The sequence below is a fragment of the Romboutsia sp. MSSM.1001216sp_RTP31141st1_G3_RTP31141_220114 genome (assembly GCF_039031195.1).
In the GTDB taxonomy this organism is placed as follows: Bacteria; Bacillota; Clostridia; order Peptostreptococcales; family Peptostreptococcaceae; genus Romboutsia_C; species Romboutsia_C hominis.
On the sequence record NZ_JBCIUO010000011.1, the window covers coordinates 1 to 57,671 of the forward strand.

Annotated in this window: 43 protein-coding genes (1 of these 43 running past the window's edge); 10 read left to right on the top strand and 33 right to left on the bottom strand. The window is 30.1% G+C overall.

What is annotated here, in order from left to right; all coding sequences use genetic code 11:
* The 27 genes from ABCP60_RS12625 to ABCP60_RS12755 form a co-directional block, all read right to left on the bottom strand.
* The coding region (locus tag ABCP60_RS12625) for an SEC-C domain-containing protein (protein ID WP_343101837.1) at window positions 1-848 on the bottom strand (848 nt) is incomplete at its 3' end.
* A 357-nt stretch (window positions 849-1,205) separates the two neighbouring features.
* Window positions 1,206-1,592 (bottom strand): prepilin-type N-terminal cleavage/methylation domain-containing protein, encoded by a 387-nt coding sequence (locus ABCP60_RS12630; RefSeq protein ID WP_195238079.1) that lies wholly within the window; start codon window positions 1,590-1,592, stop codon window positions 1,206-1,208.
* Window positions 1,593-1,603: 11 nt separating this feature from the next.
* Window positions 1,604-2,713, bottom strand: a complete 1,110-nt coding sequence (locus ABCP60_RS12635) for a type II secretion system F family protein (protein ID WP_092922386.1) — start codon at window positions 2,711-2,713, stop codon at window positions 1,604-1,606.
* Between the two features lie 31 nt (window positions 2,714-2,744).
* Entirely contained in the window at window positions 2,745-3,968 is a 1,224-nt protein-coding gene (locus tag ABCP60_RS12640) for a GspE/PulE family protein (protein ID WP_092922383.1), read from the bottom strand.
* Window positions 3,969-4,334: 366 nt separating this feature from the next.
* A complete protein-coding gene (locus ABCP60_RS12645) occupies window positions 4,335-5,408 on the bottom strand; it encodes a PRK06851 family protein (protein WP_343101838.1) in 1,074 nt (357 codons plus the stop codon).
* Window positions 5,409-5,666: 258 nt separating this feature from the next.
* Window positions 5,667-7,022: an amino acid permease gene (locus ABCP60_RS12650; RefSeq protein ID WP_092922377.1), complete on the bottom strand. Its 1,356-nt coding sequence runs from the start codon at window positions 7,020-7,022 to the stop codon at window positions 5,667-5,669.
* 213 nt (window positions 7,023-7,235) lie between these two features.
* Window positions 7,236-7,847 (bottom strand): ribosome biogenesis GTP-binding protein YihA/YsxC, encoded by a 612-nt coding sequence (yihA, locus tag ABCP60_RS12655; RefSeq protein ID WP_166504697.1) that lies wholly within the window; start codon window positions 7,845-7,847, stop codon window positions 7,236-7,238.
* A complete protein-coding gene (lon, locus tag ABCP60_RS12660; protein ID WP_166504696.1) occupies window positions 7,847-10,195 on the bottom strand; it encodes an endopeptidase La in 2,349 nt (782 codons plus the stop codon). The genes yihA and lon overlap by 1 nt, the downstream gene beginning before the upstream one ends.
* 466 nt (window positions 10,196-10,661) lie before the next feature.
* Window positions 10,662-11,909, bottom strand: coding sequence for an ATP-dependent Clp protease ATP-binding subunit ClpX (gene clpX, locus ABCP60_RS12665; protein ID WP_092922371.1), 1,248 nt, complete (start codon window positions 11,907-11,909; stop codon window positions 10,662-10,664).
* Between the two features lie 15 nt (window positions 11,910-11,924).
* Window positions 11,925-12,515, bottom strand: coding sequence for an ATP-dependent Clp endopeptidase proteolytic subunit ClpP (gene clpP / locus ABCP60_RS12670; RefSeq protein ID WP_092922368.1), 591 nt, complete (start codon window positions 12,513-12,515; stop codon window positions 11,925-11,927).
* A 79-nt stretch (window positions 12,516-12,594) separates the two neighbouring features.
* Window positions 12,595-13,881, bottom strand: coding sequence for a trigger factor (tig, locus tag ABCP60_RS12675; protein WP_343101839.1), 1,287 nt, complete (start codon window positions 13,879-13,881; stop codon window positions 12,595-12,597).
* A gap of 144 nt (window positions 13,882-14,025) precedes the next feature.
* Window positions 14,026-14,496, bottom strand: a complete 471-nt coding sequence (locus ABCP60_RS12680) for a metallophosphoesterase (protein WP_092922362.1) — start codon at window positions 14,494-14,496, stop codon at window positions 14,026-14,028.
* On the bottom strand, window positions 14,496-15,845 hold the full coding sequence (rph, locus tag ABCP60_RS12685) for a ribonuclease PH (protein ID WP_092922359.1): 1,350 nt from the start codon (window positions 15,843-15,845) through the stop codon (window positions 14,496-14,498). The genes ABCP60_RS12680 and rph overlap by 1 nt, the downstream gene beginning before the upstream one ends.
* A gap of 127 nt (window positions 15,846-15,972) precedes the next feature.
* Complete coding sequence (gene ligA / locus ABCP60_RS12690) at window positions 15,973-17,994, bottom strand: NAD-dependent DNA ligase LigA (protein WP_343101840.1); 2,022 nt, start codon at window positions 17,992-17,994, stop codon at window positions 15,973-15,975.
* Between the two features lie 269 nt (window positions 17,995-18,263).
* The gene (gene rlmD, locus ABCP60_RS12695) at window positions 18,264-19,622 is read right to left on the bottom strand and encodes a 23S rRNA (uracil(1939)-C(5))-methyltransferase RlmD (RefSeq protein ID WP_343101841.1); all 1,359 of its coding nucleotides are present in this window, start codon (window positions 19,620-19,622) and stop codon (window positions 18,264-18,266) included.
* Between the two features lie 75 nt (window positions 19,623-19,697).
* Window positions 19,698-20,390 carry a hypothetical protein gene (locus tag ABCP60_RS12700; RefSeq protein WP_343101842.1) on the bottom strand — a complete coding sequence of 231 codons (693 nt, stop codon included), beginning with the start codon at window positions 20,388-20,390 and terminating at the stop codon, window positions 19,698-19,700.
* A 232-nt stretch (window positions 20,391-20,622) separates the two neighbouring features.
* Window positions 20,623-22,188 carry a sodium-dependent transporter gene (locus ABCP60_RS12705; RefSeq protein WP_092922347.1) on the bottom strand — a complete coding sequence of 522 codons (1,566 nt, stop codon included), beginning with the start codon at window positions 22,186-22,188 and terminating at the stop codon, window positions 20,623-20,625.
* A 224-nt stretch (window positions 22,189-22,412) separates the two neighbouring features.
* Entirely contained in the window at window positions 22,413-24,173 is a 1,761-nt protein-coding gene (gene pyk / locus ABCP60_RS12710) for a pyruvate kinase (RefSeq protein WP_092922344.1), read from the bottom strand.
* An 18-nt stretch (window positions 24,174-24,191) separates the two neighbouring features.
* Window positions 24,192-25,151, bottom strand: a complete 960-nt coding sequence (pfkA, locus tag ABCP60_RS12715) for a 6-phosphofructokinase (RefSeq protein ID WP_092922341.1) — start codon at window positions 25,149-25,151, stop codon at window positions 24,192-24,194.
* 295 nt (window positions 25,152-25,446) lie between these two features.
* Window positions 25,447-28,995, bottom strand: a complete 3,549-nt coding sequence (locus tag ABCP60_RS12720; protein WP_195581455.1) for a DNA polymerase III subunit alpha — start codon at window positions 28,993-28,995, stop codon at window positions 25,447-25,449.
* 191 nt (window positions 28,996-29,186) lie between these two features.
* Entirely contained in the window at window positions 29,187-30,131 is a 945-nt protein-coding gene (whiA, locus tag ABCP60_RS12725; protein ID WP_166504691.1) for a DNA-binding protein WhiA, read from the bottom strand.
* 12 nt (window positions 30,132-30,143) lie between these two features.
* Window positions 30,144-30,572 (bottom strand): NUDIX hydrolase, encoded by a 429-nt coding sequence (locus ABCP60_RS12730; RefSeq protein ID WP_092922332.1) that lies wholly within the window; start codon window positions 30,570-30,572, stop codon window positions 30,144-30,146.
* A 65-nt stretch (window positions 30,573-30,637) separates the two neighbouring features.
* Window positions 30,638-31,747 carry a gluconeogenesis factor YvcK family protein gene (locus ABCP60_RS12735; protein WP_166504690.1) on the bottom strand — a complete coding sequence of 370 codons (1,110 nt, stop codon included), beginning with the start codon at window positions 31,745-31,747 and terminating at the stop codon, window positions 30,638-30,640.
* Between the two features lie 13 nt (window positions 31,748-31,760).
* Window positions 31,761-32,618, bottom strand: a complete 858-nt coding sequence (gene rapZ, locus ABCP60_RS12740) for an RNase adapter RapZ (protein WP_092922327.1) — start codon at window positions 32,616-32,618, stop codon at window positions 31,761-31,763.
* Window positions 32,619-32,639: 21 nt separating this feature from the next.
* Window positions 32,640-33,353: a PHP domain-containing protein gene (locus ABCP60_RS12745; RefSeq protein ID WP_092922324.1), complete on the bottom strand. Its 714-nt coding sequence runs from the start codon at window positions 33,351-33,353 to the stop codon at window positions 32,640-32,642.
* Between the two features lie 3 nt (window positions 33,354-33,356).
* Complete coding sequence (gene murB, locus ABCP60_RS12750; RefSeq protein WP_092922322.1) at window positions 33,357-34,280, bottom strand: UDP-N-acetylmuramate dehydrogenase; 924 nt, start codon at window positions 34,278-34,280, stop codon at window positions 33,357-33,359.
* A 186-nt stretch (window positions 34,281-34,466) separates the two neighbouring features.
* A complete protein-coding gene (locus ABCP60_RS12755) occupies window positions 34,467-35,255 on the bottom strand; it encodes a formate/nitrite transporter family protein (protein ID WP_195238087.1) in 789 nt (262 codons plus the stop codon).
* A gap of 303 nt (window positions 35,256-35,558) precedes the next feature.
* Here ABCP60_RS12755 and ABCP60_RS12760 point away from each other — a divergent pair, with 303 nt between their 5' ends.
* From ABCP60_RS12760 to ABCP60_RS12780, 5 genes are all read left to right on the top strand, one after another.
* Entirely contained in the window at window positions 35,559-36,425 is an 867-nt protein-coding gene (locus ABCP60_RS12760) for a formate/nitrite transporter family protein (RefSeq protein ID WP_092922317.1), read from the top strand.
* Window positions 36,426-36,626: 201 nt separating this feature from the next.
* On the top strand, window positions 36,627-38,111 hold the full coding sequence (gene cls / locus ABCP60_RS12765; protein WP_207733567.1) for a cardiolipin synthase: 1,485 nt from the start codon (window positions 36,627-36,629) through the stop codon (window positions 38,109-38,111).
* Between the two features lie 378 nt (window positions 38,112-38,489).
* Window positions 38,490-38,987, top strand: a complete 498-nt coding sequence (locus tag ABCP60_RS12770; protein WP_195581454.1) for an NAD(P)H-dependent oxidoreductase subunit E — start codon at window positions 38,490-38,492, stop codon at window positions 38,985-38,987.
* A 12-nt stretch (window positions 38,988-38,999) separates the two neighbouring features.
* Complete coding sequence (locus ABCP60_RS12775) at window positions 39,000-40,880, top strand: NADH-quinone oxidoreductase subunit NuoF (RefSeq protein WP_343101843.1); 1,881 nt, start codon at window positions 39,000-39,002, stop codon at window positions 40,878-40,880.
* Between the two features lie 26 nt (window positions 40,881-40,906).
* Window positions 40,907-42,700 (top strand): NADH-dependent [FeFe] hydrogenase, group A6, encoded by a 1,794-nt coding sequence (locus tag ABCP60_RS12780; protein WP_343101844.1) that lies wholly within the window; start codon window positions 40,907-40,909, stop codon window positions 42,698-42,700.
* A gap of 156 nt (window positions 42,701-42,856) precedes the next feature.
* On the opposite strand, the gene hprK is transcribed toward ABCP60_RS12780, so the two are convergent.
* The 3 genes from hprK to ABCP60_RS12795 form a co-directional block, all read right to left on the bottom strand.
* Window positions 42,857-43,792, bottom strand: coding sequence for an HPr(Ser) kinase/phosphatase (gene hprK, locus ABCP60_RS12785; protein WP_092922302.1), 936 nt, complete (start codon window positions 43,790-43,792; stop codon window positions 42,857-42,859).
* A 4-nt stretch (window positions 43,793-43,796) separates the two neighbouring features.
* Window positions 43,797-45,608 (bottom strand): excinuclease ABC subunit UvrC, encoded by a 1,812-nt coding sequence (gene uvrC / locus ABCP60_RS12790; RefSeq protein WP_092922299.1) that lies wholly within the window; start codon window positions 45,606-45,608, stop codon window positions 43,797-43,799.
* Between the two features lie 218 nt (window positions 45,609-45,826).
* The gene (locus ABCP60_RS12795) at window positions 45,827-47,479 is read right to left on the bottom strand and encodes an ABC transporter substrate-binding protein (RefSeq protein WP_343101845.1); all 1,653 of its coding nucleotides are present in this window, start codon (window positions 47,477-47,479) and stop codon (window positions 45,827-45,829) included.
* Between the two features lie 215 nt (window positions 47,480-47,694).
* Between ABCP60_RS12795 and ABCP60_RS12800 the strand changes: the two genes are divergently transcribed.
* The 5 genes from ABCP60_RS12800 (at window position 47,695) to ABCP60_RS12820 (ending at window position 52,120) form a co-directional block, all read left to right on the top strand.
* Window positions 47,695-48,057 (top strand): DUF3899 domain-containing protein, encoded by a 363-nt coding sequence (locus ABCP60_RS12800; RefSeq protein ID WP_092922293.1) that lies wholly within the window; start codon window positions 47,695-47,697, stop codon window positions 48,055-48,057.
* A 92-nt stretch (window positions 48,058-48,149) separates the two neighbouring features.
* Entirely contained in the window at window positions 48,150-49,091 is a 942-nt protein-coding gene (locus ABCP60_RS12805) for an ABC transporter permease (protein ID WP_092922290.1), read from the top strand.
* A 1-nt stretch (window position 49,092) separates the two neighbouring features.
* Window positions 49,093-50,124 (top strand): oligopeptide ABC transporter permease, encoded by a 1,032-nt coding sequence (opp3C, locus tag ABCP60_RS12810; RefSeq protein WP_195238098.1) that lies wholly within the window; start codon window positions 49,093-49,095, stop codon window positions 50,122-50,124.
* A gap of 21 nt (window positions 50,125-50,145) precedes the next feature.
* A complete protein-coding gene (locus ABCP60_RS12815) occupies window positions 50,146-51,171 on the top strand; it encodes an ABC transporter ATP-binding protein (protein ID WP_092922284.1) in 1,026 nt (341 codons plus the stop codon).
* Window positions 51,164-52,120, top strand: coding sequence for an ATP-binding cassette domain-containing protein (locus ABCP60_RS12820; RefSeq protein WP_166504685.1), 957 nt, complete (start codon window positions 51,164-51,166; stop codon window positions 52,118-52,120). Before ABCP60_RS12815 ends, ABCP60_RS12820 begins: the two co-directional genes overlap by 8 nt.
* Before the next feature lie 178 nt (window positions 52,121-52,298).
* Here ABCP60_RS12820 and ABCP60_RS12825 read toward each other — a convergent pair whose 3' ends face one another.
* The 3 genes from ABCP60_RS12825 to uvrB all read right to left on the bottom strand — a co-directional run.
* Window positions 52,299-53,828: a YfcC family protein gene (locus ABCP60_RS12825; protein WP_092922278.1), complete on the bottom strand. Its 1,530-nt coding sequence runs from the start codon at window positions 53,826-53,828 to the stop codon at window positions 52,299-52,301.
* A gap of 233 nt (window positions 53,829-54,061) precedes the next feature.
* Window positions 54,062-56,887, bottom strand: a complete 2,826-nt coding sequence (uvrA, locus tag ABCP60_RS12830; protein ID WP_343101846.1) for an excinuclease ABC subunit UvrA — start codon at window positions 56,885-56,887, stop codon at window positions 54,062-54,064.
* Window positions 56,877-57,671 carry the 3' end of an excinuclease ABC subunit UvrB gene (gene uvrB / locus ABCP60_RS12835; protein ID WP_343101847.1) on the bottom strand. 1,185 nt of this gene lie beyond the right edge of the window, so 795 of the gene's 1,980 nt are visible here — the last part of the coding sequence; the start codon falls outside the window, past its right edge — the gene reads right to left on this strand; the stop codon is at window positions 56,877-56,879. The genes uvrA and uvrB overlap by 11 nt, the downstream gene beginning before the upstream one ends.

Sequence of the window (57,671 nt, forward strand, 5' to 3'; positions counted from 1 at the left end):
TGCTCAGCTTCAACATTTTGTCTAAGGACAGAACATACTTTACAATCATCTTCTTGTCCTTCTTCAGAAGTTAAAGCTACTTCTTCTTGTACTTTTTTCATTTTTGATTCTTTTTGTTCTTTTAAATATTCTGCTATACTTGGATCAAGTAATTGTTGCATATACTTATATAATATGTGTGTATGATGGATTAAGAATGTCTTCATATCTTTATATAAATCTTCATATTGATTGAATAGATATCTAACATCATTACATATTACGTCTTTAACTGCACTAGATATACTTATAGTTACATCTATTAATATACTAGTTCCTTCTATTTCAACTATTCTAGCTATCATACAGCTTCCAACTTTAAAGTCTTTTAATAAGTTGATGTCTTCTGTTGAAATTTCTCTCTCAGTTAAACAGTCTTTTAATACTATTTTACCTTCTAATATTTCTGTAACTTCATATACGCTTACATAAGATTCAAATAAACTTCTTAACACTTCAACATCTTGAGTTGTTAAGTTATCTCTATTTTCTTCATAAAATTCAACTGTCATTACTTTCTTATTTTCCATTATGTGGTCTTGGATAAAATAAGTGTTGAAGAATCTTTCAAATTTTTCATTAGTTGCTTCATCCTCAACTATATAGAACATTTCCTTAGCTTTTTCACATTCTTCTTTAAATTTATCTTGTTTAGCAAATTCCTGTATTCTTGTATATAATTGTGAATATTGTTTTTGTGTAGAACTAACTTTTCTCTCAGCTCTCTCCATAACAACATCTTTATTTAAACAGCATTTTTTATATTTTTTGCCACTTCCACAAGGGCATAACTCATTTCTCCCTAACAATGTGACTGTCACTCCTTCATTTTTATATTAGATTAAAGTACAATTTATTATTATACCATTTTTTATTAAATGATTCTATAAATATCATATTATTTTATTAAATTTATGTATACTGTTAAGTTTTGGTATATAAAATTGACCTTTGGATATATATAGTGTTTCTACAGATTTTTTAAATATTCCTTCATATTTATTTTGTCATTTTTATACTTAATACTATTAAATATCTTATAAGACTTTGTATATATACACTATCCTTTCTTAAAATATGTTTTTCTTTTCAAAATCTATCCTAATATACAAAAAAACTATCTAAATTTATAGATAGTTCTTATTTTTTATTTTGTATTCTATTTTTTAAGATTCTTTTTCTGGATAAAAAGGTTCTTTATCAATTAAAACTGATACGTCTCCCTTCTCAGATATTTCAACCTTAAAACTAGATTCTTTATCTTTGCTCTGTGGTCTTGGAGCTACTGTAATAAATCCTTTTGTTACTAACTCTTGGATAATGTCTGTATCATTATTTATTTTATTTATTTCAATTTCTCCACTTTGTATGGCTAAATTTGTAGCCGTAACTAAACCTGATGCTGCTACCTTATCGGCATTAATTTTTGCCGTCTGCTGAACTTCTCCAAACTTCAGAAATCCTATCCCAGATAATATTCCTAAAATAGTTATAACTATAACCATTTCTACTAGTGTGAATCCTTGCTTCTTTTTGCTTTTTTTATTAATCATAATTTCACCTCTTAAAATGAACTTGATAAATCAAACATAGGAGTTATCATTGCTATAGCAAATACCCCCACAAAAATACCTATTATGACTATTATTGTAGGTTCTATAGATTTGATTACTTTCTCTATTTTTGTACTTAGTTTGCTTGTATATAGATCTTCGCTAGATTTTAAACATCTATCTAATCGCCCACTTTCTTCTCCTATTTTTATTATACTTATGAGCGATTTTGGAAATATATTTGATAAGCTTATTGAATATGAAATACTATTCCCTTTGTTGATATGATCTATTGAAATTAAAATTTTTTTATAAATATATTTATTATCAATAACTCTTGCAGATATTTCTACTGCCTCAGTTATCTGTATACCACTTTCTATTAATAGCCTTAGTGTTGAACAAAATCTACTAGCCACTAATAATTCTATTATACCTCTTATTATTGGCAATCTTAATGCTACTATATATAGTATAGCTTTAAATGTGTAAGTATATTTATATAAATAAAATATCCCAGATACTATTGATAATAAACCAAATATTATTGTACTAAAGTTATTTCTGAAGAATTTTCCTAAATTTATAAGTACCTTTGTTAATACTGGAATATCTATATCATTTACTATGAAAATAGATTCAAAATTTGGTATTATCATAGTTATTGCAACTATTACAGAGATTAAAAATGATATACAAACAAATGCTGGGTATATCAACATATTTTTTATCCTAGACTTGGACTTATATTGATTGTCATAATACTTAGCTAGATTATTCATAGCATATTCTAACTTTCCAGTAACTTCACCTGCTCTTATAGTACTTATAAAAAACATTGAAAATGAATTTGTATTTTGAAATGATTGACTTATAGAATTACCTTTTTGTATATCTTGTATTATTTTATTTATGACTCTTCTTATCTTTGGGCTTGATTGATTTCTTATTAATTCAAATGCATTTATTATATGACATCCTGAATCTAATAATATACCCATTTCATTGCATAAATCTTTTAATTCTCTATCTTTTAATTTGTATGATTTCTCTTTTAACTTTTTATTTTTATTATTTACTACTTTACTTTCAGTAAAATCCTCATATATATTAGAATCCATTTTATCCTCGTTTATTGTATAAATTATAATTTTAAATACCTATTTCTAAACTTATGTATTCTTCTTCAGTAGTTATATTATTATCGATTAAATCTTTTGCACTTTCTTCAAATGTTATCATGCCATTTTTTATTGCAGTATCTTTTATGGTGTTATAATCTTGCATATTTTGTATATCTTTTCTTATATCATTATCTATTTCTAGTATTTCATAAATAGCAGTTCTTCCTTTATAGCCCAATCCATTACATTCTTCGCACTCCCTATTTGTATGTTTCTCATTAGTTTGGTTTAATTCATTTACTTCCTTCTGCATAATACAAGTGGTACATACTTTTCTTATGAGCTTTTGAGATATAATTCCTATTAGAGATGCACTTATCAAATATTGTGGTATTTCCATATCTAATAATCTAGATATGGCAGATACTGCATCTTTAGTATGTATAGTACTTATCACTAAATGGCCTGTAGTAGCTGCTTTTATTGCTATTTTTGCTGTTTCTATATCTCTTATTTCTCCAACTATAATTATATCTGGGTCTTGTCTTAATATAGACCTTAATCCATTTTCAAAACTCAAGCCTACTTTATTATTTACTTGTATCTGGTTTACTCCTTCTATTTTGTACTCTACAGGATCCTCTATAGTCACTATGTTTTTACTTGTGCATTTTAAATCATTTATTATAGAGTATACTGTTGTAGTTTTTCCACTTCCTGTTGATCCTGTTACTAATAATATCCCTGACTTTTTATTTATAATACTTTCTATCTTATCTATAGCTTTATTAGAAAATCCAAGTTCTTCTTTTCTTTTTAGAAATGACTTTCTATTTAATATTCTTAAAACAATTTTTTCACCATAAACAGTTGGTAGAGTTGATGCTCTAATATCAATCACTTGACCTTTTACCTCAATGGCAAGTCTACCATCTTGAGGTAATCTTTTTTCAGTTATATTCATAAATGTATCTAATTTTATTACTACTAATAGTTGTTGATATACTTCATATTCTATTTTTATATCTTCTACTAAGAATCCATCTATCCTTAACCTAACTATTATATGCTCTTTAAATGGTTCTATGTGTATATCACTAGCATTTTTTATTATAGCTTTGTCTAATATACTTTTAAAAATGTCTCTTGCATAAGTTTCATTTAAATTTATATTATTTCCTATGTACAATTCTTCTTCTGGTCTTTTTAGAACTTCTTCTTTTACATCATTTTGTATGTGTTTATGTTTCATATTAAACACTTTGTATTTGTTTCTAATTATTTTATTTTTTAAAGATATACTCTCAATTTTATTTAGGTTTATTTTATTTACCTCCTATATACTCAAATTTACCTTGATAATTAATTTTTCCAATTTGATACTCTCTAATTAGTATCGCCATCATGCTACTTATTAATATATACTAGTTAATATTATCAACATATATTTGTCTTTCATACAACTATACTCCCTATAAATTAATTTTTATGTTATTTAATTTCTAATAATATCATCCATATTTTTAATAACTCTTTAGAGTTCTAAGTATATTAAATAATATGTAGTTTAATTCTAATAAAAAAAGAGAAAGACACGTTGTGCCTTTCTCTTTTTTTATTATTCTTCATACTTCAAAATTCTATTTATTATCTCTTCTTTTAACTCTTCCATTTTATCAAAGTTCATATTAGGCACATAGTATGCTTCTATAATATCATGCTTTGCCTTAGCCTTTTTTAAGTTTGATATAGCATAATTTAATAGCTCATCAAATACTTTTTTATCAAACTTAATTTCTTCTATATATTTTTCTAATTTTTCTTCATCTAGGTAAGCATTTAAATTTATAGTATTCTTACCTTCAAATAAACTACTTACGGTTATACCTATATCTAAATCTTTTATTATTACAGTTTCAATCTTATCCTTAATAAGTGGATAATGAAAAATTTCCACATTCATTCCCTTTTGAATGGCTTTATCACATATATTTCGTAAAAACGTAGTTTTACCTGTTCCTATATTACCTTTCAAGTGATATACCTTATTAACTTGACTTAATATACTATCTGCATAATCTAAATGTCCGACTGGTGTTATAGCTGTTCCAAATAAATGTCTTGGTGATTTATAAATACCAGTACTACTAGAATCTTTAAATATATCGTGTATAAAATGCTCTATTTTTAGATTTACTTGACCAAAGTCCATGCAATCTCTATACTTTTCTTCTATATCATAATAAATTGGCTCAGCAGCTTTTAAATACTTATATGCTCTTTTAAATGAGTTGCTTATATCTTTTCCACATTCTACAATAGTATCTTTATTTTTTTCTAATTTTCCTACATCCCAATATTTACCAAAATTTAATATTTCATCTATAGCACCAGGGTCTTTTGGGTCTACAATATGCGGTGCAGTTGCATCTAGCAGAACTACTCCTAATTTAAGTATCACAACCCCATCTAAAGAGCTTGGATCTGATGGACAGTAGTGTAGCTCTACATCATACCCTTTTTCAATAAATTCTTTTGCTATTTTTTTCATAAATGATGATTTTCCAACTCCTGGTCCACCTTTTAAGCAAAAGATTCTATTAACATTTTGAGGTATTATATTATCAAAAAAATTAAATGATCCATTTGCCGTATTTCCACCTGGGAATAACTTCCTAACTCTACCTGCCATGATTTAGCCCCCTCATATTTTTCTTCTACTTTATAAAATATTAATTTGCATTTTATTTTGTTACTATCTTAAAAATTATTTTGTCTATAACTAATTATTTTAATACATTTTTTAATATTAAAATTCAATGAATGCTTTTTATAGTTATATTCTTATTTACTTATAATATCTATTTAATAATTTTGTAATATAGCTATATCTAACTAAATAATCTTAAATAAAAATAGAACCGTCTCAATTTTGAGACGGCTCCTTATACTACGCTACATTATTTTGTATTTCTTGTTTTATCTTCTTATTTTTAATTATATTATAAATTGGCAAGCCAGCTAATGTTATTATAAGTCCTAATATAGCATTTTGTGTTTGAGTGATAAATGTACTAACAACAATAAATACTCCTCCTATTATTGCTATTATAGGTATTACTGGATATAACGGTACTTTATATGATCTCTTCATATTTGGCTTATCTTTTCTAAGTTTTATAACTCCTACAAATAACATTGTGTAGAATATCCATATTGTAAATATTGCTAAATCAGATAGGAAATTGAACTGACCTGATAAAGAATATATTATTGCTAACCCAGCTATTAACCACATTCCATTTAATGGAACACCATTATTATTTAACTTAGCAAAAGTTTTTGAAAAAGGTATTCTCCCGTCACATCCCATTATATAAGGTATTCTTCCTCCGGTCATCAAGAAACCATTTAATGTTCCAAATACCGATATTAATATACCTACACTTATCACCTTAGCTCCTGATTCTCCAAATAATTTACTTGCTACAAGTGTAGCTGGTGCACTTACTGCTGCCATCTCTGATGCTGGAACAACACATAAGTATGCTACATTTATAATTATGTATACTCCCATTACTAAAGAAATTCCGCCTACTATAGCTTTAGGTAAATGCTTAGCTGGATCTTTCATCTCACCTGCTAATGCTCCCACATATATCCATCCATCGTATGCAAATAAAGTTGCTATAAGTACTTGAGATATGGCGCTAACCATATTCGTATTTTCACCTACCAGAGGTGTCATTATATCTGTTGATGGTTCTCCTTTTATAAATCCAAATATAACTATAAGTGCTAAAGGTATTAACTTACATATTGTAGATACAGTTTGTATTCCTCCTCCAAATTTGGCACCTAGAGAATTTAATAAAGCTATAAGCACTATTACTCCTATTGCAATTAAAATTACATATATGTCACTTTGTAAACTCAATAAGCTCACTGCTTCTTGTGCAAATATAATTCCTAGCGCTGCTGTTATTGCAGGTATAAATAGTATAGATTGCATCCATCCTGTTAAAAATCCTACTTTTTCACCGTAAATTTCTTCTAAATAAACTATTAATCCACCTGGTTTTACTATACTAGAAGATATTTCAGCTGCTGTAAGCCCAGCAGCTATAGTTATAAGTCCCCCTATTAACCATGCTAAAAGTCCTAGACCTGCTCCTCCATTTGTAGATTCATATATGGCTTGTGGTTTAAAGAATACTCCCGAACCTATTAGCATTCCTACTACCGTAGAAAGTGCTGCACTTAAGCCTAATGTCTTTCTTAATCCTTTTTGATTATTGTTACTCATTGTTTCACCCCCAAGTTGCTCTATTTCGTGTTATTTTACATATTTTACTATTTAATTTAATAAATATCAATATAAATTGATATTTTAGTTTTAATTTTTTAAATTTTTTTAATTTTAAAATATTTACTTTAATTAATATAAATTTATAAATTATTTTTCTATAAATAATATAAAAAAATAGACTATCTCAGTTTTGAGATAGTCTATTTCATACTAGTCAACAGTTATTTCATAACCAGCTTCATTGTATTGGCTTATTATTTCTTTCCATATTTCTTCTACTCCAGTTTTCTTAAGAGAAGATATAGGAAGTATCTTTTCATCTTTATCTAATTGTAATTTCTTTCTTATCATACTAAAATGCTTTTGGTATTTACCTTTAGCTATTTTATCTGCTTTAGTAGCTATTACTACACATTTATATCCAAAGTGCTTTATCCATTCATACATCATAACGTCATCACTTGTAGGTTCATGTCTTATATCTACTAATAAGAATATTGCACATAATTCTTCTCTATCAGCTAGATATCTTTCCATTATAGTTCCCCATTTTTCTTTTTCAGATTTTGCAACCTTTGCATATCCGTAACCTGGAAGGTCAACAAAGAAAAATTCTTGGTTTATAAGATAGAAGTTTATTGTTCTAGTTTTACCAGGCGTCTGACTTGTTCTAGCAAAATTTCTTCTATTTAATAATGTATTTACTGTTGATGATTTTCCAACGTTAGATCTACCAACTAAAGCTATTTCTGGTATACCTTCGTCTGGGTATTGAGCTCTGTTTACTGCACTCATTGTTATTTCTGCACTTCTAATTTTCATTACTTTTCACCATTCCTTACTAATGCCTGCTCTAATACTTGGTCCATATGGTCTACAAGTACAAATTCCATTTTTTCTTTTACATTTTCAGGTATTTCATCTAAATCAGCTTCACACTCTTTTGGAAGTAATACCTTTGTTATTCCAGATCTATGTGCAGCCAATAGTTTTTCTCTAACTCCACCTACAGCTAAAACTCTTCCTCTAAGAGTTATTTCTCCTGTCATAGCAACATCATTTCTTACTGGTATATTTGTTAATGCTGATAAAACAGCTAAAGCCATTGTTATACCTGCTGATGGACCATCTTTAGGTACTGCACCTTCTGGTAAATGTATGTGTATATCTTTATTTTGGTAAAAATCAGGATCTATATCAAATTTGTCAGCAATTGATCTTATATAAGATATACCTGTTCTAGCTGATTCTTTCATTACATCACCTAGTTTACCAGTTAATACTATTTGGCCTTTACCTTTTACAACATTTACTTCTACAGTTAGAGTTTCTCCTCCAACAGACGTCCATGCAAGACCTGTTACAACACCTACTTCTGGTTTAGTTCCTGCTAATTGATGTCTATATTTATTCTTACCTAAGTAATCATCTAGGTCAGATTTATTTATAACTATTTCTTCTAAAGATTTATCTTCTACATATTTTTTAGCTGCTTTTCTGCATATTTTACCTATAGTTCTTTCAAGGTTTCTTACCCCTGCTTCTCTAGTATAAGATCCTATTATCTCTCTCATAGTTTCTTCATTTATTTTAACAAAACCAGGTGCTAAACCATGTTCTTTTATTTGTTTAGGTAATAAATATTTATTAGCTATATTAAGCTTTTCTTCTTCTATATATCCAGATACCTCTATTATTTCCATTCTATCTAATAAAGGTCTTGGAATAGTTCCTAAGCTATTTGCAGTTGTAACAAATAATATTTTTGATAAATCAAAAGGAACTTCCATGTAGTGATCCACAAAATCTTTGTTTTGCTCTGGATCTAAAACTTCTAACATTGCAGCAGATGGATCTCCCTTATAATCTGCTGACATTTTATCTATCTCGTCTAGTAAGAATACTGGATTTTTAGTTTTGGCTTCTTTTATTCCATTTATTATTCTTCCTGGTATAGCTCCTACATAAGTTCTTCTATGACCTCTTATTTCAGCTTCATCTCTAACTCCACCTAAAGATATTCTAACGAATTTTCTTCCTAATGAGTTCGCTATCGATTTTGCTATAGATGTTTTACCAACACCTGGAGGTCCTACTAAACATATGATAGGTCCTTTTAGTGATTTTGATAATGTTCTTATAGCTAAATACTCAAGTATTCTTTCTTTTACTTTTTCTAATCCATAATGTTCATTATCTAATATTTCTTTAGCTTTTTCTATATCAAGCTTGTCTCTAGTTTCATTGTTCCAAGGTAATGAGAATATATTATCTAAATACCCTCTTAAAACTGATACATCTGGAGACATTGGTGATATTCTAGAAAACTTATCTATTTCTTTAGATATCTTTTCTTTTGTTTCTTTAGGAGCTTTTATTTTCTTAAGCTTTGCTCTATACTCGTCAGCTTCAGAATTTATGTCTTCTTCTTCTCCTAATTCTTTTTGTATAGCTTTTAATTGTTCTCTTAGGTAATATTCCTTTTGAACCTTATTCATTTGCTTTTTAACTCTTAGAGTTATTTTCTTTTCTATTTTAAGTATATCTATCTCTTCTAAAAGAGTTTTGTATATTAATTCTAATCTTTTCTTAATATCAAACTCTTCTAAAACTTCTTGCTTTTGTTCTGGTTTTAGATAGATATTAGCAGCTATAGTGTCTATAAAACGATCTACATTTTCTATTTCACCTAGAGATATTAATATTTCTGGTGATACTCTATTTCCTATGTTTATGTACTCTTCAAATGCATCAAACACATTTCTTACAAGTGCTTCTACCTCAATATCTTCTTCTGCATTTTCATCATCGTATGCTATTTCCTCTATTGTTGCTTTAAAATACCCTTCTTCATTGCTTACTTCTTTTATTTTACCTCTTGAAATTCCTTCTACTAATACACGTACTGTATCCCCAGGAAGTTTTATCATTTGTTTAACTTTACATATAGTTCCTACATGATAAAAATCATCTTCTGTTGGCTCATCAACTTCTGCTGCTTTCTGAGAAGTTAAGAATACTAACTCATCAGCTAACATAGCTTGGTCTAAAGCTTTTAAAGATATTTCTCTTCCTATGTCAAAGTTTAGTATCATATATGGGAATATCGCTAATCCCCTCAGTGGAATTAGCGGTAATTCATGTTCTATCTTCGTATAATTCTGTTCCACTAATATCACTCCTTAAAGTGCTAGATTTTATTGCTTTATATATTATATATTTACAATCCCTAATTTTCAACATTTATAGAAAAATTCACTTTGCTTAAAGAATGTATAAACAAATTTATTGATTTGGTAAAATCTTTTATCACTTTTCTCTTATTTTATTATGTTGTAATATTGAATGTAATATACTAATGAATAAACTTTATATTTTTTATTTTAGAATAATATATATTTATTTATAAATATACTCTTATATAATTTTTATGATAAACTTTAAATAGGTTTTATATGAATAGTTTATATGATATTTTAATAATAAACAAGTTTTGACTATTATATGTAATGATCCTCTTTTATATAATTAATGATATTTTATACTTTTTAAAGTTTATTAATCTATTAATACCCATTAATTATAGTTATAAAATCCTTACATTTAAAAAGGAGCTTTTAAGGCTCCTCTTTTTTATTATGCACTTTCTTCTTGATCTTTTAATATAAATACTGGTTGTTCTCCTTTAGTTACACATTCCTTTGTAACTACAACTTTTTTAACGTCATCTCTCGATGGAACTTCAAACATGCTCTCCATCATGATTCCTTCAACTATACTTCTAAGACCTCTTGCACCTGTGTTTCTTTCTATAGCTTTATTAGCTATTGCACGAAGTGCGTCATCTTCGAATTCTAGTTCAACGTCATCTATTTCTAAAAGCTTTTTGTATTGTTTTACTAAAGCATTTTTAGGTTCTTTTAATATTTGAACTAAAGCATTTTCATCTAATAATTCTAGAGTTGCAACAACAGGAATCCTTCCTATAAACTCTGGTATTAAACCAAATTTAAGTAAATCTTCTGGAAGTACTTGGGCATATACCTTTCCTAAATCCATTTCTTTTTTACTTTCAATTTTAGCTCCAAATCCTAGAGTTTTTTCTTTACCACGGCCTTGTATTATTTTTTCAATACCATCAAAAGCTCCACCTAATATAAATAATATATTAGTTGTATCTATTTTTAAGAATTCTTGATGTGGATGCTTTCTACCACCTTGTGGTGGAACGTTAGCTGTTGTTCCTTCTAATATTTTTAAAAGAGCTTGTTGAACACCTTCTCCACTAACATCTCTAGTTATAGATGGATTTTCTGATTTTCTAGCTATCTTATCTATCTCATCTATATATATTATTCCTCTCTCAGCCTTTTCTACATCAAAGTCAGCTGCTTGGATAAGCTTTAGTAGTATGTTTTCTACGTCTTCTCCAACGTATCCAGCTTCTGTTAAAGATGTTGCATCAGCCATTGCAAAAGGAACATTTAGAGTTTTTGCTAGTGTTTGAGCTAATAATGTCTTCCCTGAACCTGTAGGCCCAAGTAAAAGTATATTACTCTTTTGTATTTCTACATCTTTATTGCTTGCCTTTTTACTGTATATTCTTTTATAATGATTATAAACTGCTACTGATAAAGCTTTTTTAGCTGTTTCTTGACCAATTACATAACCATTTAAGATATCCATCATCTCTTTTGGCTTAGGTAGAGATGTTGTATCCTCTTCAACAGTGTCTTCTATTTCTTCTTGGATTATTTCATCACAAAGTTCAACACACTCATCACATATATAAACACTTGGACCTGCAATTAACCTTCTTACTTGCTCTTGGTTTTTGCCGCAGAATGAACATTTTAACTGTCTTTTGTCTTCATTTTTTGACATATTAAGCACCTCTTCCTATCTACGGTCTTTTTGTGTGATTACTTCATCTATTAAACCATATTCCTTAGCTTCTTGTGCGCTCATGAAGTTATCACGTTCAGTATCCATTTGAATAGTTTCTAATGGCTGACCTGTTCTTTCAGATAATATTTTATTTAAAGTGTCTTTCATTTTTAATATTCTTTTTGCGTGTATTTCTATATCAGTTGCTTGCCCTCTAGTCCCACCTAATGGTTGATGTATCATTATCTCACTATTTGGTAATGCAAATCTCTTTCCTTTTTCTCCTGCTGCTAATAAGAATGCTCCCATAGACGCTGCCATACCTATACAGATAGTGCTTACATCTGGTTTGATATATTGCATTGTATCATATATTGCCATTCCAGCAGTTATACTTCCACCTGGTGAATTTATATATAAATGTATATCTTTATCTGGGTCATCTGCTTCTAGGAAAAGTAATTGTGCCACTACAAGACCTGCTGTAGCATCATTTACTTCGTCTCCTAAGAATATTATTCTATCTTTTAGTAATCTAGAATATATATCGTAAGATCTTTCTCCTCTTCCTGTTTGTTCAACAACTACAGGTACTAATGCCATAGATCATACCCCCTCTATATGTTTATATTTATTTTGTTTATATATAATTTACAGTAGCCTAAAAGGCTACTGTAAAAAATTAAGCTATTACTGCATTATCAACTAATAAATCTATAGTTTTTCTTATCTTTATTTGACCTTTTATATCTTCTATATCAGTTTCTCTTAAAGATGCTTTTATTTTATCAGATTCCATGTTGTACATTTTAGCCATTTTTTCTAATTCTTCGTTCATTTCTTCTTCTGAAACTTCTATAGCTTCAGCTTTAGCTATTGCTTCTAATACTAATGAAGATTTTACTAATCTAGCAGCATCTTCTCTTCTTTCTTCTCTTAACTCTTCTATGCTTCTTCCAGTCATTTGTAATAACTGTTGTAAGTTTAATCCTTGGTATTGTAATTGCATGTTAAGTTCCATTAACATATTGTCTATTTGATGTTGTATCATAGCTTCTGGTATTTCTACTTCTGTATTTGCAGAAACTTTTTCAACTATAGCATTTCTCATTTCAGCTTCAGCTGAAGCTTTTGCGTTTTCTTCTAACTTAGCTCTTAAGTCAGATTTTAATTCAACTAATGTATCAAACTCACTTGAATCTTTAGCAAATTCATCATCTAATTCTGGTAATTCTTTTACCTTAACATCATTTACTTTAACTTTGAATACTGCAGGCTTTCCAGCTAAGTTTTCAGCATGGTATTCTGCTGGGAACTCAACGTTTACTTCTACTTCTTCTCCAGCTTTCTTTCCTACTAATTGATCTTCAAATCCTGGTATGAAAGTGTTTGATCCTATAACTAAGCTATAGTTTTCACCTTTTCCACCTTCAAATGCTACACCATCAACGAATCCTTCGAAGTCTATTATAGCTGTGAATCCTTTTTCTAATGCTTTATCTTCTGCACTTACTAATCTAGCGTGCTTGTTTTGCATTTCTTGTAGGCTTACTTCAACTTCTGCTTCAGTTACATTATTATCAACTTTAGCTATTTCTATACCTTTGTAAGCTCCTAATTCAAACTCTGGTTTAACCTCAACAGTAACAACCATAACTAATCCGTTGTCTTTGCTTATTTCTTCTACATCTAAGTCTGGTCTATCTATTGGATCTATATCTAATTCTTTTATAGCTTCTGGATAAACTTCAGGGAATAATAATTCTATAGCATCGTTGTAGAATACACCTTTACCGTATTGAGATTCTATTACAACTCTTGGAGCTTTACCTTTTCTGAATCCTGGTATATTGAACTTTCCTTTATTTTTATTGTATGCTTTTGTTACTGCTGCTTCAAATTTATCATTTTCTACAGTTATTTTTAAAGATACTTTAGTACCTTCTTTTTTTAATAATTCTGCTTTCATTAACTTAATCCTCCTAGTTATTGTTATGTAATTAATTTATATTGATTTTAATTTACAATATTATAGTTTAACTCTTTAATTATATCACATAAGTTTTTTTATTTACAAGTATTCACTTAGTTTATAAAACTTTTGAATACTTGTTTATATCTTAATTTCTGTCATATTTATTTTTCCATTATCTATATCTAATATTACAAAACTTTTATATGCGACTCCCCTTGGAAAAGATACACTTCCAGGATTAATATATAAAATTTCACCTTTTTCTTTACATAAAGGTGTATGAGTATGACCAAATACAACTATATCTGCATTTACAGACTTTGCTTTTATTTCTAGTTCATCTAATCCATACTTTACTCCATACTTATCCCCATGACACAAGAATATAGTTTTATCCTCTATATCAAATACCAATTCATCTTCTACATTTTCAAAATCACAATTTCCTTTTACAGCCATAATAGGAACATTAGTCATATTGTGTATATACTTAGAATCAGAAAAATTATCTCCTGCATGAATTAGTAAATCACAATCTTTTAAGTAGGGTATAGCTTTATCTATAAACTTAGTTATCATGTGTGTATCACTTACTATACCTATTTTCATTATCTCACTACCCTTTTAGAAAACTCACTTTTCATTAATTTTAATGCATTAGCTCTATGGCTTATACTATTTTTTACAGAACTTGGCATTTCTGCAAATGTCTTATTATATCCACTTACTATAAATAATGGGTCATATCCAAATCCATTTTTACCTTTTTCTTCAAATCCTATAGCCCCTTCACAAGTTCCTCTAACTACAAACTCTTTTCCATCTGGGAATACTACAGCTATAGCTGATACAAATCTTGCAGTTCTTTGACTTGCAGCCACATTATTTAAAGATTTCATTAACTTTTGTCTATTTTCTTCATCAGTTGCATTTTCTCCTGCAAATCTAGCAGAATAAATTCCTGGTTTTTTCCCTATAGCATCTACCTCTAATCCTGAATCATCAGCTATTGTTATCATATTTGTTTTCTTTGCTATAGTTCTTGCCTTTATAAGTGCATTATGTTCAAATGTTTTTCCATCTTCAACTATTTCTATTCCCGCTAAATCTACATCTTTTAATGAATATACATTGTATTCAAAATCTTCTAGTATAGCACCTATTTCTTCTAATTTATGAGCATTATTTGTTGCTATAACAACTTCATTTCCATACTCCATACCTAATATTTCATCTGCTATTTCACCTAAAGCAGCTCTTTGCGCTTTTATTAATTCTTTATTTCCTTTTTCACCAAGTTCTAATAATTTATTTAAATCATTTCTTGAGAAAGGTCTTTCTTCTCCAGTTCCCTGAACTTCAACAAATTCACCTTTATCAGTCATTATTACATTCATATCTACATGTGCATTTGAGTCCTCTTCATAACATAAGTCAAGCATATGTTCTTGGCCAACTATACCAACACTTATTGCAGATACAAAGTTTGTTATTGGCATTTCTTTTATTGCTTTTGATTTATGTAATTTATTTAAAGCATCTACAACCGCTACAAATGCCCCTGTTATTGATGCTGTTCTAGTTCCACCATCAGCTTGAATAACATCACAGTCTACCCATATAGTTCTTTCGCCTATTTTAGATAAATCTACAACAGATCTTATAGTTCTTCCTATTAGTCTTTGTATTTCTTGAGTTCTCCCGTCTAGCTTTCCTCTTGATGCTTCTCTTATTTTTCTTTGATGAGTAGATCTTGGTAACATAGAATACTCAGCATTTATCCATCCTGTGCCAGTGTGTCTTAAAAATGGTGGTACTTTATCTTCGATTGAAGCTGTACATATTACTTTTGTTTCCCCCATTTCTATAAGCACAGAACCTTCTGCATATTTAGTATAATTTCTAGTTATTTTTATATCTCTTATTTCATCATTTTTTCTATTATTAATTCTCGCCATATAAATACCTCTCTTAACCTTGTATGCTTAGCTTTTGTATATACTAATAATATTAGCATATATTGTTAATAGCTTTCTACATTCGTAATATTGTAGATGAAATATTATTTCTACAATAGTTTGCTTATTACTTTAATTCATTTTCTACTTCTTCTTTAGACTGTAAGCCTGTTAGTTGTATAAATTTATCTTCATCAATTACTTTTACACCCAAATCATTGGCTTTAGTTAATTTTGAACCTGCTTCTTCTCCAGCTAATACAAATGTTGTAGACTTACTTACACTTGAAGTAGCCTTTCCTCCCCTAGACTCTATCATCTCTTTTGCGTCATTTCTTTTAAGAGTTGGCAATGTACCTGTAAGTACGATTTTCATCCCCTCAAATATTTTAGCAATATCAGAACTTTCGTCTTGTATTGACTTTGTATTTACACCACAGCTCTTTAATTTTTCTATTAATTTTATATTCTTTTCTTCTTGGAAGAATTTAACAACACTATTTGCCATTATTCCCCCAAACTCTTCTAAATTAACTAACTCTTCATTTGATGCAGACATTATTAAATCTAAATCCTTAAAGTTATTAGCTAGTATTTTAGCTCCCTTAGTACCAACAAATTTTATTCCCAATCCATTTATAAGTCTCCATAAATCATTTGATTTAGACTTTTCAATTGAGTTTAATAAGTTATTTGCTGATTTTTCTCCCATTCTATCTAGTTTTACAACTTCATCTTTATTTAATGTATATAAATCAGCTATATCTTTAATTAACCCTTTATCTAGTAAAAGTGTTATTATAGATTCTCCCAATCCATCAATATTCATAGCATCTCTAGACACAAAGTGAATTATACCTCTTCTAATTTGAGCTGGACAAGATATATTAATACACTTAACAGCAGATTCCCCTTCTAATCTTACTGTTGGTTCAGAACATACAGGACATTTTTTCGGCATTTCAAAATCTATTTCATCTCCAGTACGCTCTTCTTTTATAACTTCTACAACTTGAGGAATTATATCACCAGCCTTTTGAACCAATACTGTATCATTTATTTTTATATCTTTTTCTCTTATGTAATCTTCATTATGAAGTGTAGCTCTACTTACACTAGTTCCTGCTAGCCTTACAGGTTCTAGTACTGCTGTAGGGGTTATTGTTCCAGTTCTACCTACTTCAACTATTATATCTAAAATTTTGGTTTTCTTTTGTTCTGCTGGGAATTTATATGCTATTGCCCATCTTGGACTTTTAGCAGTATATCCCATAGTTTCTCTTTGAGCTAAATTATTTACTTTTATAACCATACCATCTATTTCAAATCCTAGCTCACCTCTATTATCTGTCCAATATTTTATATGATCAATTACATCTTGTATATTATTATATACTTTATAATTTGGACTTACCTTAAATCCTAACTCTTTAAGATAATCTAAGGCTTCGCTATGATTCTTAAAATCTGTGTTTTGTACATACTCTAAATTAAATATAAATATATCTAAAGGTCTTTTTGCTGTTAGCTTAGGATCTAATTGTCTTAATGAGCCTGCAGCTAAGTTTCTAGGATTAGCAAATAATTGTAATCCTTGTTTTTCTTGTTGTTCATTAACTTTTTTAAAATCATCTTTAGATATGAATACTTCCCCTCTTACAACAACTTCTTCTTGATCTTTTATTCTTAAAGGTATACTTTTTACTGTTTTAAGATTTTGAGAAATATCTTCTCCTACAATACCATCCCCTCTAGTTGCTCCCTTTTCAAATAATCCATTATTGTATGTAAGTCCTACAGATAAACCATCTATCTTAAACTCTACAACATATTCTACTTCACCCTCTACCATGTCTCTTACTCTTTTGTCAAAATCTCTTAAGTCTTGTGCAGAATATGCATTTGCTAAGCTTAACATTGGTATTTTATGAACTACTTGTTCAAACTTATCTAATGGTTTTCCTCCAACCCTACTTGATGGAGAATCTACTCTTTTTAACTTAGGATTTTCTTCTTCTAACTTTATTAGCTCCTTCATTAGATTATCATATTCATAATCAGATATTTCAGGAGTATCTTCATTATAGTATTTATCATTGTGATAATTTATTAAATCTATTAATTCACTTATTCTATTCTCTACATTCACTATTATCACCTCTTATGTAAAATCTTATTTTTTATTATTGCCATTTTATAACTTTAATATATTTTAGTATATCACTATAACCTCATCATTTGTTTAATTATTTCATATTATAATTTCTCTATAATAAAAAAATAAAAGTCCTTCAATTGCTTGAAGGACCAATCTATTTAAAAATAAATGTATATATGACTGTGATGATAAATTCTGAGGTGCTATATACATTTATTTAATACTATTCTAACCAAATTCCACTATATTTATTTGCATTTTTATTTCTTTTCTAATTTTGCTACACATTCTACGTGCATAGTATGAGGGAACATATCTACTGGTTGTATTTCAGTACATCTATACCCTCTTTCATCTAGGTAATTTAGGTCTCTTGCTAATGTAGATGGATTACAAGATACATATACCACTCTATCCGGTTGCATTGATATTATTGTATCTAATACTTTCTCATCACATCCTTTTCTAGGAGGGTCTACTACAACTACATTAGCTGTTTTTCCTTCGCTATACATCTTAGGAACAACTTCTTCAGCCTTACCTACATAGAATTCAACGTTGTCTAATTTATTTATATGAGCATTTATTTTAGCATCTTTTATAGCATCTTCCACTATTTCTATTCCATAAACCTTTTTTGCCTTTTGAGCTAAGAATAATGATATAGTCCCTATTCCACAGTATATATCAAATACAGTATCATTTTCTTTTAAATCAGCATATTCTAAAGCTTTATTGTATAAAACCTCTGTTTGAACTGGATTTACTTGGAAGAATGATAATGGAGATATTTCAAATACTAAATTTCCTATATAATCATTTATTTTTCCATTTCCATATATAACCCTATTTTCTTTTCCTAATATAACATTAGTTTTTTCTCTATTTACATTAACCACTAAAGTTTTAAATCCTGGTATATTTTCTTCTAGTACTGATGCTAACTCCTTTAAATATGGCAACTTCTTGCCATTAGCTACTAATACAACCATTACTTCATTAGTCGTAAATCCTATTTTAGTTACTAAATGTCTTAATACTCCAGTGTGTGTTTTTTCATCATAAACACTTACATTATATGCATTTATATAAGTCTTTATTATTTTCACTATTTTATCATTTATGTCATGTTGTATTATACACTTGTCCATTGGAATTATATCATGGCTTTTTTTCTTATAAAAACCTATTACTGGATTATTTCCACTCTTTTGTATAGGAAATTGTGCTTTGTTTCTATACCTAAAAGGATTTTCCATTCCTATAGTATTGTGTATTTCTACGTTATCTAATTTTCCGATTCTCGTTATAACTTGTTTTACTTCATTTGTTTTTATATCTAATTGCTTTTGATATTCTAATTCTTGTACCTGACATCCACCGCAATCTTTAAGTGAATCACTACATTTTCTATCAACTCTAAATGGTGATTTTTCTATTATTTCAACTATATCTCCAACTGCATAGTTTTTCTTAGATTTGTTTATTTTAACTTTTACCTTGTCTTCTACTAATCCGCCCTCTACGAAGACTGTAAATCCATCATGTTTTCCTATTCCTACTCCACCTTGACCTATATCAACTATATCTACAATATATTCTTTATTTTTTGTCAACATCAAAGTATCCTCCGTCCGTATATTTTAAAGCTACAAGAATTTATTTTACCAAAAAAATAGAGCCTTATAAAGCCCTTATATAAATAAATCTCTACTTTTATAGCCCCTATACATTTGTAAGCAAGCAAATAATAATAATATAAAACCAAATATAGGGCCTATATATACTAATTTTTCTGCTAAATGTTCTGCTACCCCACTATCTACAATAGCCTTAACTGCGCCTGTGTAGTCTGCCTTGGCATTAATTCCATATCTTATCCATGTAAAAGAAGTCATTATAGCTACAGGTACAACACTCATAGTCATATAAAATCCCGTCATGGTTCTTTGTTTAACACCTTTTAGACCCATGTATATAGGTAAGAAAAATATCACTGGCAATATAAATCCATAAAACTGTGGAGATAGTGCTAAAAACAATATGGAACTAAATAAAAAACTCGTAATATACTTTCTTAAGTAACTTGTCTTTCCCTCAAAGTCACATAAAGATGCTTTTAAATATCTTATGTAAACTTCTATACTTCCTTCTATTTTGTTTTCATCTTTAGATCCTTTAATTTCTTTTAAAAGCTCTGTTCCTTTTGAATTTAGTTGCTGATACTGCTTTTTAAAATTTTCATTTATTTCTATGTCCTCATACTTTGTATATAATGTTTTAAGCTGTTTTATGTATTTTTCCTTTTTATTATCCTTTATCCTCTTAGATTTCTCAACCTCTATTCTTATTTGATTTATAGTTGTCATAACTGATTTTCCGCCCATTAAAATCCCCCCTTAAATATATATTAATATACTTAATCTATTTTTACCTTATTATATATGTGTTTTATTCAAAAAACCCTACAGTAAAATTAAGTAGGGTTTTTATATTTTATCTTACTTTTGATCTTTAATTATAGTTTTCATAGATACTCCTATACAAACAAATATTGTAGTCCATATTGTCCCCATAAATACCCATGCAGCGCCTGTCATAAGTTCAACCTCCTTTATTTTATGAAGTTGTTACTTTATTTGATTCTATTTCCTCTTTATATTTAGATTTGATAGATTTATATGATTGAATAAAGCCAATCAATAATACTCCAAAAACAACTGCTCTACCTAAATTTACCCAAACGGCAAACTCTGGTATACCTTCTATATAGCTTGGTGTTATTTTAAAGTTACCAGCCATCCAGTAATCTCTTGTGAAGAATACTAGGAAAGTTATTATAGTTATTGGTGTTAAGAACTGATGGAACAATCTAAAGAACCACTTAGGGACTTTCCATAATCCGCCTCTATTCATTTCTTGTAAAGCCTTATCTTTAACACACCAACCTATTACTATTATCTCTATTAACCCAAGAACTATCAGTAAGTAGTTACCTATCCAGTTGTCAATTTCTGTAAAGTAAACTAAGTTAGCACTTTGAGTTAGTATTGACTCTAATGCTATTGGTGCCCCAACTATTAGATATCCAACAAATACTATCCAAGCACCTTTCTTTCTATCTATACCTGCATCTTCTTCTAGTAATGCAACTAAATAATTGTACATTGCTATTGCAGATGTTATACCAGCAAAGAATAACAATAAGAACCACAGAGCTCCAAATATTCCTCCACCAGTCATAGTGCTAAATACATTTGGTAATACCATAAATGCAAGACCTATACTTCCTTTTATACCTTCTGGTCCTAAAAATGCATAAGCTATAGGTATAACAGCTGTACCACCTAATATAACTTCTGCAAATTCATTTAATGATACTGTAGCTACAGAAGCTGTTACTATATCTTCATCTGGCTTTAAGTAAGATGCATAATTGTGTATTATACCCATACCTAAAGATAATGTGAAGAATATTTGACCTGCTGCTGCTATTGCAGATGACCATGATAATTGACTAAAGTCTGGATTCCATATAAAGTTAAGACCTGCTAATGAACTCCAATCTGGATTGACTGGTGCCCCTAGTGTCAACGCTCTTATACCTAGTATAATACCAAATACATAAAGCGTAGGCATCATAACTTTGGCCCATGATTCTATACCTTTTTGTATACCTTTCATTACAGCAAATGCTAGACAGAGTAATGAAATAACCCAGAATATTAAATTCTTCGGATCTTGTATATAACTTCCAAAGAACGCTCCTGGATCTGAATTGTATCCTCCTGTCAATGAGTTGAATGCAAACCCTAATGACCATCCTATTATGTGATTGTAGTAAGAGTTAACTAATATAGTAACTCCAAAAGCTATCATTCCACATAAAGCTCCAACTATAATTGCTTTTTTCGGAGCCATTGCTTGCTTAGCCTGTAAATACATCATAGGACCTATTGTACCATGCCCATATTTACCTCCATGGCGTCCAATACTCCATTCAACTAACATTATAGGTATACCTATAACTATTAGTGCGAAGAAGTATGGTATCATAAATGCTCCTCCACCATTTGAAGCGGCTACATATGGAAATCTCCAGAAGTTCCCTAGCCCAACAGCATTACCCGCCATAGCCAATATAAGGCCAACCTTAGAACCCCAATTCTCTCTACTCTCTGACATTTGTATCCCCCCTTTTTTTATAGTTATGCTCTAAATGAGGTGCATATTACTGTTACATATCAATTTGTTACAGAATATGAATACAAAAAATAGCCACTAAGTTTAATTATTAAACTTAGTGGCTAATATATAACTCAAAAATATAGTATAACTGACTTTAGGCATTTTAAAGTTGTTATTTTTAAGTTTTTAGAAAATTTAAAATTATTTTTTAATTCTTTTTACTACAGAACTCTACTTGATCCTCTATATATTACTCCTCTTGATGCATCAACAGTTATAACCTCTCCATCTTTTACTATACTTAATATATCTCTAGCTGAAACTATAACTGGTTTATCTAAGTTTAGTCCAACTATTGCTGCATGTGAAGTCATTCCGCCTTCTTCTGTTACTATAGCTCCTGCTTTTTCTATATATGGATTCATTTCTATATCAGTCATGGTTGTAACTAATATATCTCCTTCGTTAAACTCTACACATTCCCCTACATTTCTAACTATACGTACATTACCTTCAGCAGTCTTACTTCCAACACCTATACCATTTGCTATTTCTTCACTTATAACATGAACTTTTATTAAGTTAGTAGTTCCGCTTACTCCAACAGGTACTCCAGCTGTTATAACAACTAATTCTCCATTGTTTATGTATTTAGCATTTTTAGCTGCTTCTATAGAGTTTTCTATAACTTCATCTGTATTGTGAGCATTAGATGCTTTAACACTATATACTCCCCAAGTAAGAGCTAATCTTCTCATAACTTTTTCATCATCAGTAGTAGCTATTATTGGACACTTAGGTCTAAATTTAGATACCATTCTAGCAGTGTATCCTGTAGATGTAGAAGTTATTATAGCTGATGCATTTAAATCTATTGCAGTTGTACAAGTAGCATGACTTATTGCATCTGTTACTGTTGAGTTATTATTAGTATTTTGCTTTAATAAGTTATCGTAATCTAATGTTTCTTCAGTTCTTTTAGCTATTGTAGCCATAGTCTTAACAGCTTCAACTGGATATTTACCAGCAGCAGTTTCTCCTGATAGCATTATAGCATCTGTTCCATCGTATATAGCATTTGCAACATCTGTAACTTCTGCTCTTGTTGGTCTTGGATTTCTTATCATAGAATCAAGCATTTGAGTAGCTGTTATTACTGGCTTAGCTAATTCGTTACATTTTCTTATTATCATCTTTTGAACTACAGGTATATCTTCTGTTGGTATTTCAACTCCAAGATCCCCTCTTGCAACCATTATACCATCAGAAACTTTTAATATTTCATCTATATTATCTACACCTTCTTGATTTTCTATTTTAGATATTATTTGTATATCTGTAGCATTATTTTTTTCTAATAATTCTCTTATAGCTAATACGTCTGATGCTTTTCTTACAAATGAAGCTGCTATGTAATCTATACCTTGAGATATACCAAATTCTATATCACTTGCATCTTTTTCAGTTATAGCTGGTAAGTTTATCTTAACACCCGGAACATTTACACCTTTGTGATTTTTAACTACTCCAGAGTTTTCAACTACACAAACGATATCATCTCCATTAACTTCTTTAACTCTAAGTCCTACTAATCCATCATCTATTAGTATAGTATCTCCTGAAACAACATCTTTAGCTAAATCTTTGTAACTTACTGTACAAATTTCTTTTGTTCCTATAACATCTTTCATCGTTATAGTAAATGTTTGCCCTTCTTCTAATAATACTTCTGGGTCAGCAAAGTTTCCTGTTCTTATTTCTGGTCCCTTAGTATCTAATAAAAGCGCTACTGGCTTTCCTAATTTTTCTCTTACCCCTTTAGCAACATCAAATCTTTCTTTGTGCTCTTCATGAGATCCATGAGAAAAGTTAAATCTACAAACGTTTAACCCACTCTCAACAAGTTGTGTTAATACTTCTTCCGTACTTGATGCTGGTCCTAATGTACAAACTATTTTTGTTCTCTTCATATTATTTAACATATATATGCTCCTCCTAAATTATATAGATAGTATTTTTGCCATCTCATAAGTTTCCTTATCAAAATCCCTAGTCATTGATAAAGCTTCAGTTATATCCATGTCAATTATTTCATTTGCTCTAGTACCTACAACTCTTCCAGCTTTACCATCTAGAAGCAATTCTACCGCTCTAACGCCCATCTTACTAGCTAATATTCTATCAAATGCCGTTGGACTTCCTCCTCTTTGGACATGTCCTAGTATTGTAACTCTTAAATCTGCATTTGTTCTAGCCACTATTTCTTTTCCAAGGTCTTGGGCATTTCCAACACCCTCTGCTAAAATTATTATACTGTGTCTTTTACCCCTTTTCTTTGTTGTATCTAACTTATTACATACATCATCTACATTATAGTTAATTTCTGGAACTATTATAGTTTCCGCTCCTCCTGCAAGACCAGCATATAAAGCTAAGTCTCCACAGTGTCTTCCCATAACTTCAATTATGTTAACCCTTTCATGAGATGAAGAAGTATCTCTTATTTTACCTATGGCATCTATTATAGTATTAATTGTTGTATCAAATCCTATAGTATAGTCTGTATACGCTAAGTCATTGTCTATAGTTCCTGGTAATCCTATTGCAGGGAAACCTAACTCTGTTAATTTTAATGCACCATTAAATGATCCATCTCCACCTATAACAACTAAACAATCTATACCATATTTTTTTAAAACTTTAACTGCTACTTTTCTTCCTTCTTCAGTTTTAAACTCTTCACATCTAGAAGACTTTAATATTGTTCCACCTCTATGTATAATGTCACCTACAGAAGATAAGTTCATTTCTTCTAGGTCTTCTTCTATTAACCCTTTATATCCTCTGTTAATTCCATATACTTTGCATCCGTAATAAATAGCAGATCTGACAACAGCTCTTATAGCTGCGTTCATTCCTGGAGCATCTCCTCCACTTGTTAATATACCTATAGTTTTCATAATGATACCTCCTAGTATATATTACATACAGGGACATTAATCGTCCCTGTATCTTTTTTTTATCCCATCAAAGTTAAAAAAATTAAACATGCTAATATATTCTTTTCTGATATTATACCATAATATACATTACTTTTTTAATAATATTATTAATATTCTTCTATTTTATTTTTATTCTTTATAGTACATAGGAAATTATATTCCTATTTTAACTTTATAGTAAATATAATCTCCTAAAATGTACTTTATTAAAATATTTTATCTAACGTTTTATTATAAAACTTCATTATTATCTTTATTTCTTTATCTTGATACAACTCTTAGGTAGTATTTTTTCTAAGCTATACATCAACTCTTCACATATATCTACACTTAGACCATTCCACTTGTATAATTGTTTTGTATCTTCTGCATATAAAAATACATTTTCTTTTCCTAAGTGATTTTTAAATACATCACCTATACGGTTTATAATATCTTGATTTTTATGACTATCTACCTTTAGGTATAAACCAAGTTTAGAATTGTTGCCTACCTGTGATCTTTGTCTTTGATTGCTATCTACTCTATTTTTATATCTAGACTCTTCAAACTTAGAAGTGTCACTTATATCTTTTATCTCTCTAGCTATAAGTTTTGCATTTTCATCCTCTTTTATACTTAGAGTACCTTTTACATATATAATATTATCTTCATTTAGTATATGATTGTATTTTTGCAGTAATTGAGGAAATACTATTATTTCTATTGTTCCATACAAATCCTCAAGTTCTATAAATGCCATAATATCATTTCTTTTTGTAGTTTTTATTATTTTATTAACTACCATACCACCCATTATAACTTCTTTTTCATCTAGTGCTAAATAATTTTCAACATCGTCTTTTAAAGCATTTAGTTTTCCATTATCAATAGAAGTTCTTCTACTTATTTCTTCTTCAAATTGTGAAAGAGGGTGTCCACTTACATACATTCCTAGGACTTCTTTTTCTAAGTTTAGCTTTTCTCTTTCCTCATATTCTTTTAAACTTGGTAACTTACTAACTTCTTGTAATTGAGTAGACTCGCCTTGAGATCCAAATGCATCAAATAAAGATATTTGACCTTGAAGATTTTTCTTTCTGTCCATAGAGACACTATCGATTAAGCCTTCATACCCTGCCATTAGACTTGCTCTATTTTCAGATATTTCATCAAAAGCCCCACACTTTATTAAACTCTCTATGACCCTTTTGTTTATATCTTTTGAATCTAATCTTTTTAGAAGATCTGATATATCTGTAAATCTGCCATTAGCTTCTCTTTCTCTTATTATATTATTTATAATATTCACACCGACATTTTTGACAGCTGCTAGTCCAAATCTTATGTTAGTTCCCTCAACTGAGAATTTAGAAAAACTACTATTTATATCTGGCCTTAATATTTCAATTCCTAATGCGTTACATTCTCTTATATATTCAACAACTTTATCAGTATTACCCATTACACTTGTTATTAAAGCTGCCATAAATTCTACTGGATAGTGTGCTTTTAAGTAGGCTGTTTCATATGATAATACACCATATGCAGCAGCATGCGATTTATTAAAAGCATATTTTGCAAAGTCTATCATATCATCAAATATTTTTTCAGCGATTTCTTCTGGAACACCATTCCTTACACACCCAGCTATTTCTATATTTCCGTCTTCATCTTCTTTACCATGGACAAAGTATCTTCTTTCTTCTTCCATTACATCCATCTTCTTTTTACCCATAGCTCTTCTAACTAAGTCACTACGGCCATAAGTATATCCACCTAAATCTCTAACAACCTGCATAACCTGCTCTTGATATACTAAACATCCATAGGTAACATCCATTATAGGTCTTAAAGACTCATGTAGGTATTTAACTTTATCTGGATTATTCTTGTTTTCTATATAAGTAGGTATAGAATCCATTGGACCCGGTCTGTATAAAGATATTCCTGCCACTATATCCTCGAAATTATCAGGTCTTAATTGTTTCATGAAACTTCTCATCCCAGCACTTTCTAATTGGAATACACCTAGCGTATTACCTGATGATAAAAGTTCATATACTTTTTTATCATCATAATCCATTTTAGAAAAGTCTATTTTTACACCATGATTTTTTTCTATCAATTCAAGTGCATCTCTTATTACAGTTAAAGTTCTCAGTCCTAAGAAATCCATCTTTAAAAGACCAAGCTCTTCTAATGTAGTCATAGTAAATTGAGTTGTTATAGCATCTTGGTGTTTATATAGTGGTACATATTCATCTACTGGATTTTTAGATATAACTACACCTGCTGCATGGGTAGATGCATGTCTAAGCATTCCCTCTATTTGCTTTGATATATCTATGATTTCTTTTGTTTCTTTATCTTGTTCATATAATGCTCTTAGATTTGGATTGGTTTCTAGAGCTTTATCTATTGTCATCCCTAAAGCAAATGGAATTTCTTTTGCTATTTTGTCTACTTTGTTATATGGTACATCTAAAACTCTACCAACATCTCTTATAGCAGCTTTAGCTCCCATTGTTCCAAAAGTTATTATCTGTGCAACGTGATCTTCACCATATTTTCTTTTTACATAATCTATAACTTCTTCTCTTCTTTCATAACAGAAGTCAATATCTATATCGGGCATGGATACACGCTCTGGATTTAAAAATCTTTCAAATAACAGTGAGTATTTTATAGGGTCTATATCTGTTATTTTAAGGGTATATGCAACAATAGAACCTGCCGCACTACCTCTACCTGGACCTACCATTATATTATTTTCTTTAGAGAAGTTTATAAAATCCCATGTGATTAAGAAATACTCTACGTATCCCATTTTTTCAATGACACTTAATTCATAATTAAGTCTATCTATAACTTCTTGACTTGCGGTACCATATCTTTCTTCTAATCCCTTAAAGCAAAGTTCTCTAAGATAGCTATCTGGTGTATAACCTTTAGGAACTTCATATTGTGGTAAATGTATTGTATTAAAGTCAAATTCTACATTACATTGTTCTGCTATCTTTACAGTATTATCTAATGCCTCTATGACGTCTGGAAATACCCTTTCCATTTCTTCTCTTGATTTTAGATAAAATTCATCACTACCAAACCTCATTCTATTTGGATCGTTTAAAGTTTTACCCATCTGAATACACATAAGTGCATCATGAATCTTTGCATCTTCTTTATTAACATAATGTACATCATTTGTAGCAACTAATGGTATACCTGTTTCTCTTGAAAGTTTTATTATTTCTTCATTTACAGACCTTTGCTCTTCTATGTTTTGGTCTTGTATTTCTAAATAATAATTACCCTTTCCAAATATACTTTCATATTCTAAAGCGTATTTTTTTGCTTTTTCATAATTTCTATCCATAAGAGATTGTGCTATATCTCCTGCTAAACATGCTGATAAAGCTATAATTCCCTTACTATATTTTCTAAGTTCATCCATATCTATTCTTGGTTTATAATAAAATCCTTCTACATAAGAAGTAGATACTAGTTTTATAAGATTTTGATATCCTTCCATATCCTTTGCTAATAAAACTAAATGTCCTTGATTTTTATCATAATTAGGGTCTTTATCTCTTAATCTACGAGGTGCTGTATATACCTCACAACCTATTATAGGTTTTATTCCTTCTTTTTTAGCTGTTTTATAAAAATCTATTACTCCAAACATACAACCATGGTCTGTTATGGCAATAGAACTCATATTCAATTCTTTTGCTTTACTCACAAGCTTCTTTACTCTTGAAAAACCATCAAGTAAACTATACTCCGTGTGAACATGAAGATGTGCGAAATCTTTGCTCACTAAACCACCTCCTGTCTTATCTTCTTATATTACCATAAAATAAGGTGATAAAACTTTAATTTTAACACTTATCTATTGAGCTATCATATTTATACCTTTAATCAGTATATATCCTTAAAATAACGAACTATTAGTTAATATATACCGTATTTTTATATACAAAAAGAGGTTATATAAATATAACCCCTATATTACTTATTCCTAAGATTGTTAGCTATCTCTTCTATTTTTCTTAATCTATGATTTACACCAGACTTACCTATTGGAGGATTTAGTATTTCTCCTAATTCCTTTAATGTTAAGTCTTCACATTCTAGCCTAACTTTAGCTATTTCTTGCAAGTTTTCAGGTAAACTATTTATTCCGATAGTTTCTTGTATAAACTTAATATTTTCCACCTGTCTAACTGCTGCATTAACAGTTTTTGAAAGATTCGCAGTTTCGCAGTTAACTATACGATTTACATTATTTCTCATTGCTTTTACAATTTTTGTGTTCTGAAGACTTAAAAGTGCATTGTGAGCTCCTATTATACTTAATAAATCCGATATTTGTTCACTTTCCTTTAAGTACACTACATAGTTATTCTTTCTAAGAACTATTTTACAATTAAATCCTAATGAATTTATAAGGTTCTGTAGGGATTCTGCAAATTCCTCATTGTTAGTTACAAACTCCATATGATAATTTTTCCCCGGATCACTTATAGATCCTCCTCCAAGAAATGCACCTCTTATAAAAGCTCTTATACATTCATCATCTTTTAAAAGATGACTTGGTACTTTATTTAAAGGATAAAATCCATCTCCTGGCTCTAATATCCCTAAATCCTTTATAAGTTTTTGTGCTCCCATTTCACTAGTAACCATAAGAACATAGCTATTATTTCTCTTTAGCATTTGATTCTTATTTACCGATATAGTTGTGTTTATACCAAAATTTTGTTTTAGTAGTCTAAATACCTTACGAGCTATAGAGTTTAGCTCCGTAGTTATCTTTAAATTTAATTTTTTATATCCTACAATTTGTATACTTCCTGATAATCTTACTAGAGCAGCTAATTCAGCTATGTTGCAATTATCATTATCTGACGTAATTCTTGCTAACTCATTTTTCGTTTCAGCTGAAAAAGACATAATTATCACCTATTAACTGTTCTTTTTTAATCGTTTTTTTATTTCTTGTAAAGCAACTTTGATGATTTCCTTTTCATCATCATATCTAGCCAAGTCTACTACCCTATCTAAATGTATAAACTTAGCATCTATAAACCCTTCTTCTTTTTGAGGTATTGTATCCATATTTCTTGCATGCATTAAATACCAAAATACAGTTTTATGAACCGCTTTGTTTTCATCCCAGTTTTCTTTGAATGTATAATGAATTTCACCTAAATATTTCAGTATTTCAGCTTTTACCCCAGTTTCTTCTAAAACTTCTCGTAACGCTGCCTCTTGCCTATTTTCGCCTTCTTCTACCTTTCCTTTCGGTAAAACCCAATCTCCATTGAATTTTCTAAGTAAAAGTATGGCATTGCCAAATAGTACTACACCTCCGGCACTAACCTCTTCTCTCATAGATGTTCACTCCTTAAAACTAACATAATAATAAGGATTTCTACATAAATACTTAAAATCCTTTTTTACTTCATAGTGTCATTTTTATGACTTAGTGCCAAATCAACTATTATACTAGAAATGCAATCTGCATCATGTCTAATATAATTATTTTTTATCTCAATTAGGTTTTCTTCTATCGATTTTACCCCCATACCTTTAAGGGTATTTTTTTGCCCTTTGTCTAGTAAAACTTGACTAGCACCATCTTTTTGGTATCTTTCATATATATATTCTGGTAATATTTCATTATTTGATATCACATAATCAATAATATTTTCACTTGAATGTTTTATTATTGCATTTACATGTTGCAAAACATTGTATTCGTCTGTTTCCCCTGGTTGGGTCATTATGTTAGATATATATACCTTTGGGGCTTTTGACGCTTTAATTGCATCGACTACTCCATCAACTAAAAGATTTGGAATTATACTTGTATATAAACTTCCTGGACCTATAACTATTATATCAGCATTTTCTATAGAGTTAATAACTTCGTCCAACGGTTTTGCATTAGATGGTTCTAAAAATACTTTTTCTATAGATGTATTTTTAGATTTTACTTCCTTTGGAATATTCGATTCCCCTTTTACTATGCTTTTATCTTTTAGCTTTGCTACAAGATTTATATCTTCTAATGTTACTGGCAATACCTTTCCAGTTATTGCAAATATTTGACTCATTTTATATACAGCAACTTCAAAATTTCCATATAAACCATTCATTGCTGCCAAAAACAGATTGCCAAAACTTTGACCTTTTAAGCCACCTTCTGTGAATCTATACTTCATAACTTCATCCATAGTAGGCTCTATATTGGCAAGAGCTAACAGACAATTTCTTATATCCCCTGGAGGCAACATCCCTAAGTCTTCTCTTAATACTCCAGATCCTCCACCATCATCTGCAACAGTAACTATTGCAGTTATATTTTTAGTATGGTATTTTAGACCTCTCAAGAAAATTGATTGACCTGTACCTCCTCCTATAACAACAACTTTTGGTTCTACACTTTCCTTACTTCTAAGATATCTTGGCTTGATTCTTTCATTTACAATTCTTCTATATAAATAAAATGATATTAATAAAGAAACCCACCCTGTTACCCCTACTATAAAAAATATAGTACTCATTTTTTCCTCCAGATTATCTAATCATAGAGTCTCTGTGTTTCTTTACGACCCTATATCCTTTTTTCATCAGCTCATCATATATAAGATTCGCTATAGTTACAGATCTATGTCTACCTCCAGTACAACCTATACCAATAACTAAATGTTGCTTTCCTTCTTCTATATACTGTGGTACTAAAAATTGTATCATATCATTTAATTTGTAAAAAAATTCTTGACTTATCTTAGAATTCATAACATAATCTCTTACATCTTGTTCGTCACCTGTTTTAGGTCTTAATTCTTCTAGATAGTATGGATTTGGCAAGAATCTTACATCAAATACTAAATCACAATCTGCTGGTATACCATGTTTAAATCCAAATGATAATACAGATATAGTTAATTTATTATTTTCTTCTCCTTGAGAGTATATCTTGCTTATCTCTTCCTTTAAATCCTTAGGCTTCATATTAGTCGTATCTATAATAGAATCAGATACTTCTTTTAAGGGTTCCATTATCTCTCTTTCCATTTTTATACCTTCTGTTAAAGATACGTTCATAGAAAGAGGATGATTTCTTCTTGTCATTTTATATCTATTTAATAATACTCTATCTGAACAATCTAAATATAACATTTCATATTTATAGTTTTCTTTTTTTAAATACTCTAAACTCTCATGAAGTTCCTTGAAAAATCTTCTTCCTCTAATATCTATACCTAAAGCAACTTTATCAATACTTGAATTTGGTTGATAACATAACTCTGCAAATTTTGTTATTAAAGCAGGTGGTAAGTTATCTACACAATAAAATCCCATATCTTCTAAAGCTCTCATAGTTTCACTTTTTCCTGACCCAGAAAGTCCAGTAACTATTACAAATTTCATCTAACTTACCCCCTTAAATCTTTATACTCTTATATTTTCAACAAATGATAAATCTAATTTAGCTTCTTTAATAGTCTTCATAGCTTTGTCAAAATTTCCTACGTTATTAGGTATGTGTGCATCAGATCCTATTATAAATGTATTTCCTAAATGTTTTATTTTTTTTAGCTGTTCTACATTTAAATATCCATGACTACTATTAATTTCAAGTCTTGTATTAGTCTCTTTTGCCACCTTAGCTATTTCCTCTATATACACATCTCCTTTATCTCCAGGATGCGTTATAATAAAAATATCATTGTTTCTCATAGCATTTATTATGCCTTGAGTATTATACTCTTTTGCCTTTTCATTTTTTATAATGTAATTATTAAAATGATTCATCATACTTTTTAATGATGTTGGAGCTGATCCAAAATGATACCCTGCCATTACGTAATCGAAAAAATGTATAATATTTTCATTTATATCTATGTTACCATTTTTATCTAGTATATTACATTCCATTCCTAAAAGGATATCTATATTAGGGTATTTTTGGTTCAATTTATCAATTTCTTCTCTCATTTTTTGTATATCTTTTAGTTTAACACCATATGTCATATGTCTATATCCATGGTCTGATATTCCGATTTTTTTTATACCCTTAGACATAGCCACCTTAACATTCTCTTCTATTGTACCTTTTCCATGACTATATATAGTGTGTGTATGATAATCTGCTAATATTTGCATATTTTAGTCCTCTCCAAGTATCTTAACCTCTTCTTCAAGTAAAACATTGAACTTAGCATTAACAGTACTTTTTACTACATACATTAAATCCAATAAATCTTTAGCTTTAGCATTGCCTATATTAACAACAAATCCACTGTGCTTTTCAGAAACTTGTGCTCCACCTAATGTAAGACCTTTTAATCCACAGTCCTCTATTAATTTACCTGCAAAGTGTCCTTCTGGTCTTTTAAAAGTACTTCCCGCACTTGGTAAACTTAAAGGTTGCTTTGTAACTCTTCTTTGAGTAAAGTCTTTCATTGTTTCTTTTATTTCTTCATAGTTTCCTTTTTCTAATTCTATTACTGCTGATAATACTATATAGTTTGTTCTAGTTAAAATACTTTTTCTATATTCAAATTCCATTTGTTCATTTGTAAACTCAAATATATTACCATCTGTATCCATAAGTCTTACAGATTTAACTATATCCTTCATTTCTCCGCCATAAGCACCTGCATTCATAGCTAATGCCCCACCTAATGTACCTGGTATTCCAGCCGCAAATTCAAAGCCTTTTAACTCTTCCCTCATTACAGCTTTCCCAACTACAGAAAGCATTGCTCCTGATTTAATTTTTACAGTAGTTCCTTCTATTTCGAAGTCATTGAAATTATTTGATATTTCAATAACAACTCCTCTTATTCCACCATCTTTAACTAATAAGTTTGAACCATTTCCTATTACAATATATGGAACGTTTTCTTCCTTTAATAGTTTTATAATATCTCTTATCTGTTCTTCTGTATTTGGCTTTACTAATATATCGGCAGGTCCACCAACTCTAAATGATATGTGTTTTTTCATCGGCTCATCTACCATTATATTTCCTTTATTTTCTTCGCCTAATATATCTAATAAACTGTTATATATAAATTCCTTATTCATATATCTATATTTCCTCCTAGTTTATACTAATTATACATATTTATATACTTATTTATATTCATTTACTTGTATTTTATTAATTTCATCTATCTTATATATAATAATGTATTAAAAAAAAAATAACAATATATAAAGGTCTAAAGTAAATTAAAAAAGCGTTGATATAGCTATATCAACGCAATGTTCCTAATTAGTATTTTTTGATGTTGTTTTTTTAAGGTAACATCTATGATATGCAAAGGGAATAATTATAGCCCCTCCTACAATATTTCCTAATGTTACAAAAACTAGATTTATTAGTAATCCTACTATACTAACTTGTGCACCTAATAACATTCCCATAGGTATGAAGAACATATTCGCAATACTATGTTCAAATCCACATAATACAAATAGCATTATTGGGAACCAACATGAAAATATTTTTGATGCTATATCTTGAGAAGCTGTAGCCATCCATACTGCTAAAACAACTAAAATATTACACATTATAGCTCTTAAGAACATCTGCAAAATATCAAGATTTGCTTTAGATTCTGCTATAGCTATTGCTTTAGTAGCTGCATCACCAGATAATGTACCTGAATAAAATACAATTAAAGCTAGAACTACAGATCCTACAAAGTTTGCCAAATATACAAAGCTCCAATTCCTAAACATTTGACCTATAGTTATTTTCTTTTCTAAAACTGCTAAGGTCATTAAATTGTTTCCTGTAAAAAGTTCTGCTCCGCATATTACAACTAACATAAGTCCAACAGGGAACACCATCGCTCCAACAAATCTACCTAGCCCTGGGTCTATATTAGATATAGTTTGACCGAATAGTATGTTTCCTAATCCTCCAAAGCCTATAAAAATACCTGCAAGTATACCTAACCTAATACATGAGCTAGTAGATAAGTTAGCTTTATTTATACCTACATTTACAGTAGCATTTGCTACTTCCCTGGGTGTTAAGAATCTTTTGTCCATAAATCCACCCCCTATTTTTATATAAGCACTTAAAAAGATTATAGCACCATCGTAGTTAATTTATCTACAAATACAAACCATGTATACTAAATATATATTTTTGAATATAGTTACTCACATTATAAAAGACGTTTTTGTAGATTAATTTCACATTTTATTAAGTTGAATGTTTTATGTATACAAAGTTAAATTTTTATTGTATAATTACTACTGTTGTGTTTTTCGACAGAAAAATTAAAATTTCATAACAAGTTTGAAATTTATTATTTAATAATATTTATATATTTTAGAGGAGGACTTTATATGTCAGATAAGAAAATGCTTATGCCAGCTGAAATAGCAGAGTACACTATCAACACTGGTATAAAAAAGGCTACTACGCCAACTAAAAAAGTTTTAGCTTCTGCATTCTTAGCTGGTGCTTACATAGCATTCGGTGCTTTAGGATCAGTTGCAGCTGCTTACAACTTATTAGCAAACCCTGCTACTTACGGATTAGGTAAAATGGTAGCTGGACTTATGTTCCCTGCTGGACTTATATTTGTTTTAATAGCTGGTGCGGACTTATTCACAGGAAATATACTTGTAGCTTTAGCAGCTTTCAAGAAAAAAGTTACTTGGGGACAAGCTTTCAAGAACTGGGCTTTAGTTTGGATAGGTAACTTATTAGGTGCAGTATTAGTTGCATGGATGGTTAGTATGTCTGGTGTATTCGATTGGAGTAACGGACTATATGGTGGTGTTGTTGTTAAAAATGCTATCGGTAAATTAGGTTTCCCTTGGATATCTGCTATGATATCAGGTATATTATGTAACTGGATAGTTTGTGTTACTGTATGGATGAGCTACGGAGCTAAGGATATATCTGGTAAAGTTTTAACTGGATTCATCGGTATATTCTTATTTGTTTGTGCTGGATTTGAGCATAGTGTTGCTAACATGGGATACTTATTCGCAGGTTTATTCGCTAAAGGAAATACTGCATTCTTAGAAGCAGCTCACAAAACTGCCGCTGATGCAGCTGCTATAAACGTACCAAGCATATTCATGAATAACTTAATACCAGTTACAATAGGTAACATATTAGGAGGGGCAATATTCGTTGCTGGTATATACTTCTTCTTATATGCTAATAAAGAAGAATCTTCAGAAGCTAAGAAAGCAGCTTAATTAATATAAATATTCAAGAGATTATACTATAATCACAGTATAATCTCTTTTTTTATTATTAATACATTCTGTTAGCTAATCCTTATTTTTTCGACATTCTTTTGTATTTACGTTAAATTTATACCTTATTTATTGACTATGTGCTATAAATAGTATTAAAATATATATTTATTCGTACTTATTCTAGAAGGGGGTTTTGTGATGAACTTATCTTTTATTAAAGATTCGGCCTATGAAATGTTTGTGACACTAATCTATATATTAAACTTTTCTGCAGTTATACATCTTATATTTAGAGAAAAAAGAGATACTCAAACTACAATGGCATGGATTCTTATACTTTTAACCATTCCTGCTGTAGGTTTTGTATTATATATTACTTTTGGACATGGAATCTCCAAAGATAATATGTTTAAGATTAAAGAAGAAGAAGATAGGATTTTAAAAGATAATATAGTTAACACTCACGCTAAATTAGAATGTGATAACAGTCTAGATCCTAGCTTATTAGCTAATAAGGATATTATTTATGCTCTAGCTAATTCTAACTATGCACATTATTCAACTAATAACTCTGTTGATATATATGAAAAACCTAAGGAATTTTTTGATTCTCTATTAGATGAATTAAAAAAGGCTAAGGAGTATATAAATATACAGTTTTATATATTTAAAGATGATGACATCGGAAATAAAGTAATAGATATTCTATTAGAAAAATTAGATGAGGGTGTAGAAGTAAGGCTTCTATATGATGCTGTAGGAAGTAGACTCTTCTCAGATAAATCTATAGCTAAGTTAAAAAAAGCCGGAGTTAAAGTTGGTTGCTTCTTCCCTTCTTTTATGAAAATAGTAAACTTCAACCTAAACTATAGAAATCATCGTAAAATTGTTGTTATAGATGGTAATGTTGGTTTCGTTGGCGGGAATAATGTTGGTGATGAATATTTAGGTAAAGACCCTAAATTTGGTTACTGGAGAGATACTCACCTTAAACTTACAGGAGAATGTGTAAGAGATTTAAATATTAGATTTATGCTTGATTGGAGATTTACAACTCAGGAAAATTTAGATATGGATAAGTATTTCATTCAAAAAAATACTATGGTTCCAACTGAGACTTCTTGTGACAATGTTGGTGTTCAAATTGTATCTAGTGGTCCTGATATAACAGAATTAGATGAAATAAAATATGGGTATATGAAAATGATTCAGGGAGCTAAGAAGTACCTTTATATACAAAGCCCTTATTTTATCTTAGATAAAACTTTAGTAGATATACTAAGGGTAGCATGTCTATCTGGTGTTGATGTTAGAATAATGATACCATCTAAACCTGACCACCCATTTGTATATTGGGCATCTTACTCTTATGCAGGTGAGTTATTAAAATTCGGTGCAAAACTGTATACTTATGACGAGAATGCATTTTTACATGCTAAGACCATAGTTATTGATGATACTATCTGCTCTATTGGTACAGCTAATATGGATATAAGAAGTTTCGAGTTAAACTTTGAGGTTAATGCATTTATGTACTCTCCTGAAGTTGCTAAGAAACAAAAGAAAATATTTGAAAATGACATTCTAAAATCTAAAGAAATTACCTTAGATATATATAATTCAAGATCAAATATAGTGAGAATAAAGCAGTCTATTTCTAGACTTTTATCTCCTGTATTGTAATAAATAAAAGTATGTATTGAGTTTTAACTTGATGCATACTTTTATTTATTGTATATTTTAGACAATTCAAAATATTCTTTCACTAATTCTTTAAATTTTAACTTTTTAACTATTTTATATATTATAATATAATTATCATTTAAACTATCACATCTTTACTAACATCGTAATACTCATCTAATTTTTCATCTTAGATTTACTGATTTAACATATTTCCAATGGGTATATCTTAATTTTAGTTAACTTTTTGGCATAAAATAATATAAAATCTACTATTATAAGATAAGTATTATTTTATGAAGTTAATTTTTAATAAAACTCTTATTATACCTTAAAGTTTTATTAGTTTAAATTTTTTATACGATAAGGGGGATTTGTATGTGTGACTTTTATTCACGTAACAAGCATTTATTTGACCAATTAGACAACTTCATTGATTCTCTTGAAACTAGAAAGGGCGCTTTAATCCAAGTACTACACCATGCTCAAGGTATATTTGGCTTCTTGCCTAAAGAAGTACAACTTTATATAGCTAAAGCTTTAGATGTTGCTCCATCTAAAGTGTACGGTGTTGTTAGTTTCTATTCTTACTTTACCACTGAGCCAAGAGGTGAATATAAAATAAGTGTATGTTTAGGTACTGTTTGCTTCGTTAAAGGTGCAGATAAAATATTAGCACAATTTGAAAAAGAACTTGGTATAAAATCTGGAGAAACTACAAAGGATCTTAAATTCTCTCTTGAGGGATTAAGATGTGTTGGTGCATGTGGCCTTGCTCCGGTTGTTGTGGTAAATGGTAAAGTTTATGGACAAGTTAAGCCTGAAGATGTTACTAGTATCTTAGACAATTATAGAGAAACAGAAATAAATTGCTAAGGGGGGAAATAAATGAGTAAGATAAAATCTTTTGAAGAATTAAAAAGCCTGGTTGCAAAGTATAAACCAGCCCTTGATATGAGAGAAAATCATTCTAAAGGGAACTTAACAAAAAGAGAATTATTAGTCTGTGGAGGTACTGGATGTACTTCTGCAGATAGTAATCTTATAATAGAAAATTTGAGAAATGAAATAAAAAATGCAGGTCTTGAAAGTCAAGCTGAAGTTCATCTTACAGGATGTTTTGGATTCTGTGCTAAGGGTCCAATAGTTAAGGTCTTCCCTGATAATGTTTTCTATGTTCAAGTAACTCCAGACGATGCTAAGGAGATAGTTGATACACATCTAGTTAAGCATGAAGTTGTTGAAAGATTATTATTTGAAGAACCTGCCCTTGTTCATAGAAAAGTTGAAAAACATGACGATATGTCCTTCTATAAAAAGCAATCTCGTGTTGCCCTTAGAAATTGTGGTCATATAAATCCTGAAAATATAAACGAATATCTAGGATGTCAAGGATACATTGCACTTGGTAAATGTATAAATGAATTAACACCAGAACAAGTTATTGAGGAAATGAAAGCTTCTGGCCTTAGAGGTAGGGGTGGTGCCGGTTTCCCTACAGGAGTTAAATGGGAATCTACTGCTCAAACTCCTCCAGGTCAAAAATATGTTGTATGTAATGCCGATGAAGGTGATCCAGGTGCATTCATGGATAGATCTATACTTGAAGGTGACCCTCACAGCGTATTAGAAGCTATGGCTATATGTGGCTATGCTGTAGGTGCTGATACAGGTCACATATACATAAGGGCTGAGTACCCTCTTGCAATAGAAAGGTTAAAAGTTGCTATATCTCAAGCCCAAGAAATTGGTCTTCTTGGAGACAATATATTAGGTACAGATTTTAACTTTAATATAGACTTAAAGTATGGTGCTGGAGCATTCGTTTGCGGTGAAGGTACTGCTCTCATTAATTCAATAGAAGGTAAACGTGGAGAGCCTCGAATGAAGACTTATAGTTCTTCTAAGCGTGGTTTATGGGATAAACCAACTTGCTTAAACAACGTTGAAACTTTCGCTAATATCCCTGCAATAATAAATGAAGGGGCCGAATGGTTTACTAAGTACGGTACTGAAAATTCTCCAGGAACTAAAGTTTTCGCACTTGGTGGAAAAATAAATAACGTAGGTCTTGTTGAAGTTCCTATGGGCACTACTTTAAGAGAAATAGTATATGAAATAGGTGGCGGTATACCTAATGAAAGAGAGTTTAAAGCTGTTCAAACTGGAGGACCATCTGGTGGATGTATTGCATCTAACAACCTTGATACTCCTATAGATTTTAAATCATTAAGCTCTATAGGTTCTATGATGGGTTCAGGTGGTATGCTCGTTCTTGATGATTCCGATTGTATGGTAGATATATGTAAATTCTTCTTAGAATTTACTGTAGAAGAATCTTGTGGTAAATGTACTCCTTGCCGTATAGGTAATAAGAGATTACTTGAAATGCTTACAAAAATAACAGAAGGTAAAGGTACTTTACAAGATTTAGCTGATTTAAAAGAGTTGGCAACAACTATAAAGACTACTTCTTTATGTGGCCTTGGTAAATGTGCTCCTAACCCAGTTTTAAGTACACTTGATAACTTCTATGGTGAGTATGTTGCTCACGTTGTAGATAAAAAATGTCCGTCTGGAAAGTGTCAAGCACTTCTTGATTACATCATAACTGATGACTGTAAGGGATGTACTAAGTGTAGCAGAATATGCCCTGCTGGATGTATATCTGGTAAACCTAAAGAAAAACACGTAATAGATGTTTCTAAGTGCTTAAAGTGTGGTGCTTGTATGGATAATTGTAAATTTAATGCTATCATAAAACAATAAATTTAGCTTTATTGGGGGGGATAAAAATGAGTTTAGTTAACTTAACTATAAATGGCAAGTCTGTTTCAGTTCCTAAAGGCAGTACTATTTTAGAAGCTGCAAAAGAAGTAAATGTTCAAATACCTAATCTTTGTCACCTAAAAATGAAAGAAATAAATATGATTAACCAATGCGCATCTTGCCGTGTATGTATGGTTAGTGCTGGAAGAGGTTTAGTTCCTGCTTGCGGTACTTTAGTTAAAGAAGGTATGGATGTTCAAACCAATACTAAAGAAGCTTTAAAGGCTCGTAAAAATGTTGTTGAATTATTATTATCAGACCATCCTCAAGATTGTTTAGTTTGTGAGAAAAATGGAAACTGCGAATTACAAAGTATAGCCGCTGATTTAGGTATAAGAAAAATCAGATATAAAGGCGAACAATCAACTTCTCCAAAAGACACTTCAACAGAATCAATAGTAAAAGACCATGACAAATGCATCTTATGTAGAAGATGTGAAACAATGTGTAATGATATACAAAGTGTAGGCGTTTTATCTGGCATAAATCGTGGATTTGGCACAGAAGTTAGCACCTTCTTCAATTCTTATTTATGTGAAACTGAATGTACTTTCTGTGGTCAATGTATAGCAGTATGTCCAACAGGAGCTTTAACAGAGGTAAATAATATACCTACTGTATGGAATGCCTTAAATCAAAAAGAAAAGACTGTAGCCGTTCAAGTTGCTCCTGCTGTAAGAGTTGCTTTAGGAGAAGAATTTGGATTAGAGCCAGGTACTATAACTACAGGAAAAATGGTATCTGCGTTAAAAGCTCTTGGCTTTAAATATGTATTTGATACTAACTTCTCTGCTGACCTTACTATATTAGAGGAAGCTTCTGAGTTCTTACACAGACTTAAAAAAGGTAAAAATCTTCCTATCTTAACAAGTTGTTGCCCTGCTTGGATAAACTTTGTTGAAAAAAACTATCCAGAATTTCTAAATCTTCCTTCAAGTTGTAAATCACCACAAGAAATGTTTGGAGCTATAGCTAAGAATTATTTTGCTCCTAAAGTTATAAATATAAAACCAAAAGATATGTATATTGTTTCAGTGATGCCTTGTGTAGCTAAGAAATATGAATGTTCTAGAACTGAATTAGGTCAAGAAGAGGTTCTCGATGTTGATGTTTCTATAACTACAAGAGAACTTGCTAAAATGATAAAAGAAGCAGGTATAGATTTCTTAACATTAGATGAAAAAGATTTTGATAACCCACTAGGTAAATCTTCTGGGGCTGCTGATATATTCGGTACTACTGGCGGTGTTTTAGAGGCTGCTCTTCGTACTGCTTATGAATGGGTAACTGATAAAGAACTTGCTGATGTAAACTTCACTCAAGTTAGAGGGATGGAAGGTATAAAGGAAGCTAGTATAGATATAGATGGTACTATTGTAAATTTATGTATAGCTAGTAGCCTTGGAAATGCTAGAAAAGTCATGGATGAAGTTAAAAACGGAAACTCTAAGTACCATATAATAGAGGTAATGGCTTGTCCTGGTGGATGTATTGCTGGTGCTGGTCAACCATATCATCATGGTGATTATGATGTTGTTAAGAAAAGGGCTTTAGGGTTATATAATATAGATAGAAATAAAAAACTTCGTAAATCTCATGAAAATCCTGCTATAGTAGCATTATATGATGAATTCTTAGGAGAACCTCATGGAAAAGTTGCTCATAAATTCCTTCATACTCACTATTTTGATAAGAGCTTAGTTTACAATGTAAATAATGGAGAATGCACTTGTATAAAAGAGTCTGATGCAACAGTTTAACCTAAATTAGTAAAATTTTAATATAAGTGAATTGAGCTAATTAAATAATATTGGTCAATTCACTTTTTATTTACATACTATAATATTTTACAAATAAAAAGTGTAGATAAGCTTATTATTTATTCCTACCTACACCATCTTTTTAAATATTTTTACTTAGCACTTCTTAGTATCTATAAGTTGAGATAATTTTTTAGTAAATTCTTGTGCTGCATCATATCCCATTCCCTTTTGCCTAAAGTTCATGGCTGCAACTTCTATTATCATAGCTGTATTTCTACCAGGTTTAACTGGTACAACTAACTTCTCGACACTTACTTCTAAAATTTCTTCAAATTCTTTGTCTAATCCTAATCTATCATAATATTTATCTTCATTCCAAGCCTCTAAGTGCACTACTAAATCAATAGTTTTACTATTTTTTACAGCGCCAGCACCATACAAGCTTCTCACATCTATTATACCAATCCCTCTTATTTCTAAAAAATGTCTAAGTAACTCTGGGGATTGCCCTAAAAGTACACTTTCATCTAATCTTCTTATTTCTACTGCATCATCGGCAACTAATCTATGACCTCTTTGAACTAATTCTAAAGCTGTTTCTGATTTACCAATGCTACTTTCTCCCTTTATTAATACTCCTATACCATATACATCCACTAATACACCATGCAATGTAGTATGAGGTGCCATTCTATCATCTAAATAATTTGATAATCTGTTTATAAATCTAGTTGTATTTCTCTTTGTGCTTAAAATTATTCTTCCATACTTCTTAGCATATTTTATGACATCAGAATTAACTTCCAATCCTCTTGTTACTATAAGTGCAGGAATTTCATAAGAAAATAATTTATCTAGTACATTTTCTCTTCTTTCTGCATCTAAATAACTAAAGTAATTATATTCTGCTCTTCCTATTATTTGAATTCTATCATAAGCAAAATGTTCAAAATATCCAGCATATTGTAATCCTGGCCTATTTACATCCTGAGAATATACATAGTACTCTTTATTATCAGGCATATATACTACTTCTAATTCTAAATCCTTTATAATTTCTTTGATTGAAACCTTATCGATGAAATTCATATTATTATCCCTTTCTGAAATAATTGTAAACATTCTCACAGGCTGCTCTATTCATTCCTTCCACTTCTAATAATTCTTCAATGTTAGCTTTTTTTATAGATTCTATATCTTTAAAGTGATTTAATAGAGCTTTTTTTCTTTTTTCCCCTATTCCTTGTATATCATCTAGAACTGATTTTGTCAAAGATTTATTTCTTAAACTTCTGTGATATGTTATAGCATAGTTATGAACTTCTTCTTGAATACTTGCGACAAATCTATACAAGTTAGATGTTTTATCTAGTTCAATCTCTTTTTCCTGGGAAATAAGTCCCTTTGTTCTATGTTTATCGTCTTTATACATTCCCCATAGAGGTATTTCTACATTATATCTTTCTAAAACTTTTTTTACTGCACTAACTTGTCCTTTTCCTCCATCTAAAAGAATTAAATCTGGTAAATCTCCATACTTCAATCTTCTTTCTACTATTTCTGCCATAGAATCAAAATCATTAGGACCTATAACTGTTTTTATTTTATATCTACGATATTCCTTTTTATCTTTTTTTCCATCAGTAAATACTACCATAGAACCAATAGAGTCTACACCTTGTATATTTGATATATCAAAGGACTCTATTCTTTTTGGTCTTTTGTCTAATCCTAATATATTTTTTAACTCATCTAAAGCTCCAATACTTTTTTCGTACTTTCTCTTGTTCATATCGGAAAATTTCTCAAGATATTCTACAGCATTTTTTCTTACCATTTCTACTAGATTTTTCTTTTCTCCTTTTTGAGGAACCCTTATAGTAACTTTTTGCCCTTTTTTAGCAGATAACCATTCTTCTAGTATAAAACTGTCTTCTATTTCATCTTCTATTATTAATTCCTTTGGTATATACTCTTGTTCCATGTAAAACTGCTTAACAAAGGATGATAATATAGATGCTCTCTCACTTTCCATAACCCCTTCTAATATAAAATGTTCTCTACCTACTATTTTACCATTTCTAATAAAGAATACTTGAACACAAGCTTCATCATGTGCTCTTGCCATTGCTATAACATCTTGATTTAAGTCTGATGTAGTGGCATCTATTTTTTGCTTTTGCATCATTTCTTCTAAACTTCTAATTTTATCTCTGTACATAGCTGCATCTTCAAAATTAAATTCCATAGCACATTTATTCATTTTCTCAGTCAGTATTTCAATTAATTTTTCTTCTTTACCTGATAAGAAAAGTATTATTTCTTCTATCATTTTATTGTAATCTTCCTTGCTTACATTTCCTGTACATGGGCCTACACACTTTTTTATATGCATATTTAAGCATGGTCTCATTTTGTTCTTTATAGCTTTATCTATATCTATATTACAAGTTCTTATTGGATAAGTATTTCTTATTATCTCTAATGTATCATTCACTGCTGTTGTATTAGTATATGGACCAAAATACCTTGCCTTATCCTTTAGTACTCTTCTAACTTTTAATACTCTAGGAAAATCTTCATTAGTTGTTACCTTAATATATGGGTATGTTTTATCATCCCTTAATAAAACATTATATTTAGGTCTATATTGCTTAATCAGATTACATTCTAATATAAGTGCTTCTAATTCTGAATCTGTAATAATATACTCAAATTTATATATATTTTTAACCATAGACTTTACTTTTGAAGGATGATTTTTAGATGATTGAAAATATTGTCTTACTCTATTTTTTAAGGATACAGCCTTTCCTACATATATAATATTATCAAACTTATCTTTCATTAAATATACACCAGGTTGTGCTGGAAGTTTCTTTAAATGATCCTGTATGTCAAACAATTTATTACCTCCACTTTTATATTTTCATATTAGAATTATACCCTAAAAAAATAAATTATTCCCATAGATTATTTTATTAAAATTAAAAGCGTAGATATAAAACAGTCAAAACTAATTTATACCTACGCTTTAGCAAAATCAATATATTTACTTTTAAAATTTTTAAAATTATTTATTATTAAAGTACTTAGGCTATATTATAAAGCTTTTAATTTATTTTATTTAGAAGCTCCTCTCCCACCATTTACTTGTAAGAAGAATGTAGACGCTTGACCGTAGTTGTGAACTTCCTTACTATCTTTATATTTATCAACAAAGTCAGAATCTAATAGACATCTATCTATTTGACCATCTTCATATAAGTTAACTGAAGCACTAGTTTCCTTAACTACTTTAGTATTTATAGTATCTAATTTGATTATATCTTTATTCCAATAGTTAGGATTTTTTTCCACAGTATATTGGTCTTCTACTTTCCAATTTGTTAAAGTAAATGGTCCATTATATATTTGAGTATCTGCTGTAGTACCATATTTATCTCCCTGAGCTTCAACAAATTTTTGATTTTGTGGGAAGAATACTTGGAATGATACTAATTCAGGGAAGTAAGAAACTTTTCTGTTTAACTTAACTTCTAATGTATAATCATCAACAGCCTTAACCCCTACATTTTCTGAACCTTTATCAGCTGCTTCTGCTGCCCCTGCTATATCATTCATTATGTATCCATACTCAGATGCTGTATCAGGGTTTAAAGTTCTTTTCCAAGAATACTCAAAATCTTTAGCTGTTACAGGGTCTCCATTTGACCACTTAGAATCTTTTCTTAACTTGAAAGTCCAAGTTAATCCATCTTCAGAAACTTCCCAAGATTCAGCTACACCTGGCTCAACTTTACCATCTTTATCTATTCTAGTTAATCCTTCCATAGTATTATTCATAACTGTGAAAGATGAAACGTCTGTTGCTTTACTTGGGTCCATTGTAGGTATATCTGAACTTATATCTATATTAAGAACTTTTTCTGGTTTATCTACATCTGCATATCTATAATCATAGTCAGCTCCCCAAGAATAATTTATTATTCCTGAAACATAAGGCTTCTCTAAATAAGTTCTTCCTTTTTGTTGAATTGGCGCTAAGAATCCATCAGATAACATTAATTCTTCTGCTTGTGCGTATTTTTCATATGCTTCAGTTGTAGTTTCTGCTTTTGTAGCTTCATCTACTAATTTATTAAATTCATCACTTTTATATCCAACTTGCTTAGAGAATTGGTTTCCAGTTTGCATTGTTTGTAGGAATGTTAATGGATCTGGATAGTCAGCTCCCCATCCTGAGTAAGCTAAGTCAAAGTTTCCAGCTGTCTCCTCTGCTAATTTTTGCTTGAAAGGAAGATTTTTAACTTCTACATTTAATCCTTCTAATGCATCAGATAATTCTGCTTGGATAAATTCACCTGTTCTTTTTCCTGAGTCATGGTCGAAAGTTAATAACTCAAGTGTAACAGTATCGAATCCAACTTCTTCTTTAGCTTTTGCCCATGCTTCTTTAGCTTTTTCTTCATCATAAGTTACACCTTTATCTTTTGTGTACTCTGCATAATCTTTTCCGTTGTCAAATGCCAAGTTAGATGGTGTAAATGTATCAGATGCAATTGATCCATTATTTAATATAACATCACATAAGGCTTGCTTATCTATAGCCATAGCTATAGCATTTCTTGCATTTTTATTAGCAAGAACTTCTTCTGAAGTAGCTTCTCCTCCACCACTAGAGCTAGATCCTCCTGTGCTACTGCATCCAACAAGCAAACTTGAACTTACTAATGCTATTGTTGCTAATACTGATATTTTTCTTTTTAAAAACATAGTAAACATCCTCCCCTATATCCAATTTACAAATAAACTCATATATTTAAAGTTTATTATATAACATGTTATAATAAAAATCATTTGTTTTTTTTAATTTTCTGATTTTTTAATTAAAAAAATTTTTTTATATGAAAATATTAATTTTAACTTGAAAATACTTTATTATGCTACTACAATTAAAATAATAAACAAGCTCGAAAGGCGGTTCGAATATGAAAAATACTTTTCAACTTCTTGCAATTAATGCTATTATCAGTTTATTATATTCAATTATCAACAAATTTAGTGCATATTCATTTTTAAATTGTGCATTTATTGTTGGTATGATTTATTTCCTTTTCGGATTATTATGTTTCGTTTGGGAAAAAGGATTTTTTAATATCACACTTTTCTCTTTTAATAAATTAAGTCAAGAATTTCAAAGAAGAAAAGGCGTATTAACAGAAGATATTAACATGACAATTGAAGATTACGTTAATAGAGAAAATAGCTTTTATCTTACAAATAGTTTATTAATATCTGGTTTGTTAATATCAACAATTACTATTGGTATAAGTTTTATGTTTATATCATAATTATATAAAACTAAATTAATTATTATACTTAGATTCTATATCACTTAAAACTAGTGATTTTAATTAAAAATTCAAAAAAAGGGGGGGTAGCGATGTTTCGCTATGTATTAAAACGTATTGCATATATGTTTATAACTTTATTTATAGTCATATCAGTTACATTTTTCTTGGTAAGACTTCTTCCAGGCAGTCCATTTAATGAACAAAAGTTAAATCCTCAACAAATTGCTAGACTGGAAGCTACTTATGGATTAGATGATCCTGTTCCAGTCCAATATGTAAGATATCTTACAGGTGTATTCAAAGGTGACCTTGGCATTTCATTTAAACAATCTAATAAGAAAGTCGAAGATATCATTGCCAGTCGTATAGGCCCTTCTGCTATGTTGGGTGCTCAATCTTTAGTTTTAGGTACCTTCATAGGTTTAGCACTTGGAATTGTCGCTGCACTTAAGAGAAATACTATTTGGGACTATACTTGTACTATACTTTCAGTAATAGGAGTTTCTGTTCCATCATTTGTATTTGCAGCTTCACTCCAATTGTATATTGCAAGTAAATTAAAAATACTACCTATAGCTTGGGGAGTTCCTTTAGGTTCAGATTTTAGATATGTTTGGACTATTCTTCCATCAATTGCACTTTCATTTTTTACAATATCAAACGTTGCTCGTTTTACTAGAACAGAACTTGTTGAAGTTCTAAACTCTGATTATATAATTACTGCTAAAGCAAAAGGTTTAAAAAAATCCACAGTTATCTTAAAGCACGCTCTTAGAAATGCATTAATTCCTGTTATAACTATATTAGGTCCTTTAGCTGCAGGACTTCTTACAGGTTCTTTAGTTGTAGAAAAAGTTTTTGCTGTACCTGGTATAGGTGACTTATTAGTTAATGCTATATCTATAAATGACTTATTCATAATTTCAGGGGTTGCTATACTTTATAGTGCATTCTACATAGCAGTTATATTAATAGTAGATATACTTTACGGTGTAATAGATCCAAGAATCCGTTTGGCAGGAGGTAAATAAAATGGTTGATAAAGTAATAATTGATGGTCAAGAAGTAGAGTTAACAGCTGATTTATTTGAACCTACTCCTATACAGTCAGGAGATAATGAAGCTATTACTAGAGAAAGTCTAACTTTTTGGCAAGATGCTCGAAAAAGATTATTTAAAAATAAAGGGGCTGTAGTTGGATTAATAATACTTTTTACTATAGTGTTAATGGCTATATTCGCACCTATTTTTTCTAAATATGATTATAAATCTCAAAACATAAGAAACGTTAAGATTCCACCTAAAATGCCTATAGTATCTTCTTTAGGTATAATGGATGGTAAAGATTCAAATGGTGTTGACGTTTATGCTGAGAAAAATATAAAAGAAAACTATCTATTTGGTACAGATGCACTTGGACGTGATATCTGGACTCGTACGTGGACTGGCGCTAGGGTTTCTTTATTCATAGCAGTCTTAGCAGCTGTTTTTGATTTGCTTATAGGTGTTGCTTATGGTGGTATATCTGCTTACTATGGAGGTAAAGTAGACCTTGTAATGCAACGTATAATAGAGATAATTACAGGTATTCCTCAGTTGGTTATTGTTACACTTTTCATAATGGTATTTAATCCAGGTATATTATCAATTTCTTTAGCAATGGCTGTATCTGGGTGGACTGGTATGGCTAGAGTTGTTCGTTCTCATGTACTTAGACTTAAAAATCAAGAGTTTGTATTAGCTTCTAAAACTTTAGGTTCTTCTGATTTTAGAGTTATTTTTAAACATCTTTTCCCTAATGTTATTGGTCCTATTGTGGTAATGATCATGTTCTCACTACCTCAAGCAATATTTTATGAAGCATTTTTAAGTTTTATAGGGTTAGGTCTTCAACCACCTCAAGCATCACTTGGTGTATTAATAAATGAAGGATTTAAATCATTACAAAGCTACCCATATATGATGTTTATCCCATCAATAGTAGTTTGTTCTTTGATATTTGCTCTTAATTTATTAGCTGATGGTCTAAGAGATGCTGTTGACCCTAAAATGCGTAATCAATAATTAGTAAGGGAGATGAGTTGATTGGAAAAATTATTAGAAGTTAAAAACCTGTGCGTTAGTTTCAATACATATGGTGGAGAAGTTCAAGCTGTTAGAGGCGTTACATTCGACTTACATAAAGGTGAAACACTTGCTATAGTTGGTGAGTCTGGTTCTGGTAAATCCGTTGCTTGTAAAACTATAATGAGAATACTATCTGCAAATGGTTATATAAAAGATGGTGAAATATTATTTAACGGTAAAGATTTAACTAAACTTAGTGAACCTGAGATGGAAAAATTAAGAGGTAAAGATATTGCAATGATATTCCAAGATCCTATGACTTCTTTAAATCCTACTATGACCATAGGAAAACAAATAATGGAAGGTATTATTAAGCATCAAGGTCTTAGTAAGGAAGAAGCTAAGGCTAAAGCTATAGAACTTATAGATTTAGTTGGTATATCTGAACCTGAAAAAAGGTTTAAACAATATCCTCATCAATTTTCAGGTGGTATGAGACAGCGTATAGTAATAGCTATATCTTTAGCTTGTAATCCTAAAGTTCTAATAGCAGATGAACCAACAACTGCATTAGACGTTACTATACAGGCTCAAATATTAGAGCTTATGAAAGCTCTTCAGGAAAAAACCGGAGCTGCCCTTATATTTATAACTCATGACCTTGGAGTTGTTGCTAATATGGCTGATAGAGTTGCAGTTATGTATGCTGGTAAAATCATAGAACATGGAACAACTAATGATATATTCTATAATCCTCAGCATCCGTATACTTGGGGACTTTTAGGTTCTATGCCAACTTTAGATATAGGAGATAATGATTTATATAATATACCTGGAACTCCTCCAGATTTAATGCACCCTCCTAAAGGAGATGCATTTGCTCTTCGTAGTGATTACGCTCTTAAAATAGATCACTTAGCTGAACCACCTATGTTTAAAGTTAGCGATACACACTATGCAGCTACATGGTTATTACATCCATTGGCTCCAAAGATTGAAAGACCTAATAACGTAGGTAGAAAGAAGGTGAAAGCAGATGAGTAAAAAAGTTCTATTAAAAGTTAAAAACTTAAAACAACACTTTAGAATAGATAGAAATACTACTGTTAAAGCTGTTGATGATGTTTCTTTTGAAATATATGAAGGTGAAACATTTGGTTTGGTTGGGGAGTCTGGCTCTGGTAAATCTACTACTGGTAGAGCTATAATAAGACTTTATGATCCAACTAGTGGAGAAATAGAATTTGATGGTAAAAATATCTCTTCTAAAAAATTGAAAAAAGATGAGAAAAATCATGTAAATAAAAATATGCAAATGATATTCCAAGATCCTATGGCATGTCTAAATCCTCGTATGACTGTTACTGATATAATTGCCGAAGGTTTAGATGTACATGGCCTATGTAAAACTAAAGAAGAAAGAAGAGATAAAGTTTATGAGTTGTTAAGAACTGTAGGGCTTAATGAACAACATGCTAGTAGATATCCTCATGAATTCTCTGGTGGGCAAAGACAACGTATAGGTATTGCTCGTGCTCTAGCTATACAACCAAAATTTATAATTGCTGATGAGCCTATATCTGCACTAGATGTTTCTATTCAAGCACAAGTTGTTAACTTACTTAGAAAGCTTCAAAAAGAAAATGGCTTAACTTATCTATTTATCGCCCATGACCTTTCAATGGTTAAATATATAAGCGATAGAATAGGGGTTATGCATAAAGGTAAGTTAGTTGAACTTACTACTGCTGATGAATTGTATGAAAATCCACTTCATCCTTATACTAAATCTTTACTATCTGCTATACCTTTACCAGACCCTGATTATGAAAAAAACAGAGTCCGTATAAAATATGATCCAAGTATTCATGATTATTCTACTGAAAATCCTGAATGGGTAGAAATAAGACCTGGACATTTTATATATGCATCAAAGTCTGAAATAGCAGGTTACGAAAAAGAACTTTCTGCAAAAGAAATTACTAGTAATTAATTCCTCTTTTTCATATAGAGCTATCTCCAAAAGAGATAGCTCATTTTGATGCTTTTAAACTATGTAATGTATATTATAATATACACTCTTCTATTAAAATCAGTTATTAGAATTTATTAAAAAGGAGTGTTTAAAATAAATCTCAAAAATTATTTTAAAACACTCCTTTAGTATTAATCTATATAATTACACCTATACCAAGTACTACTATTGCAAGTACTGATATCATTATAATTAATGGTGTTACAAATTTTAGCCATTTATCATAAGTTACATTTACCATAGCAAGTGATGCAAGTATTAATCCTGTAGGAGTTATAAAACTTATAAGTCCTTGTCCAAATTGATATGCACTTACTATTACGTCTCTGTTTACTCCAACAACATCTGCAAGAGGTGCCATTATAGGCATTGATAAAACTGCAAGTCCTGAAGATGAAGATATAAAGAATCCTAGTAATATATAAACAAAGAACATTACTGTTGAGAATACTATACCACTCATATTTGATACTACATTACTTAATCCATATAATATAGTATCACTTATCATACCACCATCCATTATTATAGTGATACCACGCGCAAGACCAATTATTAGTGCAACTCCTAGTAAATCTGCTGCTCCTGCAACAAATTCAGAAACAAATTCTTTTTCACTAAGTTTTGCAAATATAGCTAGTATGAATGTTACAAATAAGAATAATGATGTCATTTCTTTAAATGACCATTTTAATTCTTTTACACCATATACCATTACAACAAATGATAATGCAAATATTAATAACATTAATTTTCTTCCCCATGTAAACTCAGGTACATTTTCTTCATTATGACCTTTTAGGAAGTGATCTTCTAATTCTTTCTTTTGTGAATATATTAATGATTGACTTGGGTCTTTTTTTACTTTTTCTGCATACTTAACTGTGTAGAATATACAAACTGCAAGACCTGCAACTAACATAAATATTCTTAAAGGCATTCCACTTGTAAAATCAATTCCTGCTGTATTTGATGCTATAACTGTAGAGAAAGGATTTACTGTTGATGCCATTGTTCCCATACAAGAACCAAGATATATTGCTGCAATTGCTACTAATGCATCATATCCTGCTGCCAAGAATATCGGCACTACTATTGGATAAAATGCTATTGTTTCTTCTGCTAATCCAAAGCTTGTTCCACCTATTCCTATTATTACTGTTATTATTACTATTAACCAAGCTTCTTTTCCTTTTAGATTTCTTGATAAAGCACTTATACCCGCTGTAAATGCTCCTGTTTTATTTATTACTCCTACTATACCACCTATTACAAGAACGAAAGCAATTATATCTATTGAATCATATAAACCTTGTATAGGTGCATTTAAAAATGTTGTTAATGCTTTAAATACTGTTGGTTTTTCTTTTGGTAGTTGTTCATAAGTCCCTGGTATTGCCACTGGTTTACTTATAGAACCATCTGTAAATTTACTTAGATTAGTTTTTACCCCTAGTTCATCCAGTGTTTTTTGAGTTGCTTTTTTTTCTGATACTTGACCTGTAGGCGATTCTATTACGAATACGTTTGCTTCAGCATCATAAAGTAATTTTGAATACTTTCCTGAAGGTATTACATAAGTAAGTCCTAACACTAATAGCATTACTATAAGTATTACAGTGTAGGCTGTTGGAAATGAGAATTTAGATTTCTTTTTTGCTGACATATAAATCATCTCCTTTTTTGTCTAAGTTTCTCATTTATATTTTAACATATTTTTACATATATGTTAAATTTCTTACAATTCTAAATATTACTTATATAGTTTTAGCCAATATTGCAATTAAAATTACAAAATTGGCTAAATAAAAAATTAATTTTATTAAAATTATTATATATTCTTTTAAATTCACTCATCCACGTCTGTTACTTAAAATTCACTGAGTTTATTTCACTTATTTATTCAAAATATTTCTTTAAGAACATCCCTGTGTAAGACCCTTCAACTTTAGATACTTCTTTTGGTGTCCCTGTGGCAACTATTTGACCACCTTTATCTCCACCTTCAGGTCCTAAATCTATTATGTAGTCACAAGTTTTTATAACATCTAAGTTATGCTCTATAACTACTATTGAATTACCTGTGTCTGCTAATCTTTGAAGTACTTGTATTAACTTGTCTACATCTGCCATATGAAGTCCTGTTGTAGGTTCATCTAATATATATAAAGTCTTACCTGTTGGTCTTTTACTTAATTCTGTAGCAAGTTTTATTCTTTGAGCCTCTCCACCTGATAATTGTGTAGATGGTTGTCCTAATTTTATATATGAAAGTCCAACATCCATTAATGTTTCTAATTTTCTTTTTATATTAGGTATGTTTTCAAAGAATTTAAGAGCTTCCTCAACATTCATATCTAATACATCAGCTATTGTTTTATCTTTATATTTAACTTGTAGTGTTTCTCTATTATATCTTTCGCCCTTACATACTTCACAAGGTACATACACATCTGGTAAGAAGTGCATCTCTATTTTTATAATACCATCACCTTTACAAGCTTCACATCTTCCACCTTTCACATTGAAACTAAATCTTCCTTTTTGATATCCTCTAGCTTTAGCTTCATTAGTTGATGCGAATAAATCTCTTATCATATCAAATACACCCGTATAGGTTGCAGGATTTGAACGAGGTGTTCTTCCTATTGGACTTTGGTCTATATTTATTATTTTGTCTATATTTTCTATCCCTTTTATTTCTTTATGCTTTCCTGGTCTTTCTCTTAATCTATTTATCTTTCCAGCTATTCCTTTGTAAAGTATATCGTTGATTAATGTACTTTTACCAGAACCTGAAACTCCTGTTATACAAGTAAATTTACCTAAAGGGAACTTTACATTTATATTCTTTAAGTTATTTTCAGTAGCTTTAACTATTTCTAAGTATTTACCATTTCCTTCTCTAGTCTCTTCTGGTATAGTAATTTGCTTTTTACCGCTTAAATATTGTCCTGTTATAGAATTTTCATTGTCTAATATTTCATCTAAAGTACCTTGTGCAACGATATTACCTCCATGTACCCCAGCTCCTGGACCAATATCTACTATATAATCACTTTCTCTCATTGTATCTTCATCATGTTCTACTACTATAAGAGTATTACCTATATCTGTAAGATGTCTTAATGTTCCTATTAATCTATCGTTATCTCTTTGATGAAGCCCTATGCTTGGCTCGTCTAGTACGTATAAAACTCCAACTAAAGCTGAACCTATTTGAGTAGCAAGTCTTATACGTTGTGCTTCCCCTCCTGATAAAGTTCCTGCTTTTCTTGATAGGTTTAAGTAATCTAAACCAACATCTCTTAAGAAAGATGCTCTTCCTCTTATTTCTTTTAGTATTTCATTTGCTATAAACTTTTGCTTTTCACTTAAATTGATATTTTCTATATAATCTATAAGCTCATTTACTGAAAAATTAGTTACATCCATTATATTTTTGTTGTCTACTAATACTGATAATACTTCTTTTTTAAGTCTTGCTCCTTTACATTTTGGACAAGGAGTTTCAGCCATAAATTCTTCTATTTTTTCTCTTGAATATTCTGAGTTAGTTTCTCTATATCTTCTCTCTAAATTAACTATCACTCCTTCAAATGGCGCTCTATATTCTCTTCTTCCTCCAAACTTTGATTCAAATATAAATTCAACTATCACATTGTCTTTTCCATAAAGTAACTCTTGAACAAAGTCCTCAGGCAAATCTTTAAATGGTGTATCAAGTGATACGTTAAAATGTTCTGCTAAACTTCTAACCATTTTACTATAATATGTATCATCACTTGTGCTTACAGAACCCCACGCTGCTATAGCACCTTGTTTTATAGATAAATCTTTATTCGGTATAACTAAATCTGGGTCTACTTCTCTACTTTCTCCTAAACCATTACAAGCATCACATGCTCCAAATGGACTGTTAAATGAGAACATTCTTGGAGATAGTTCTTCTATACCTACTCCATGCTCTGGGCATGCAAATTTAGTTGAGTAAAGTATTTCATCTCCACCTATTATTTGAGCAATAACAAGACCATCAGATAATTTTATAGCTGTTTCTATTGAATCTGCTAGTCTAGCCTCTATTCCATCTTTTATAACTATTCTGTCAATCACAACCTCTATATTATGTTTTTGATTTTTATTTAATTCTATTTCATCTGTAACTTCATAGTTTTCTCCGTCAACTCTAACTCTGACAAATCCTTCTTTTTTTATATTCTCTAGTATCTTTTTATGAGTTCCCTTTTGACCTCTTACTACTGGTGATAATATTTGAAATTTAGTTCTTTCTTCAAATTCCATCATTTTATCAACAATTTCTTGGACTGTCATTTGACTAATTAATTTACCACAAGTAGGACAATGTACTTCTCCTACTCTAGCAAATAATAATCTTAAATAATCATATATTTCTGTTACTGTACCCACAGTAGAACGAGGATTTTTAGATGTTGTTTTTTGATCTATAGATATAGCTGGTGATAATCCTTCTATATATTCTACATTTGGTTTTTCCATTTGACCTAAGAATTGTCTAGCATAAGCTGACAAACTCTCAACGTATCTTCTTTGACCTTCTGCATATATAGTATCAAAAGCTAAAGAAGATTTACCAGATCCTGATAATCCAGTAAATACTATAAATTTATTTCTCGGAAGTTCTATATTAACATTTTTTAAGTTATGCTCTTTTGCGCCTTTTATTATGATTTTATCTTCCATTAATTTCTATCCTTTCTTCTAATTCTTTTACCTTATCCCTAAGTTCTGCTGCTCTTTCAAATTGTAAATTTTGAGCTGCTTCCATCATCTCTGATTGTAATTTAGCTATATTAGCTTTTATTTCATCTATATCATCAGTTTCTTTAACTCCATATATAACTTCTTCATCAGCGACTTTCGTAGCTTCTATAGCATCTCTAATACTCTTTTTAATAGTTGTAGGAGTTATATTATTCTCTTTATTATATAGTGATTGTATTTCTCTTCTTCTTTTTGTTTCTTCTATAGCACTTTGCATAGACCTAGTTATTCTATCTGCATACATTATAACTTTACCTTCTGAGTTTCTAGCTGAACGTCCTATAGTTTGTATTAATGATGTTTCAGAACGCAAGAATCCTTCTTTATCTGCGTCTAATATCGCCACCAAGGAAACTTCTGGAATATCTAATCCTTCTCTAAGTAAGTTTATACCAACTAATACATCAAACTTACCTAATCTTAGATCCCTTATAATCTCTACTCTTTCAAGAGTATCTATATCTGAATGCAAATACTTGACCTTTATACCAATTTCTTTAAGGTAGTTGGTTAAATCTTCACTCATTTTCTTAGTAAGAGTTGTTATTAAAACTCTTTCATTCTTTTCAATTACCTTATTTATTTCACCTACTAAATTATCTATCTGATTGTCTATAGGTCTAACTTCTATTATAGGATCAAGTAAACCTGTTGGTCTTATTATTTGTTCTGCTATAGTTGTTGAATGTTGTATCTCATATGG

Bases quoted from the DNA above. Each gene is read 5' to 3' on its own strand.
- ABCP60_RS12630 (WP_195238079.1), bottom strand. From the start codon at position 1,592: ATGATTAATAAAAAAAGCAAAAAGAAGCAAGGATTCACACTAGTAGAA.
- ABCP60_RS12635 (WP_092922386.1), bottom strand. From the start codon at position 2,713: ATGGATTCTAATATATATGAGGATTTTACTGAAAGTAAAGTAGTAAAT.
- ABCP60_RS12640 (WP_092922383.1), bottom strand. From the start codon at position 3,968: ATGAAACATAAACACATACAAAATGATGTAAAAGAAGAAGTTCTAAAA.
- ABCP60_RS12645 (WP_343101838.1), bottom strand. From the start codon at position 5,408: ATGGCAGGTAGAGTTAGGAAGTTATTCCCAGGTGGAAATACGGCAAAT.
- ABCP60_RS12650 (WP_092922377.1), bottom strand. From the start codon at position 7,022: ATGAGTAACAATAATCAAAAAGGATTAAGAAAGACATTAGGCTTAAGT.
- yihA (WP_166504697.1), bottom strand. From the start codon at position 7,847: ATGAAAATTAGAAGTGCAGAAATAACAATGAGTGCAGTAAACAGAGCT.
- clpX (WP_092922371.1), bottom strand. From the start codon at position 11,909: ATGTCAAAAAATGAAGACAAAAGACAGTTAAAATGTTCATTCTGCGGC.
- clpP (WP_092922368.1), bottom strand. From the start codon at position 12,515: ATGGCATTAGTACCTGTAGTTGTTGAACAAACAGGAAGAGGAGAAAGA.
- tig (WP_343101839.1), bottom strand. From the start codon at position 13,881: ATGAAAGCAGAATTATTAAAAAAAGAAGGTACTAAAGTATCTTTAAAA.
- ABCP60_RS12680 (WP_092922362.1), bottom strand. From the start codon at position 14,496: ATGAAAATAGGTATAGTAAGTGATACACACATGATAACTAAGTTTATA.
- rph (WP_092922359.1), bottom strand. From the start codon at position 15,845: ATGGCGAGAATTAATAATAGAAAAAATGATGAAATAAGAGATATAAAA.
- rlmD (WP_343101841.1), bottom strand. From the start codon at position 19,622: ATGTTGACAAAAAATAAAGAATATATTGTAGATATAGTTGATATAGGT.
- ABCP60_RS12700 (WP_343101842.1), bottom strand. From the start codon at position 20,390: ATGGGCGGAAAATCAGTTATGACAACTATAAATCAAATAAGAATAGAG.
- ABCP60_RS12705 (WP_092922347.1), bottom strand. From the start codon at position 22,188: ATGTCAGAGAGTAGAGAGAATTGGGGTTCTAAGGTTGGCCTTATATTG.
- pyk (WP_092922344.1), bottom strand. From the start codon at position 24,173: ATGTTAAATAATATGAAGAGAACAAAAATAGTTTGTACATTAGGACCA.
- pfkA (WP_092922341.1), bottom strand. From the start codon at position 25,151: ATGAAAACTATAGGTATATTAACAAGTGGAGGAGATGCTCCAGGAATG.
- whiA (WP_166504691.1), bottom strand. From the start codon at position 30,131: ATGTCTTTTTCAGCTGAAACGAAAAATGAGTTAGCAAGAATTACGTCA.
- ABCP60_RS12730 (WP_092922332.1), bottom strand. From the start codon at position 30,572: ATGAGAGAAGAGGTTAGTGCCGGAGGTGTAGTACTATTTGGCAATGCC.
- ABCP60_RS12735 (WP_166504690.1), bottom strand. From the start codon at position 31,747: ATGAGTACTATATTTTTTATAGTAGGGGTAACAGGGTGGGTTTCTTTA.
- rapZ (WP_092922327.1), bottom strand. From the start codon at position 32,618: ATGAAATTTGTAATAGTTACTGGACTTTCTGGGTCAGGAAAAAGTGAA.
- ABCP60_RS12745 (WP_092922324.1), bottom strand. From the start codon at position 33,353: ATGCAAATATTAGCAGATTATCATACACACACTATATATAGTCATGGA.
- murB (WP_092922322.1), bottom strand. From the start codon at position 34,280: ATGAATAAGGAATTTATATATAACAGTTTATTAGATATATTAGGCGAA.
- ABCP60_RS12755 (WP_195238087.1), bottom strand. From the start codon at position 35,255: ATGGACAAAAGATTCTTAACACCCAGGGAAGTAGCAAATGCTACTGTA.
- ABCP60_RS12760 (WP_092922317.1), top strand. From the start codon at position 35,559: ATGTCAGATAAGAAAATGCTTATGCCAGCTGAAATAGCAGAGTACACT.
- cls (WP_207733567.1), top strand. From the start codon at position 36,627: ATGAACTTATCTTTTATTAAAGATTCGGCCTATGAAATGTTTGTGACA.
- ABCP60_RS12770 (WP_195581454.1), top strand. From the start codon at position 38,490: ATGTGTGACTTTTATTCACGTAACAAGCATTTATTTGACCAATTAGAC.
- ABCP60_RS12775 (WP_343101843.1), top strand. From the start codon at position 39,000: ATGAGTAAGATAAAATCTTTTGAAGAATTAAAAAGCCTGGTTGCAAAG.
- ABCP60_RS12780 (WP_343101844.1), top strand. From the start codon at position 40,907: ATGAGTTTAGTTAACTTAACTATAAATGGCAAGTCTGTTTCAGTTCCT.
- hprK (WP_092922302.1), bottom strand. From the start codon at position 43,792: ATGAATTTCATCGATAAGGTTTCAATCAAAGAAATTATAAAGGATTTA.
- ABCP60_RS12795 (WP_343101845.1), bottom strand. From the start codon at position 47,479: ATGTTTTTAAAAAGAAAAATATCAGTATTAGCAACAATAGCATTAGTA.
- ABCP60_RS12800 (WP_092922293.1), top strand. From the start codon at position 47,695: ATGAAAAATACTTTTCAACTTCTTGCAATTAATGCTATTATCAGTTTA.
- ABCP60_RS12805 (WP_092922290.1), top strand. From the start codon at position 48,150: ATGTTTCGCTATGTATTAAAACGTATTGCATATATGTTTATAACTTTA.
- opp3C (WP_195238098.1), top strand. From the start codon at position 49,093: ATGGTTGATAAAGTAATAATTGATGGTCAAGAAGTAGAGTTAACAGCT.
- ABCP60_RS12820 (WP_166504685.1), top strand. From the start codon at position 51,164: ATGAGTAAAAAAGTTCTATTAAAAGTTAAAAACTTAAAACAACACTTT.
- ABCP60_RS12825 (WP_092922278.1), bottom strand. From the start codon at position 53,828: ATGTCAGCAAAAAAGAAATCTAAATTCTCATTTCCAACAGCCTACACT.
- uvrA (WP_343101846.1), bottom strand. From the start codon at position 56,887: ATGGAAGATAAAATCATAATAAAAGGCGCAAAAGAGCATAACTTAAAA.